We start from the raw sequence: 56,581 nt of genomic DNA, 5'->3' as shown, positions 1-56,581 counted from the left end.
GGCAGTAGAGCGACGAGATCTCGCCCACCCACTCCTCCGCGCGCTCGTGGAAAGCGACCGCCGCCTTCGCCTGCCAGTCGGTGAGCGCCGCGAATCCGCGCGCGTCGGCCGTCACCTCGAGGATCCGATCTCCGAGCGCCGCGAGCGCGCGCACGACGCCGTCGAGCTCGTCGATGAGCGCGAACTGCGCGGGCGAGGCGCCGCACGCGATGTCGAGTGGCATGGGTCCATCCTTCGGATGCGGACGGCCCCGGCAGCCCGTCCACGAGCGACCCGTGGAGCACCCGCCGCGCTCGCAGCCCTGGGGAGGAGCGGAGGCGGCGCATCCGGTTCTCGTACATCGGGCTCCGGCTCTCGCACATCGGGCCCCGGCCCCTTGACCAGGACTCGTGCCGCGCCATGATGGAACCCATGACCGCGAGCGTCATCGAGCCGTTCCGCGTCGTCTTCGTCTGCACCGGGAACATCTGCCGCTCCCCGATGGCCGACATCGTGTTCCGCAGGTTCGCGGATGCCGCGGGCCTCGGCCACCGGATCGCCTCGAGCAGCGCGGGCACCGGCGACTGGCACGTCGGAGAGCGCGCCGACCAGCGTACGCTCGACGCGCTCGCGCGGCGCGGCTACGACGGCACGCGGCACCGCGCGCGCCAGTTCACGCACGACGACTTCGTTCGCAACGACCTGATCGTGGCGCTCGACCGTTCGCACGAGCGGATCCTGCGGGGGTGGGCGCGCGGGCATTCCGACGCCGACAAGATCGCTCTGCTCATGTCCTTCGACAATGCCGCGCACACGCTGGATGTGCCCGACCCCTACTACGCGGGGCCCGCGATGTTCGACGAGGTGCTCGGTATGATCGAGAGTGCGAGCCGGGCGCTCTTCCGGCAGCTCGAACCCGCGATGCGCACCGCGATCTGAACAGGTCGGCGGCGATCGCCGAGCACGAACGTCCCGGCTCCGGCCCAGCCGATCAGCCGCGTCCGACGGGAGTCCCGTGACCGATTTCCCCGCCCAGCCCCTCAGCCCGCTCGACGGCCGCTACCGCTCCGCCGTCGCGCCGCTCACCGAGTACCTGTCCGAGGCGGGCCTCAACCGCGCCCGCGTCGAGGTCGAGGTCGAGTGGCTGATCACGCTGACGAACCACGCGCTGTTCGGCACGACCCCGCTCACCGAGGAGCAGAAGCTGCGCCTGCGCGCGCTCTACCTCGACTTCGGGCAGGACGAGATCGACTGGCTCGCCGAACGCGAGGCGGTCACGCGCCATGACGTGAAGGCGGTCGAGTACCTCGTGCGCGACAGGCTCTCGAAGCTCGGACTCGACTCGATCGCCGAGCTCACCCACTTCGCATGCACGAGCGAAGACATCAACTCGACGTCGTACGCGCTCATCGTGAAGCGCGCCGTCACCGAGGTCTGGCTGCCGAAGCTGCGCACGGTGATCGGATCGCTGCGCTCGCTCGCCGCGAAGCACCGCGAGGTGCCAATGTTGTCGCGCACGCACGGGCAGCCGGCGACACCGACGACGATGGGCAAGGAGCTCGCGGTGTTCGCGTGGCGCCTCGAGCGCGTCGCGGCGCAGATCGCGGCATCCGAGTATCTCGCCAAGTTCTCCGGCGCGACCGGCACGTGGTCGGCACACGTCGCGGCCGACCCGAAGGTCGACTGGCCGCTCATCACGCGCGAGTTCATCGAATCGCTCGGCCTCGGGTTCAACCCGCTCACGACGCAGATCGAGTCGCACGACTGGCAGGTCGAGCTGTACGACCGCGTGCGGCACGCGGGCGGCATCCTGCACAACCTCGCGACGGACATCTGGACGTACATCTCGCTCGGCTACTTCGCGCAGATCCCCGTGGCCGGCGCGACCGGGTCGTCCACGATGCCCCACAAGATCAACCCGATCCGCTTCGAGAACGCCGAGGCGAACCTCGAGATCTCGGGCGGGCTCTTCACGACCCTCGCATCGACGCTCGTGACGTCGCGCCTGCAACGCGACCTCACCGACTCGACCACACAGCGCAACATCGGCGTCGCGTTCGGCCACTCGCTGCTCGCACTCGACAACCTCGAGCGGGGTCTGCGCGAGATCTCGCTCGCCGAGGATGTGCTGCGCGCCGACCTCGATGCGAACTGGGAGGTGCTCGCCGAGGCGATCCAGACCGTCGTGCGTGCCGAGATCGCGGCCGGCCACTCGTCGATCACCGACCCTTACGCGCTGCTCAAAGACCTCACGCGCGGCCGCCGGGTCGGCGCGACCGAGCTGGCCGAGTTCGTGAACGGACTCGACATCACGGATGCCGCGAAGCAGCGTCTGCTCGCACTGACCCCCGCCACCTACACGGGTCTCGCGGCGTCGCTCGTCGACGAGACCTGACGCGTCGACGAGCGCGCGGCGGAATCAGGACGTGCGACGGTCGGCGGCCGGGGCATCCGGCCCGTCGCCCGACTGCCTGCCCGGCTTCTGCGCCGCTCGGCGCTCGTCCTTCTCGATGAGGACGGGGCGGTCGACCGTCTTCTGAACCTCGGCCGGGTCGACGGCGAGCAGCATGAGCGCGAGGCCCACGAGCGCCACGATGAACGTGATGCCGGCGACGACCGCAGCGAACACGAGAGCGCGGCTGGACTGATCGGGAGTACGGCTCTGGAAGAAGCCCATCGACACGAGGGTCACCACGCCGGCGAAGACAGCGGCCAGCAGGGCCAGGCCGAGAAACTGCAGCGGCTTCATGAGGGCGCGTCGGGTCGGCCGGTCGGTCATGCGGAACCTCCGTCGTGGGTGGCAGGCGTCTCGGCCGACGCCGGCAGCGGCTGCGGCTTGCGCGGCGAGAAGCCCGCGATCGCGAGGTAGACCGCGACGATCGCGGCGTAGCCCCCGAAGATGCCGACGGCCAGGATGATGCCCGTCAGCGTGTACGTCTGGCCGGCCTCGGCCACGGTGTAGTCGAGCGAGAACCCGACCGGCACGAGCAGGAGCGCGACGGCGAGCACGAGCGTGACGACGCCGACGACCACGGCGTCGCGGGCCTCGGACGCGCGGCCCAGCGCGAGCTCGCCGCGCTCGGCCGCACGCAGCGCGCGCCATCCCGAGATCGTCTCGATGAGCCCGGCGGCGAACGCCCACGCGATCACGAGCACGAAGAAGAGGATCGTCGAGCGCACGGGCGGCAGGCCTCCGGCCATGCCCGCGGCGACCGACGCGATCCCGAGGAGCACGGCCGGCCACTTGCGCCGCACGGGGTACACGAGACCCGCCGCGACGAGCATGACGATGCCGGTCGCGAGGGCGAACCCGCTGAACACCGCGAGACCGACCTCGGCCGAGTGATCCGGCGAGAAGGTGATCATGACCGCGGCGATGCCCGCGAAGATGGCGCGCGCGAGTTGGACGTGCCAGACCTCGAAGGCGCGGGTTTGCGGGGATGTGCTCACGGATGTTCCTCGACGTGAAGGGGACGCCTCCAGTCTAGGCCGCGGCGGGAACCAGCCCCTGACCGGGGCGGTTCGTGCCGGTCAGGGCGGACGCCGAGCGCACGGCCTCTCGTCGAGCGCACGGCCTCTCGTCGAGTGCACGGCTTTGCGACGTCGGCACGTCGTGCGCTCGGCGCGAAGTCGTGCACTCGGCGACCGAAGTCGTGCACTCGGCGACTGACGCGTGGGGGCGCGCGCCGTCAGCCGATTCCGCGGTGGTCCGCCCAACGCTCGGCGGCGCGGTTCGCGGCGGCCTCCACGAGCGCCACGAGCTCCGGACGATCCGGCATCCGGAAGGGGACATAGCCCGCACGCCCGCCCTCGAGCGGCTTGCCGTACGCCTTGACCGCCAACGTGCCGTCCGGCATCAGGCGCACGTTGAGGGTGTGCAGCTCGAACTTCTGCCCGCGGCGCGCATCCGCCCACCGCAGCTCTTCCGGGACCGCGACGTTGATCGCGAGGGCGCTCACCTCGACCTGGTGGGATTCAGCCATCCGACCATTCTCGCGCGGTGCGAGCTGTCGGGCGAGGGCTCGCCACCCTCGCCGCGCGCGGAATCAACCCGCGTGCGCGGCGGCGAGGTGGAGTGCGCCGATCACACCGGCCCGGTCGCCGAGGGCGGGCGGCACGAGGTAGGTGTCGAGCTGATTCGACGGATGCCCCACCCCCAGCGCCCCGCGGATCTCGCGCACCGACGCCTCGCGCACGGCGTCGAGCAGCCCCGGGATCTTCGTGGCGCCTCCGCCGATGACGATCCGCTGCGGTCGGTACGCGTAGGTGACGGTGGCGACGAGCTGGCCGAGGTACCACGCCTCGACGGCGACCGCGCGGTCGAGCACGTCGCCCAGCTCGCGCGTCGGTCTGCCCCAGCGCTCTGCGATCGCCGGCCCCGCGGCGAGCCCCTCGACGCAGTCTCCTCCGTGGAAGGGGCAGACTCCGTCGAAGTCGTCGTCGGGGTGGCGGCGCATCGCGATGTGGCCGAGCTCGGGGTGCGCGGTGTCCGAGAACGGGCGTCCGTCGACGAGCGCGCCGACTCCGACCCCGGTGCCGATCGTGATGTATGCCGAGTCGGGAATCCCGACGAGCGCGCCTCGAGCGTGCTCGCCGAGAGCCGCGCCCGTGACGTCCGACACGATCGTGTGCGGGCGCCCGTCCACCAGGTCGGCGAGCCGAGCGCCGGACCATCCGGGCTTCGGTGTCGAGGTGACCGAGCCGTACGCGGGTGAATCGGGGTCGAGGTCGACAGGGCCGAAGGCCGCGATCCCGACATGCTGGACGCCGGCATGCCGACCCAGGAATGCGCGTACGCGGGACCCCACCTCGTCGGGAGTCGTCGTCGGGATCTCGATCTCGTCGACGATCCGACCGGGTTCATCTGCGCGGGCCACGGCCGCCACGACCTTCGTTCCTCCGGTCTCGACGCCGGCGATGAGGTGGGTCATGATGACAACGCTAGGCCAACCGCGCTCAGCGCCCGGAAGGTTCCGAGCGCGCCGGTTGTTGCATCCGCCGTGATCTCCGAACCCCGCCGCGCGACCGTCGTCGTCATCGGCGCCGGACAGGCGGGGCTCTCGGCGGCGTACCACCTGCAGCGGCGGGGCTTCGCGAGCGCGCTCACTGAACCGGCGGCCGCCCGCACGTACGTCGTGCTCGACGCCGCGCCCGCTCCCGGCGGCGCGTGGCAGCACCGGTGGCCGTCGCTCACGATGGCCACCGTCAACGGGATCTTCGATCTTCCCGGCATCCGCCAGCCCCCGGTCGATGACCGCGAGCAGAGCCGCAAGGCCGTGCCCCGGTACTTCGCCGCGTACGAACGCGAGCTCGGGCTGCCGATCCTGCGGCCCGTTCACGTGACCGCGGTGCGCCGCGCAGACGACTCGCCGACCGGCGATCTCGTGATCGAGACCGACGGCGGCGTGTGGATCACGCGCTTCGTGGTCAACGCGACGGGCACGTGGGACAACCCGGTGCTTCCGGACCATCCCGGCAAGGACGGCTTCCTGGGCCGCCAGCTGCACACGCGCGACTACCGTTCGGCGGATGAGTTCGCCGGTCAGCGCGTCGCGATCGTGGGCGGCGGAATCTCGGCCATCCAGCAGCTCGAGGAGATCTCCCGCGGCGCGACGACCTTCTGGTACACCCGGCGCGAGCCGGTCTTCATCGAGGGCGAGTTCATGCCCGAGACGACCGGCCGCGAGACGATCGCGAAAGTGATCGCCGACGTCGAGGCCGGTCGGCCGACGGGCAGCGTCGTGGGCTACACGGGTCTGCCGTGGACGCCGTATGCCCGTGCGGCGAAGGCACGCGGGGCGCTCGAGCGGCGCCCGATGTTCACGGCGATCGAGCCGCACGGTGTGCGCGAGGCAGACGGCTCGTTCACTCCCGTCGACGCCATCCTGTGGGCGACGGGCTTCAAGGCCTCGCTCGTCCACCTCGATCCGCTCGGGCTGCGCAACGAACTCGGCGGCATCACGATGCGGGGCACCCAGCCGCTGCGCGAGCCGCGCGTGCACCTCATCGGCTTCGGTCCGTCGCAGTCGACGATCGGGGCGAACCGCGCGGGTCGCGAGGCGGTCGCCGCGATCGCACGTCGGCTCGCCGCCGAGGACGCAGGGGCGCCGATCACGGATGCCGCGGCATCCGTCTCGTTCGCTTGAAGCCGCCGCGCACCCACTGTCGCGGTGTCGGCGGGTGGGTCTACCGTGCCAAGAGCGTGTGATCCGCGCATCTCGGAGGTGCATCGCCATGTCTCTCGTCCGCGTCCAGAACTTCTCCATCTCGCTCGACGGCTTCGGCACGGGCGAACCCCAGAGCTTCGACGCGCCGTTCGGGCACGCCGGCGAACGCCTGCACGAATGGATGTTCGCAACGCGCTTCGGGCGCGCGATGCTCGGGGAGTCCGGCGGAAGCGACGGCCTCGACAACGCATTCGCCGAACGGCATGAGACGCTCGGCATCGGAGCCGAGATCATGGGTCGGCGCAAGTTCACGGCCGAGACAGGACCCTGGACGAAAGTCGGCGAAGACGACGAATGGCGTGGCTGGTGGGGTCCGAACCCGCCGTTTCACACCCCCGTGTTCGTGCTGACCCACTATCCCCGCCCGTCGATCGAGATGGAGGGCGGCACGGTGTTCCACTTCATCGACGCGACGCCAGAAGAGGCGGTCGCCACCGCGAAGGAGGCCGCCGGAGGCCGCGACGTCCGCCTGGGAGGCGGTGCGACGACGATCCGCGAGTTCATGGCCGCCGGGGTCGTCGACGTCGCGCACTTCGTCGTCGTGCCGATCGTGCTCGGCCGCGGCGAGCGCGTGTGGGACGGCCTCGAGGGACTCGAGGCGGACTACGACATCGAACAGGTGTCGTCGCCGAGCGGCGTCGTGCACATGACGCTGAGTCGCCGCGGGCTCTGAGCCCCCTGCCGGGCGCTAAACCAGCGCGCGCACGAGCAGTGCGACCCCGAATCCCGCGACGATCACGTAGCCGATGACGACCGTGATGTGCTGTACGCGCGGCGACGCGCGTCGCCCGAAGAGCGCGCCCGCGGCGACGAGCGCCGTCTGCCACACGAAAGACGCGACGCCCGCGCCGGTGACGAAGAGTACGGCCGCGAACGGATCGGCGCACAGGTCCGCCAGGCCCGTCGCGATCGCGAGGAAGTAGACGACCGTCGCCGGGTTGATGAGCGTGAGCCCGAAGAACAGGGGGAAGCCGCCGAGCGCCGACCTCTCAACCCCAGGGCTGGTGCCGGGAAGCCCTTGTCGCGCGAAGCCCCTGCGCAGCCCGAGCGCCGCGATCCCGACGAGGGCGATCCCGCCGACCACCGCGGGCCACGGCTCGATCTGCGTGATGAACGGTGCGACGGCGGCGCCCGCGACCACGGCGATGAGGCAGTAGAGCGCGTCGACGCTCGCGACCCCGGCCGCCGCGGAAAGGGCGAGACGGATGCCACGCCGCATCCCCTCCTGGATGAGCAGCACGCCGATCGCGCCGACGGGCACGGCGATGGCGAAGCCCGCGAGCGCTCCGCCGGTGAGGGCGGCGAGGGGGTTCATGCCCGGCAGTATCGGCCGCCGTCGGTGGCCGGACTGCAAGATCCTCGGCGACACGGGTAGATTCGCGGCATGGACGAGCTCGACGAGCGGATTCTCGCGATTCTCGTGGAGGACGGTCGCGCTTCTTTCAGCGCCATCGGACGCGAGGTCGGCCTCAGCACGAACGCCGTGGCGGCACGGGTCCGCCGTCTCGAGCGTGCCGAGGTGATCGTCGGCTACCGCGCGGTGCTCGGCGAAGAGGCCCCCGCGACGGCGAAGGGCGGCATCGAGGCCTTCATCGACGTGCGGCTGCGCGCCGACCGCGACTCGGATGAGTTCCTCGAATGGGCGCGTGCGCTTTCAGCGGTGACGGATGCCGCGCACGTCACCGGCCCGTACGACTACCACCTGCACATCCGTGTGCCCGATATGGCGGCTCTCGACGCGCTCCTCCGCTCGCTCAAGAAGGAGGGCGGCGCCGAGCAGACGCACACGCGCATCGCGCTGCGCTGAGCGCGCTCACGCGACCGCCTCGCCCGTCGGACCGTCGCCTGCGAGGCCCTCGTCGGGACTGGTCGCCGCCGTCGTGCGAGCGGTCGCGGCGAGTGCCGCACCGAGGAGCACCACGGCGACCGTCACCCAGATGAGCAAGCGATAGTCCGCGACGGCGAGAAGCCCTGCGCCCACGATCGACACCACCGTCTGCGGCAGGTTGAGCGACACGTTCGCGGCCGCCGCGGTGCGGCCCTGGAGCGCATCGGGTGTGAGCCGCTGGCGCATCGTCGAGAACCCCACGACGGTGATCGGGATGCCGAAGCCGGCGACCACCATGCCGCACGCGGCGATGGGGAGCGAGCCGAGCGGCAGGAGCATCGAACCGAGCGCGAGCATCACGAGGCCCAGCGCGGCGGCTCGGCCCTCACCGAGCTTCGTCACGAGCGTCGCCGACAGGATGCCGCCGACGAGCGCCCCGACGCCCTGCAGCGGCACGAGCCAGCCGATGGCCGCGGCATCCGCGTTCATCGCGTCGAGCGCCGGGAAGATGATGACGTTCAAGAGCCCTGTCGCACCGAAGGCCACCGCGATCGCGATCGTGAGACGCCGGAGCGGGACCACGCGCACGAGGTGCTCGAACCCGGCCACGAGCTCGCGGAGGTAGCCGCGGGATTCCGCGCGTTCGGGGGCCGCGTCGCGCACCGGCAGCCCGATCAGCACGACGGCGCACACTGCGAAGCACACCGCGGTGAGCAGCACGACCGCGTGCGCGCCGAACACCACATAGAGCGCCGTGCCGATGAGCGGGGAGACGAGGCGGAAGCCGTTGTCGATCGTCGAGAGCACGCCGTTGCCGCTCGCGAGCTGGTCGTCGCGCAGCATTCCGCGGATGATGCCGGACTGCGCCGCAGCGGTCGCATACCCGCCCGCACTGTAGAGGAAGATCGCGGTGTAGATGAGCCACAGCTGATCCGGGCCGCTCACGAGCAGGAGCGACAGCACGATGAGCGCCATCGCGACGTTGTTCGCGACGAGGAGGCGCTTGCGCGACATCCGGTCGGCGATCATGCCGATGAACGGCGCGAGAATCGCGGGCAGGCCGAGCGCGACGAAGACGAACGCCGCCGCGACGTCGGAGCCCGTGAACTGCTTCACCCACACCGCGACCATGAGGTAGAGCGCGCTGTCGCCCAGGTTCGTGAAGACCCAGGCGGTCGACAGGCGGCCGAAGCCCGGTGCCTCGAACGCGATCGGAAGGCGACGGCGGCGCGGTGCGGCGTCGGCGGTTTCGGATGCCTCGGTGCTCATCGGGTCTCCTCGGGGTCGGGGTTGACGACGGCGAGGAACCGCGCGTGACGCGCTCCCGGAGGCCGCTTGGACGGGTCGGCGCTGCGACCCGCGAATCTGTCGGTGAGGTTCTGCACCTCGCGGCTGAGTTCGGCGAGCTCCTCGGCCGTCGCCCAGAACGTGGAACGGGTGAACGTCGAGGCCTGCACCCAGTCGTCGTCCTCGTGCTCGACGCGCGAGAAGTAGTCGCGCACGCGCAGGAACTCCGACTCGAGTCCGAGCTCGGCGACCGCTTGGACGGCCAGCAGCGACCCCGGCACGTCGGGATCGGGGCGCAGGTCGAAGTCGTTCGCGCGCACGCGCCAGGGCTTCTCGCGGCCGCGGCGCGCGGCGCGCTCGATGTAGCCGTACTTCTCGAGGATCCGCAGGTGGAACGAGCAGCTCGCCGGCGACTCACCGATCGCCTCGGCGCATTCGGTCGCGGTCGCCGCGTCGACGTCGCCGAGGTGGTCGAGCAGCTTGAGACGCACGGGATGAGCGAGGGCCCGGATGCGCGCGGGGTCGGAGATGCGTTCGCGCGCGTCGCGGTCTGCGCCGGTCTCGCGCTGCGGGTTCTCGTCGGCGGTCATGGCACGACGATAGATCCTAAAGACTCCTTTCGCAAGGTTTCTTTAGAATAAGTCCATGCGGCCGGAGGCCGCTGAACCCGCTGTGAGGGGTCAGCGCACGCGGCGCCCGTGCGCGAGGTCGATGAGCCGCTCGAGCACATCTCCCGCGCGGAGGCCGTTGTGCTCGTGCTCACTCGTGATCCATGGGATGACCCCCGGGAGCAGGCGGGACGTCTCGAGCGCGAACTCGACCGGGACGAACGCGTCGTTGACGTAGATCGAGGTCGCTCCGCGCGCTCCGGATGCCGCGATCGCGTCGGCGTCGTAGAGCCGGGGCCACTCGACTTCCGCGAGCGCCAGGGTCACATCGCGCCAGGGGCGCAGGCCCGGCACCGTGTCGAGCCACTCGCGCCGCACATGCTCGCCGGTGAGGAGTGTCGGGTCATCGCGGAAGTCGTCGGGTTCGACGCGTTCGGCAGACCAGTTGGTCGCGAAGCCGTCGGCGTAGCTCGACTCGTGGAACACGTAGTACAGCGGGTTTCGCGCGCTGAACGGCAGGGCCGCTGCGAGGTCGTACCGGAACGCGTTGGTGCCCGGGTCGTGCTCGAGCAGCGACCACAGCGTCTGCCACCCGTCGTTCGTGCCGAGCAGCATCCCGACCGAGCGAAGACGTGACACCGAGACGACCTCGCCGGACGGGAGGCGGATGCCGCCGGCATCCGCGAGATCGGCCAGTCGACGCATCGCGTCGCGGTGCTGCGGGAAGCGCCGGTAGTACCGCTCGGATTCCGTGCGCATCTTGTCGTACGTGGCGGAGTAGATCTCGTCTGGGTGGCGCCCGAGCGCGCTGAGCCCTCCCGTGATGAAGACGTCCTCGAGCGATGCGGCATCCGTCGACAGGTAGGCGAGGGTCGTGAAGCCGCCGAACGACTGGCCGAGCACGCTCCACGTCGTCGCGCCGAGATGCTCGCGCATCGCCTCGCAGTCGCGCACGATCGCATCCGCGCGCAAGTGGGTGATGTGCTCGACGAGGTCGTCGGTGCCGCGCTCGAGGTCGGCGTCGCCGACCGGTGTCGAGCGGCCGGTGCCGCGCTGGTCGAGCAGCACCACGCGATAGTGCTCGAGGGCGGCGTCGAGCCAGTTCGGCGCGGACGGCGAGTGGAAGGCGCGCGGCGACTCGTTGCCCGGGCCGCCCTGCAGGAACACGAGGTACGGCAGGTTCTCGCCGCCGTCGCGCGCGACGACCGCGGCGTGGATCTCGATCGTGCGTCCGTCGTCGGGGTCATCCCATACGAGCGGAACGGTGATCGTGTGGTCCTCGATCGTCAGGTCCTGGAGGCGACGCGTCGTGACAGGCATACGCCGAGACTACGGATACGACGTCGTCACGTCTCGCCGAGGAACTCGATCGCCGCCTCACGGAAGGCCCGCGATCCGGGCGCATTGAAGTGGTGGCGTCCGGGGATCTCGACGAACCGTCCCTGCGGAGACGCCGCCGCGAGCGCGCGTGATCCTTCGATGATCGCGTCGAGCGACCCGGTCGCGAAGAGGATCGGCTGCTCCGGCGCGTGCGACGGGTCGGGGTCGACCGTGCCGGACATCCGCATGCCCTCGGCGATCGCGAGGAGAGCGCGCAGGTCGTTGCCCGCGACGCGCTCGGTCAGGCGGATGTAGTTCTGGGTCACGGCATCCGTCACCGGTGTTCCGTCCTCGACGTACGCCCGCGCCTGCTCGATGTCGAGCCGCGCCAGCGGGATGCCGTCCGGCACGCCTCCGAGCACGACACGCTCGATGCGACTCGAGAAGTCCTGCGCGACCTCCCAGCCGACGCGCGCCCCGAGCGAATAGCCCACATAGGCGGCGGTGTCGACGAGGTACGTGTCGAGCACCGCCTCGACGTCGCTCGCCAGCAGCCGCAGGTCGTACTGCCCGGGCTCGTGAGGCTTGTCGCTCGCGCCGTGTCCGCGTTGGTCGAGTGCGAGCACGCGGTATCCGGCACGCCGGAGATCGCGCACCCATCCGGTGTTGACCCAGTTGTCCCGGGTGTTCGACGCGAAACCGTGCACCGCGACGACGGTCGGCGCGCTGTCATCGCCCCACGAGTATGTCGCGATGCGATAGCCGTCGCCCACCATCACGTAGACCGGGTCCGGCGTCTCCGTCAATTCGCCGATCGGAGTGGTCATGCAAAAGACCCTAAGGCGCTATGAGCACCTTGAGGGCGGTGCGAGCATCCATCTCGGCGTATGCACGGGGAATCTCGTCGAGGCCGAGTGTGCGGTCGAAGACTCGGCCGGGTTCGATCGTGCCGTCGAGCACCTCGGGAAGCGCATCCTCGATGTACGCGCGCACGGGAGCGGGCCCGCCCGTGATCGTCGCATTCTTGGAGAACAGCGGCCGCCCGACGGGCGCGTCGTCGTATTGCGGCACCCCCACGCGGCTGATGACCCCGCCGGGCCGCACGATGCCGACCGACTGCTCGAGCGCGGGCAGGAGCCCGACCGCCTCGATGACGACGTGCGAACCCTCGCCGCCGGTGAGGTCCATCACGCGCGCGACGCCCTCGTCGCCGCGCTCGGCCACGACGTCGGTCGCCCCGAACTCCACTCCGAGATCGGTGCGGTCGCGGTGGCGGCCCATGAGGATCACGCGCTCCGCGCCGAGACGCTTCGACGCGAGCACGGCCGAGAGCCCCACGGCTCCGTCCCCGACGACGGTGACCGTCTTGCCCGGTCCGACGCCGCCCATGTGCGCCGCGTGGTACCCCGTGAGGTACACGTCGGAGAGCGTCAGCAGCGACGCGAGCATGCGCTCGTCGAGGGCGTCGGGGTCCGCATTCGGAACCTTCACGAGACTGCCGTCGGCCAGCGGCACGCGGCAGAGCTCCGCCTGCAATCCGCCGACGTCGGGCGACCCGTAGAAGCCGCCGTGCACGCACGAGGTGTGGAAGCCCTCGCGGCAGAACACGCACGTGTTGTCCTGGTACGCGAACGTCGCGATGACGAAGTCGCCCGGTGCGAGAGTGCGTACGTCGGCCCCCACCTCTTCGACCACCCCGATCATCTCGTGGCCCATCGGCCGCCCCTCGGTACGGGGCGGGAGCGAGTGATAAGGGTGCAGATCCGAACCGCACACGCACGCGCGCACCGTCCGAACGATCGCATCGGTCGGCTGTCGGATGACGGGGTCGGGAGCCGTCTCGACCCGCACATCGCGGGGGCCGTACATGAACGTCGCCTTCATGTGCGAGACCGTACCAGCGCTGGGCCAGGCTCGGCTCAGTGGTCGTCGAGGTCCCGGTCGACATGCGTGACGCCGGATGCCGCATCCGCCGTCGCCTCGCCGGTCGCGACCGTCTCGGGGATGTCGCCGGGTGTGAACCGGGGCAGCCGGCTCGCGGGCACGATCGCGATCGCGCTCACCCCCGCGAGGATGAGCAGCCCGACCTTGAGCGCTCCGAGGCGCGCGGACTCGTTCACCTCGACGGCCGCCGCGACCTGGCTCGGCGAGGCATCCGTCTCCTCCAGGATCTCGCGCAGCCGGTCGTTGCTCACGAAGTTCGTGCGGTCGAGGTCGACCTGCGACACGAGCTCATCCGGCAGCTCGGGGTGGGCGGCGACGGCGGTGCCCACCGCCGACGCGAGGTTCTGCGTCGTGCCGCGCACCGAGCCGACGTCGCCCGCGAGCTCCTTGGGCGATGCGGTGACGAGCACGTTGAACACGAGCGTCACGAGGGCGCCCTGGCCGACGCCGAACACGAAGAGGCCGAGGATCGTGGGCAGCGTCTCCCAGTTGTTCGTGACGACGAGCGCGAGCCACACGAGTGCGATCGTCGTGAGCCCGAACGAGAACATCCCGATCGCGCGCGGGGTGAAGCGCCGGTAGAAGCGCACCACGATGATCGCGGCGAAGAAGACGGTCAGGTTGAACGGCAGCATCGCGAGCGACGTGTCGAACGGCGTGCGCCCCTGAACGATCTGGATGTAGAGCGGGATCGAGAAGTTCAGCGCCGCCTCGAGCGCGACGACGATGAACATCGCGTAGATCGCGGCACGCTCCTGCGTCGAGCCGAAGATCGAGAGGCTCACCAGCTGCACGCGGCCCGACGCGGCGCGGCGGCGCGTCCACCAGAAGAACAGCTGGACGAGCACGATCCCCACCACGATCAGCACGGGCGCGGGCGACAGGCCGAGGAAGTCGAAGGGCGCGTCCGCGTGCGCGGCGAACAGGCCCCACGTGTTGAGGTTGTTCACGCCGAGCGTGAGCGCCACGATGCCGAGCCCGATGAGCAGTGCGCCGACGTAGTCGATCGTGACCTCGCGGTTGCCGGGCACCGGGCGCAGCGTGAAGCTCAGTGCGAACGCGGCGACCGCGAACACGAGCACGATGACGAAGACGGGCCGCCATCCGACGAGTGTCGCGAGCGTGCCGCCGAGCATGAACGCCGTGACACCGGCGAGCGCCCGCGCCGATCCGAGCGATCCGATCGCGGTCTCCTGCTGCCGCCCCCGGTAGTTCTCGGCGATGAGCGCGACGAGCGACGGCACGATGACGGCGGCGGATGCGCCCGCCAGTGCCTGCGCCACGATGATCCACACCGCGGACGGCGCGAGCATCATCATGACCGCGGATGCGCCGAACACGACGACCACGGTCCGGAACATGATCACCCAGCCGATGCGCTGGCCCGCCTTCGCGCCGACCATGACGAGCGCCGCCACGAGGATGCCGTACGTGACGATCGCGGTGCTGACGACGGTCGGCGGCACACCGAGCGTCTCGACGATGCCCCCGAGCGACACCGGCAGCGCGGCGACGTTGTACGACATGAGCATCTGAGCGAGGAAGAGCCCCGCCATCGGCAGCCACGAGCGGCGAGCGCTCTCGGTCGGCTCGCGCATGGCATCACGGTACTGCCCCGTCCCGCGGAACGGCAGGTGGGTCACGAGAAGCGCCCCCGCCCGGGAGGGCGGGGACGCTCGGAAAGTACGTCAGATCTACTTGAAGGCGTCCTTGACGTTCTCGCCGGCCTTCTTGAGGTTGGCCTTCGTCTGGTCGGCCTCGCCCTCGGCCTCGAGGCGCTCGTTGTCGGTGCCCTTGCCGACGGCTTCCTTCGCCTTGCCGGCCACGTCCTGGGCGGCGTTCTGAATCTTGTCGTCAAGACCCATGTCGGCTCCCTCCTGACAGATCCGGGCCGTTCCCGGAAGTAGGTCAACGATAAGAACCGGTGCGCATGTCGCGAGGGGGGTCGACGCAGGCCCCGAGATGCGCTACGCGCCGGTGGAGGCATCCGCGTCCCCCGCGTCAAGTGCCTCGCACTCACCGGCGCGCCCTGCGAGAATCCGGAGGCGTGGGCCTCTTCGCCGATGTCGTGAATGTGTTCGTCGATTCCCGCGGGCAGTACGGCAACCCGCTCGGGATCATCTGGTCATCCGATTCGACCCGCGGGCAGGAGCAGCAGATCGCGAGCGATCTGGGGTTCAGCGAGACGATCTTCATCGACGAGGTCGCGGACGGGCGGGCCCGCGCGCGCATCTTCACGCCGACGCGGGAGCTCGCCTTCGCGGGGCATCCGACCGTCGGACTCGCCGCCTGGCTGCGAGAGAGCGGCGACGACATCCGATCGATCGCGGTTCCCGCGGGCAACGTGCACGTCCGGGCGGAGCGGGATCTCGTGTTCGTCACCGCGGTGCCGGAATGGGGTCCCGAGTTCGAATTCCAGCAGCTCGAGGCACCGCGCGATGTGGAGGCCGTCGACCCCGCCGCCTACGGGGGCGGGATCTTCTACGTGTGGGCATGGATCGACGAGCGCGCAGGGCGCGTCCGCTCACGCATGTTCGGCCCCGCCATCGGCATACCCGAAGACCCGGCGACCGGCGCTGCGGCGATCCGTCTCGCCGGGATGCTCGGCCGCGACCTCGAGATCACGCAGGGCGAGGGCTCGCAGCTGTTCACGCGCGTCGTCGACGACGGACGGCTCGTCGAGGTCGGCGGACGCACGGCCGACGCCGGCAGCATCGAGGTCCGCTGACGTACCCCGCAGCCGCGGTCAGACGCCGGTGCCGGGCGGGCCCTCGAGCACGGTCGGCGCGTACTCCAGCAGTTGGAGGCCGCCCTCGAACGTCCGGCTGTTCACGAGGTCGAGGCGCACGTCGGGATACCCGTCGAAGATGCGGTCCTGGCCCGTCGCACCCGTGATGACGGGGAAGATCACCACGCGATAGATGTCGACGAGGCCCGCCTGCAGCAGCGTGCGGCACAGCGAGACGCTCCCGAGCGTACGGAGGTTGCGCTCGGAGTCCTGCTCGAGACGGCGCACCGCCTCGACGGGATCGCCGGTGACGAGAGTCGTGTTCGCCCATTCGAGCGGCTCGGTGAGCGTCGAAGAGAAGACGAACTTCGGCATGGCGGTGAGCGCCTCGGTGCCCGGTTCGCCCGATGTCGCGAACATCGACATGAGCCGGTACGTCTTGGCGCCCATCAGGATCGGATCACCCTTCTCGGGCGAGTCGTCGAGCCACTGGAGGTACTCGGGGCTCTCCATGCCCCACCACCCCGGCCAGCCCTCGGCGGCGCCGTATCCGTCAAGGGAGATGATGAAATCCACGGTCAGTCATCGCATCTGGGGAGCCTCCTCGTGCCCGTTCCTGTCCAGGCGGTCCACGCTAGGTCGATGCCGGATGCCGCGAAAGGGGGATGGCGGAGCATCTGCCCCGTCCGGCGTCAACGACGGACGCGATGGCGCAGGTAGACGACGCCGCTGCCGAACACGCGCGTCTCGAGCAGTTCGAGGTCGACCTTCTTCTCGTCGCGGGCGAAGAAGGGGATGCCGCCGCCCAGGAGCACGGGGTAGATGCGCACACGGTACTCGTCGATGAGGTCGGCGTCCGCGGCCGCCGCGGCGAGCGTGGCGCCGCCGATCGCGATCTCGCCGTCGCCCGGCTCGGCGCGGAGCCGCTGGATCTCTTCGGCCAGGCTCCCCGACGCCGGCCTGGCACTGCCCTGCACCTCGGCGAGCGTGTTCGAGAACACGACCTTCGGCAGTGGGTTCCACAGCGAGGCCCACTCACGTTCGTCTTCACTGAACGACGGGGCGACCTCGGGATCCTCCCAATAGAGCATCGTCTCGTAGAGCCTGCGTCCGAGGAGGTGCACGTCGATGCTCCGGATCTCCTCGATGTGGGAGCGGAAGATCTCGTCGTCGGGTGCCGACCAGTCGATGCTGCCTTCGGGGTCGACGATGAACCCGTCGAGAGACATCGTCATCGAGAACGTCACGGTGCGCATGGGGAGCCTCCTCGCTCGTACCGGCCGAGGCTACTCCCCGCGTCCGACGCGGTGCGATCGACCCGGAGTATGCAAGATTGCTGACGTGCCGCCCCGCCTGTCGCCGCAATCCCTGAGCGAAGAAGACCGCCGCCTCGTCGCCGCCTGGGCCGCGGACTGCGCCGAGCGCGTGCTGCCGCTGTTCGAGGCCGAGGCTCCCGACGACGACCGTGCCCGCGACGCGATCGCGCGAGCGCGCGCGTTCTCGCGCGCCGAGCTCACCGCGGCGGAGGAGATCCGGCGCAGGTTCGTCGCGGGTCGGGCGGCGCACTCCGCGACGTCGCCGGCCGGCGCCGCAGCCGCTCGCGCCGCCGCACAGGCGGCGGGCGTGGTGCACATGGGCGCGCATGCGCTGGGCGCGGCCGCGTACGCCGCGAAGGCCGTCGTCCTGGCGGCGGACGATGGAAGAGGTGCGGATGCGGCGGGCGCCGAGCTCGAATGGCAGCTCGAGCGCATGACGGAGGAAGTGGCATCCGCACTTCGCCGGTTGCCGCTCGTCGGTGAGGACTCGTCCGGGCCGCTCGGGTCGGGGCTCCTCGCATCCGGGGATCTGGGGCAGCACATCCGCCGGATCCAGTCGGCGCTCCGCGCGCCGGCCTAGTCCGCGCCCCATCATGGCCCGCCCTCACCCCCGTCGAGATCGCGCGAGTCACCGTCTCGGCGACGGCGACAGCGTGAATCGTGCAATCTCGGCGCCCGGAGCTCCGAACCGGCCTTCTCGCATCCGTGCGTCACAGCTCAACGGGTGCGGGTCCTGCGTCGATCAATGCGTGGAACGTCGGCAGCGTGACGACCCGCGCTTGGACGCCCACGCTCTGAGCGCGAGTGCCGACGCCCGATGGAGGGCGCGGATGCCGTATGCGGCATCCGACTTTTCGGTCCGATAACGACCGGTCGCACAATTCGGAGCGGTGTGACATGCTCTCACCAACCGCACATTGGATGCCGTCGTGAAACCGTCAGCAGAGGGTTCTCCGCAGGTGGGGCTGCCGCCCTACAGGCGCACGATCGCCGGGGTGCTCGGCGGTCTGGCCGGGCTTGCGGTCTTGAGCGTCATCGCGGGGCTGCTGGTCGTCGCCCCCCTCGCTCCCGCGATCGCCCTTGCGGGCCACGCGGCGAACTCGGCGGCGACGCTGTTCGAAGGCCTGCCCAGCTACCTCGAGATCGAGCGGCTGATGCTGCCGACGACGATCTACGCCCGGGACCCCGACACCGGCAAGGACGTCGAGCTGACCAAGTTCTACGACCAGAACCGCGTTCCGGTCGAGTTCAACCAGGTGGCCCCCGTCGTCTACGACGCGATCCTGGCGTCCGAAGACCCGCGCTTCTTCCAGCACGGCGGCGTCGACCTCATCGGAACGGCCCGCGCCTTCATCCGCAACGCGCAGGGAAGCCAGATCCAGGGCGGCTCCTCGATCAGTCAGCAGTACGTCAAGAACGTCCTCGTGCAACGCTGCGAGCGCGACGCGAAGCCCGAGCCGGTCCTGGATGAGAACGGCGACCCCGTCAAGAACGAGGACGGCACCGACAAGATCAAGACGCGCGAAGAGGTGCTGCTGGACTGCTGGCTCGACGCGACCCAGGCCAGCGGCATCGAGGGGTACCACCGCAAGCTGCAGGAGATCCGCTACGCGATCCAGGTCGAGCGCCAGTACTCCAAGAACACCATCCTGCTCGGATACCTCAACATCGCGAACTTCGGTGGCCGGACCTACGGCATCGAGGCTGCCGCGCGGTACTACTTCAACACGACCGCGTCGAAGCTGACGCTCGGGCAGGCCGCCACCCTCGCGGGCATCGTGCAGAACCCGAACACGTTCCGCATCGACCAACCCCAGGGCTCGATCGTCAGCGAGGACGGCACCACCCGCTACAACAAGGCGGCGGACGGATCGATCGAAGACGTGACCCGCGGCACGCTCGCGGGCCTCGACTCCCTCCTGGCGCGAGGTGTGATCACCGAGGAGCAGCACCTCGCCGCGGGTGACGCGTACAGCGCGACCAAGGGTCGGCAGCTGTATGTGCTGGACCGGATGCGGGAGGAAGGGCGCATCACCGACGAGCAGTACGTCGCCGCGGCGATCGAGCCGATCACCCCCGCCATCCAGCCTCCGCGCACGGGCTGCACATCCTCGTCGGCGCCGTTCTTCTGCCAGTACGTCGTCAACACGGTGCGCTACGACCCGGACTACGCCGCCGCCTTCGGCGAGACCGCCGAGGAGCGTCAGCGGTCGCTCACGCGCGACGGCCTGAGCATCTACACGACGATCGACCTGCGGCTGCAGCAGGCGTCGCAGGACGCGATGGCGCGATACGCGCCCGTGACGGTTCCGGGCATGAACTTCGGCGCGGCATCCGTCAGCATCGAGACGAACACCGGTCGGATCCTCGCGATCAGCCAGAACAACCGGTTCACGGAGGACCGGGACGTCGCCGCGTCGGATCCCGCGTACACCTCGCTCGTCTACGCCGGCGACTCTATCCACGGCCGCTCCGACGGGTTCCCGACCGGCTCGACCTTCAAGCTGTTCACGCTCGTGGACTGGCTCGAGAAGGGCAAGTCGCTCTTCCAGCCGGTGAACGGCAACGTGCGCCCGATCCGGCGCCTGAACGACCGCTGCGACGGCACGTGGGTCAACCTCGAGAACCACATCGTGCGGAACTTCGGCGGCGTTCGCGGGTACACCGGCACGCCCATGCAGTTCACGGCGCAGTCTCTCAACACCGGCTTCCTCGGCATGGCCGAGCAGCTCGATCTGTGCGACATCGAGGAGGTCGCGGCACGCATGGGGGTGGCCCGCGGGTCGGGCGATCCGATCGACATCAACGGCGCCGCGGCGATCATTGGCACCGAGAACATCGCACCGGTCAGTCTCGCGGCGGCGTACGCCACGGTCGCCAACAACGGCGTGTACTGCGTTCCGCGGGCGATCGACCGCGTGGTGGACGCGGACGGTCAGAACGTCCCCATTCCGGGCAACCGCTGCAAGCAGGCGATCAGCCCGGAGGTCGCCGCCGCGACCGCGTTCGCGCTCCAGGGCGTCATGAGGCCGGGCGGCACGGGATTCGGTGGGAACCCGAACGACGGCACGCCCCTGATCGGCAAGACCGGCACCCACGAGCAGATCCAGACGTGGCTCGTCGAATCGAGCGCACGCGTGACGACGGGCGTGTGGGCCGGCAACGCGATCGGTTTCGGCGACGTGTTCCGCGCGTGGCACGACGGCCGGCAGCTCTCGACCATCCGGCTCCCGCTCGCGCGCGACATCCAGGCGGTCGCGAACCAGCTCTACCCGGGCGGCGGCTTCCCGCAGCCGCCCGGTGAGTACCTCCGCCGTCCCGCGCCACCGCCGCCGGCCGACTCGGACGACGACGGCCCTCCGGGTGAGGACCGCCGGGGCCCGGGCCCCGGCGGACCCGGTCGTGGGCCCGGCGGGGGCGGCGACGACGATTGAGCGCGCTCGCGCGGCATCCGTGCGAGATCGCGCGAATCGTCGCGCCTGCGCCGACTCAGCCGTCGTTCGTGCAACCTCGGCAGGGCGCGCTCAATCGCTCCAGCGACGACGATACCGGCACCGGATGCCGCGCCGGCCGCGCGCCGCATCCGTCCAGATCGCGCGAATCACCGCCGCGCCGCAGCGCGACCCGTCATTCGCGCAATCTCGACCACCCGGGGTAGCCGGTCGCCCTCACGCACTCTCGCGCCATCGCGCGACGCTGTCGACCTGACCCTCGTGGATGAAGCTCACCCACTCCCACCCCGGTTCCGGCGACGCGATGCGCGAGTCGTCGATCTCGCGACCGTCCCGCAGCGCCTCGACATAGGCGCGGTCGCGTGCGATCCGTTCCCGCGCATCACCGCCGGCCGACCCGTGGCCCGGAACGACGACGGATGCGGCATCCGCCGCCTCCTCCAGCAGGAGCAGGCCCGTCAGGTAATCGGTAAGCGGATCACGCGGCCCCTCGAACCCGCCGAGCATCGGGACGAAGAGATCCGAGAGCATGTCGCCCGCGATGAGCACGCCGCGGTCCTCGACCAGCAGCGCGGCATGGCCGACGGCGTGCGCGGGGTGCTCGATGATCCGGATGCGCGGACCGCCCCACGGGAACACCGATGACCTGCCGGGAAGCGCCGCGACGAACCCGAATCCCTCGAGCGGCGTCTGTTCGATGATCTCGGGCGGCAGCGCCTCGCGGGCTCGAGCCTCCCACTCCGGCTCCGCCCGGAAATCGCGCATGAACTCGGCGCAGTCGGTGGTTCCATAGCGGGGCGCTCCGCCGAGCGCCGCGTGCCACAGCACGTGGTCCCAGTCCGGATGCGTCGAGAATCCGGCCCCCACGGTCTGCCCCCGCTCGCGGATGTCGCGGGCCAGGCACTCCAGCTCATCGCCGGTCACTCCCGCGTCGACCACGAGCACGCCCGCGTCGCCTTCCACGACCACGGTGTTGTTGCGGAGGAGCTCGCTCCGATGGACGAACACGCCTTCGGCGACCTGGGTCAACATGGGGTCGATCCTTTCAGCCGAGTGCGAGACACGCGACGGCGACGGTGCAGATTCCGATGCCCGCGAGCTGTGCCGCGCCCATCCGCTCGCGCAGCAGGCCTGCGGCCAGCAGGACGGTCACGGCGGGGTAGACGGATGCGAGCACCGCCGCGATCCCGAGGCTCGTAAAGCCCGTCGCGATCATGAACGCGAGGGTTCCGCACGCGCCGAGCGCGCCCGTCGCGCTCCCCCAGCCGAGCACCTCGCGCGTGGGACGCCAACGCTGCTTGAGAAGCGACGCGACGACGATCGTGAGCACGGCCCCGGAGAGCTGGTTCGCGGCGAGGGGCAGGAGGCCCGCCGCATCCGAGATCTGTGCCAGCGCGACGAAGAGGATTCCGAAACCCAGCCCCGCGAGAACGCCGTCGAGCACCGCACCTCGCACGTCACGCGGGCGATCGGAGGCCGCGGGGCGCGAGACCAGCCAGATGCCGGGCAGCGCAAGGGCCATGCCGACCCAGACGAGCCAGCTCGGGCGCTCGCCGAGTGCGACGCCCACGAGCACCGGCAGCACCGCGGCTCCGACGGCAGAGATCGGTGCGACCAATCCCATGCGACCGCGCGAGAGCCCGCGGAAGAGGAAGATGCTTCCGGTGGCCGAGCCCACGCCGGCCAGGAGCGCCCACGCGAAGTCGGCCGGTACGGGGATCCCGGGCAGAGCGAGGCCCGCGATGAACATGACGACCGCGCCGGTGGTCTGCCCCACGAGAACGATCTGCCATGACGAGAACCGGCGCGCGCCGACCCCGCCGACGAAGTCCGACGCGCCGTATGCGACGGCCGACGACAGCGCGAGGACGACTCCGAAACTCATGCATCCGAACCTAGGACCGGCGACGGTCCACCGTGAAGGGCCACATCTTGTACGGAAGAGTGGACCATTCGTAGCCTCGTCCTGTGACCGTGGACTGGCGGCGCGGAGGACCGGACCTCCCGCTCACGCTCGGTGCGGTCGGGCTTCGCCGCGGCTGAGGGCGCGGTCATCGTGTCGGGCTTCCGGCAGGGGCTGACCTTCGCCCTCGCGGCGATCTCGCGGAGCGGCATTCGTCGTATCGCTCTCGAAGACCCGGGGCCGCGAGAGCACGACGTCATCGCGCGCCGCGCCGGGCTCGATGCCGTCCCGGTGCGCGTCGACTCGGAGGGTGTCGACGTCGAACACCTGCGTTCGAGCGGAGCCCGCGCGGTGCTGGTGACGCCGGCGCACCAGTGCCCGACCGGTGTCGCACTCGCACCGGCTCGCCGCCGCGCCCTCCTCACATGGGCGAACGAGGTCGACGGTGTGATCCTCGAAGACGACTACGACGCCGAGTTCCGCTACGACCGCCAGCCGGTGGGCTCGCTGCAGGGCCTCGATCCCGATCGCGTGATCGCACTGGGGTCGGTGAGCAAGACGCTCGCACCGGCGATCCGGCTCGGCTGGGTGCTCGCACCTCGGAGATTCGTGCCGGGCATCGTCGAGGAGAAGCGGCTCAGCACGCGCGGCGCCCCCGCGCTCGATCAGGAGGCACTCGCGCTGCTCATGGAGACCGGCCGTTACGACCGTCACCTGCGCCGCATGCGCGACACCTACCGCGCGCGGCGCGACGTGCTGGCGGCGGAGGTCGAGTGCACGTTCGGCCCTGGCCGCCTCGAGGGGCTGGCGGCCGGATGCCACGCGCTGCTGCGGCTGCCGGACGACGCGTCCGAGGCGGCGGTTGCCGAGGCGGCCGCCGCGAGAGGAGTGCGCGTGAACCCGCTGGGCCGATACCGATTCGGTGAACCGGATGCCGCCGCCCACGTCGACCCGCTGCCGCCGGCACTCGTGATCGGGTTCGGCAACGTCGACGAGGAGCGGATTCGGCGAGGCATCCGGGTCATCGATCGAATCGTCCGCTCGCTCTCTCCCGGGACACGGCGGTGATCACGCGCCGCGCTGTGCGAACCCGTCGATCGCCTCGGCCGTCATGCCCATCTCGATCGGGCCGCCGTGGCCCTCCGTCTCGACGATGAGGTATCGGCTTCCCTGCCAGGCCTGGTGCAGACGCCACGGCGTGATCGCGGGACCGCTGACGTCGTAGCGCCCGTGGATGAGGACGCCCGGGATGCCGCTGAGCTCACCCGCGCGGTCGAGGACCACGCGATCGCCGGTGAGGAAGCAGTCGTTGGACCAGTAGTGGGTGACGAGGGTCGCCACGTTCTGCCGGACTCGCAGGTCTTCGTTCAGCGGGCCTGGCTCCCACGCGGGGTCCAGTGAGATGTGCGTCGACTCCCACGCGTCCCACCGGTCGGCGGCGGCTGTCCGCACCGCGGGATCCGGGTCGCGCATGAGCGCCGCGTAGTGGTCTACGACGCGCGTACCGCGGGGGACATCCGCGGCGAACTCGCTCCACGCCTCCGGGAACACCGCGCCGACCCCTTCGGTGATCCAGTCGATCTCCGGCCTGCTCCCGGTGGTCACCGCGGTGAGGACGATCTCGGTCACGCGGTCGGGATGATCGAGCGCGTATGCCAGGGCGAGTGCCGAGCCCCACGACACTCCGTGCACAAGCCAGCGCTCGATGCCGAAGTGGGCGCGGAGCGCTTCGATGTCGGCGAGCTGGGTCTGCGTGTTGTTCGCGTCAAGGTGCTCGAGGTCGTCCATCGCCCACGGGGTGCTCCGCCCGCAGCCGCGCTGGTCGAAGCCGACGATGAAGTACTTCTCCGGGTCGAAGCGACGGCGGTATCCGCCGGGCCCCAACCCCGACCCCGGGCCGCCGTGCAGGTAGAGCGCCGGTCGCCCTTGTGGGTTGCCGGACGTCTCCCAGTACAACTCCGCCCCGTCGGGGCGACGAAGGACACCGGACGCGAATGGCTCGATCGGAGGATGCAGCACCGTGGCAGATTACCCGGCCCGCGGTGCGGTTGCGGCGTCTCCTACGCGACCGGGGTCATCCCGCGTCGAGCACCTCGTGGAGCTTCGCGGCGAATGCCTCGGGTTGCCCGGCGTAGCCGAACTCCCCTCCCATGAACCCGCCGTGATGGCTGGGGAAGACGGTCGCCTGCTGACCCAGATGCTCGGCCAGCGCGATCGCGGTCCGACCGGTGTACACGTTCATCGACTCCTCCCCGACCGCGACCACGATCCGCGTCGGTCCGGCTTTCAGCGCCTCGAAGTCGGGTCGGTAGAGCGTCACCGCCCACGATCGGTCGGACAGCAGCGGATCGTCGCGCGTGCCGTCGTCGTCGGTCGGGAAGCCGAACGCGGCGGGGTCGGGCGCCGGCTGTGCGAGGTACTCGTCGGTGATCTCGCCTTCCCACGACGTCATCGCGATGAACGCCGCCATCCCCGCGCCCCACCCCTTCTCCTGGTACACGCGCGTGTAAGCCTCGCGTGCGCGCTGGACGGCCTCGGCATCCGGCAGAACGCAGTCGATCGGCGGCTCGTGGGCGACCAGCGTCGACACGTCGTGCGGGTGCGCGGTCACGAGCGCGAGCGCGGTAACCGCCCCACCGCTGCTGGCGAGCATGTCGACCGGACCGGCGCCGAGCGCTTCGATCAGCGCGTGGATGTCTTCGGCCTGGACCTGCGGTTCGTTGGTGACAACGCCGTCCTTGCGTTTGCTTCGACCGAGGCCCCGCGGGTCGTACGTCACGACTGTGCGGTCGCCGAACAGCTTCACCTGTGCGTCGAAGCCGCTCGCATCCATCGGCTGGCCGATCATGAGCAGCGGGGGCCGCCCATCGGCTGTCGGCAGCGGCCCGTGGACGTCGTAGACGAGATCGACCTCCGGCAGTTCGAGGGTGTACTGCGTCATCGACGACCTCCTCCTCCAGGGCCGGACCTCGGCGTCTCGGCCGTTCCGCGGCGCGGCTACCCGAAGTCTCCGACCGCCATGTCGGCGAACCGCGAGAAGTGACCCTGGAACGCGACGGTGACCGTGTCGGTCGGACCGTTGCGATGCTTCGCGACGATGAGGTCGGCTTCGCCCGCGCGCGGGTTCTCCTTCTCGTACGCCGCCTCGCGGTGCAGGAGGATCACCATGTCGGCGTCCTGCTCGATCGAGCCCGACTCACGCAGGTCGGAGAGGGCGGGCTTCTTGTCGGCGCGCTGCTCGGGACCACGGTTCAACTGCGAGAGCGCGACGACCGGCACGCCGAGCTCCTTGGCGAGCAGCTTGAGCGCACGCGAGAACTCCGAGACCTCCTGCTGGCGCGACTCGACGCGCTTGCCGGACGTCATCAGCTGCAGGTAGTCGATGACGACCATCTTCAGTCCGACGCGCTGCTTCAGCCGGCGGCACTTGGCGCGGATCTCGACGAGCGTCATGTTCGGTGAGTCGTCGATGTAGAGCGGCGCGTCGTTGATGCGACCGCGCGTCGCGGCGATCGTGGTCCAGTCGCGTGAGTCGAGCGTGCCTTTGCGCATGGCCTGCAGCGGCACCGCGCCTTCGGCGCTCATGAGGCGCATCGCGATCTCGCTGCGCCCCATCTCGAGCGAGAAGAAGATCGTCGGCATGTTGTGCTTGATCGCGGCCGCGCGCGCGAAGTCGAGGGCGAGCGTCGACTTACCGAGCGCCGGACGCGCCGCGATGATGACGAGCTGGCCGGGGTGCAGTCCGTTCGTGAGCTGGTCGAGTTGGGCGAATCCGGTCGGAATGCCCGTCATCTGCCCGTCGCGACCCCGTGCCGCCTCGATCTCGTCGACCGCCGCGTCGACCGCGACGGTCAGCGGGACGTAGTCTTCGGTCTCCTGCGCGGCGCCGACCGCGTAGATCTCCGCCTGCGCGTTGTTCACGAGGTCGAGCGGGTCGCCCTGCCCCGAGTAACCCATCTGCACGATGCGGGTGCCCGCTTCGACGAGACGGCGGAGCAGCGAGCGCTCGGCGACGATCGACGCGTAGTAGCCGGCGTTCGCCGCGGTCGGAACGATCGAGGTGAGCGAGTGCAGGTAATCCGGCCCGCCCGCGCGCTGCAGCTCCCCCGTCTTGATGAGCTCGTCGGTGACGGCGACGACGTCGGTCGGCTCGCCGTGCGAGTAGAGCGACAGGATCGCCTCGTAGATGAGCTCGTGCTTCGGGATGTAGAAGTCCGAGCCGCGGAGCATCTCGATGACCTCGGCGACCGCGTCGGGCGACAGGAGCATTCCGCCGAGGGTGCTCTGTTCCGCAAGGAGATCGTGGGGAGGGGTCCGTTCCGCTTCTCGCGGTCCGCCGAGGCGGTCTTCGGAGATGTCTGCGATCGACACGGGTCCCCATACCTCCCACAGCAACTCGAGAACGACACGCGGCCTACGGATGCGGGCGAGCGCCCTCGCATGGTCGTGGCTTGCGGACGGCATGCTGCCGCCTCCGTGTCGAGCACAACACGGACCACCGACATCAGTCGTCGTCGCAAGCCTCGAACCTGTCGCCTACGACAGTCGAGCGCACCCCCCGATCGGGCCGAAGCCCACGCTAAGGAGACCCCGGAAGGGATGCAACAGCGCCTGTGGATAACTCTGTGGAGAGTCTGCGAGAAACGCCGACAGACCTGTGCACAACCGCTGTGGATAACGTCGCGCTCTCAGCCGACGCACAACTTTTTTCAGCCCGCTGACCTGGTATTTTTCATCTCACATCCTGTGGAACGAGATGTGGTTGAAGTCGTGCTTGAAGGTTCGCGGCGCAACGGGCACCTGTGCACAAATCCGGCGATACCGCAAATCGACGCGGCCCGGAATCTCCCACATCCTCGGTTGCCCGGCCGAGGTGCTGGACATGGCGGAGATCACCGACTACGGTCGGAGATCCAGGCACCCTCAGACGCGTTTCGCACGAAACGCGAGACTCCGTCATGGGAGGTGAACGTGGAGGACGCACACTCGCTTTCGGGCTGGAGGATCGTGCGGCTGGGCCTCATCGGGGCCGCACTCGCGTTCGCCTGGCTCGTCCTCTCGGTCGTTCTCGGCTTCGCCTCCGGCGATGCGCGCGCGGACGACTCCGCGGACGACTCCCGCCGCGGAGGGCTCCTGAGCGGTGTCACGAAGGTCCTCGACCGGACGACTTCGGCGGTGACCTCCACCGTGTCGGCCGCTGTTCCGGCCGTGACGGATGCTGTGAAGAGCGTCCTCTCGCCCGCGCCGGCACCCGCACCGCAGCAGCCGGCACCCGCGCCGCAGCAACCCGCTCCCGCGCCGCCGCAGCCGGCACTCCAGCAGCCGTCGGCGCCCGCTGCCCCGCAGCCCGCGCCGGCGCCTCCCCAGTCGGCGCCGGGCGTCGTGTCCTCGGTCATGGGAGCCGTCGCCGCCCCTGTCGTCGACGTCGTCGACTCCGGCGTCGTCTCGCAGCTCACGGCCCCCGTCGTGGCCACGCTCGGGCGCGTTCCGATCGTCGCCGATGTCGCAGCCCGCCTCGGGATCGGTGATGCCGTGACGGACACCGCCGCGATCGTCGACCGCACCGCGAGCGACGCCCTCCACCTCGTGGTCCAGGTGGGGGCGGCTGTGGACGGCGTCCTCCCACAGATCCCCGGTGTCACGGCGCCCGAGCCTCCGGCTCCTGAACCGGCTCCGGGCACGCATGCAGCTGCACCGCCGGCCGACATCGCGGATGCCCCGGCATCCGCCTCCTCGTCGTCCGCGCTCGCGCGCACCGCGCACGGCCTCGCGTCCGATCGCCTCGGCGTGTCGAGTTCGCCGCCCGGATCCCTCGGCTCGACCACGCCATCCGACGGCGGATCGGCCCAACCGACCCCCGACGCGGTGCCGTCCTCGGCGCCGCTCACCTCCACTGCAGGACCCGGTGGCGCGGGTTCCGCCGCCTGGGCGCTCGTCGCCGCAGCTCCGTTCGTCGCACACCGTGCCTGGGTGCGTCGAGCAGGGCCCGCGGACGACGCCGCACCGGGCGCTCCTCATTTCGCCACCGACGTCTTCCCCGACTGATCGGATCGCGTCGCCTCCCTCCGGGGCGGCATCTGCTTCGGCGCGTCGTAGGCGCGCGCAGTTCAGTGATCCATCACAAAGGGGACATCATGCACGCTTTCATCAAGCGCGCCCTGTGGGGCACGCTTTTCGCCGGCGGCATCACGCTGCTCGGCGCGACGGCCGCGAACGCGGCCGAACCACCTCCCGAACCGGGACCCGTTTCGTCGCTCCTCGGCGACAACGGCCTGGTCGACTCCCTCGTCGGCGACACGGTCGTCGAACCGGTCCTCGGTGATGCGGGCGCGATCGCCCCTGTCACCAGCGCCGTGGCCGGCATCGTCGACGAGGTCACGAATTCCACGGCCGGAACCGAGCTCGTCGGAGCGCTCACCGGCGGAGGCTCCGCCCTGAACGACGTCGTCGGCGACGGCGCGCTCGTCGAGGGCGGCACCGTGGGCGACCTCGCCACGAACGTCGACGCGGTGCTCGACGATGTCGGCGCGGGTGATCTCGATGCCGCGCTCGACGATGTCGGAACGACCGTCGAAGACCTCGGCACGGCACTCGACGAGACGGTGACGGATGCCGCGACCAACGTCGACGACCAGATGATCGACGGCCTCGTGGCCGACGCGCTCACCGACCTCGGCGATGTGCTCGACGGCGGCGACACGCCCGCCGAGATCTACACCATGCTGCAGCGCCTCGGTGCGAACGTCGCCGACACGACGGACACGACCGGGCTGCTCGAGGACGCCCTCACGACGACGCTCGAGGAGGCGAACGCCCCCGATCACGGCGGGGCGACGGATGACGCGGACGGCCTGTTGACCGGCCTGACCGAGAACGACGGCCTGGTCGACGGGCTCGTCGGCGACAGCGTGCTCGACCCCATCCTCGGCAAGGACGGCGCGCTCGAGCCGGTGACCGATGCTGTGGCCGGCCTCATCGACGATGTGACCGGCACGACCGCCGGCACCACGATCGTCGACAGCCTGGTCGGCCCCGACTCGGGTCTCAACGACGTCGTCGGAGACGGGATCCTCGTTGAGGGCGGCCTGGTCGGCGACCTCGTCGACAACGGCGACGCGGTCCTCGACGAACTCGGGGAGGGCGATCTCTCGGGCGTCGTGGACGACCTCGGCACGACAGTGTCGGACCTCGGCGACGACCTGGGCCGGACGCTGTTCAACGCGACGGCGAACACGTCGAACCAGATCGTCGACGGCCTCGTGAACGACGCGCTCGCCGACGCGGGCGCCCTGGTCGACGCTCTCGCCACGGGCGGCGACGTTCCCACAGCGCTCGCCTCGACGGTGCAGAACGCGGGTGCCAACATCGGCGACGCGATCGACAGCACCGGCCTTCTCCAGCAGGCGCTCGTCGACGTGCTCGGCGACGCCGACCCGGGTGACGGCCCCGACACGCCCGGTGGACCCGGCACCCCGGGCGACCCGGGAGACCCGCCGGGCGGAACCACACCGGGCGACCCGGGTTCCGGCGGCACGCCGGCCGGGCTCGGCTCGGCCGCCGCGTTCGACGGCGTGACAGACCTCGCCGCGACAGGAGGGACGGGTGCGCTGGGCGCGCTGCTGATGGGGCTCCTGCTCCTGGCAGCCGGCGGCGTGCTCGTGTCGCGGCGACGCTCCGCGTGACCTGAGGCGGCCGTTCCCTCGGTCGCCCAGTTCACCGGAGCAAGGCGGGAGGGCCGTTGCCAGACGGTCCTCCCGTCCCCAGCACTCCTCCGGTCGCGGTCGGCGCCTTCGTGCCTGGAACCGGCCGGCCGCGATCGGAGGCCTGAACGGCGGATGCCGCGGCCCGAGCCCTCGGGGGAGGGCCGGGTCGCGGCATCCGTCTTGGTATGTGATGCGCCGCCTGCGGCGGCACTCGACCGGCGAAGTGTTACTTCGCGGCGACCACCTGAAGCGTGATCACGGCGGTGAGCTCGTCGCCGAGGCGAACGGTCGCCTCGTGCTCGCCCACCGACTTGATCGGCGAGGTGATCTGGATCTTGCGCTTGTCGAGCTCGCCGAGGCCGGCGGCCTTGACCGCGTCGGCGACGTCACCGGTCTTGACCGAGCCGAACAGGCGGCCCTCCGCGCCGGCCTTGACGGCCAGCTTGACCTTGTTGGACTCGAGGGTTTCCTTGAGGGCCACGGCCTCTTCGTGAGTCGCGATCGCGCGCGCCTCGCGGGCGGCGCGGATCGATGCGACCTGCTTCTCGCCGCCGCGCGTCCACGCGACCGCGAAGCCCTGCGGGATGAGGTAGTTACGGGCGTAGCCGTTCTTGACCTCGACCACATCACCGGCGCTGCCGAGCCCGGCGACCTCGTTCGTGAGAATGAGCTTTGCCATGTCGGTACTCCTTAGCGGCCAGCGCCGGCGTACGGCAGGAGCGCCATCTCACGCGCGTTCTTGATCGCCTTCGCGATCAGACGCTGCTCCTGCACCGAGACTCCGGTGATACGACGGGCGCGGATCTTGCCACGCTCCGAGATGAACTTGCGGAGGGTGGCGACGTCCTTGTAGTCGATGACGCCGACACGGATCGCCTTCGCGGGGGCGGCGTTCTTCGCGCCCTTCCGCGGCTTGCGGCGGTCGCCGCTCGCCTTTCCAGCCATGGTGATTCCTTTACTACTTCAATTCGTTTACTGAGATCAGAACGGGGTGTCGTCGCCGTAGGCGCCGGGGGCACTCCACGCGTCGGCGTTCGAGCCGGCCGCGTTCGACGAGCCCGGGGTCGCCCACGGCTCGTCGGCGACCTGCTGGCGCGCCTGTCCGCCACCGCCTGAGGTTCGCGTGACCTGGGCCGTCGCGTAGCGCAGCGACGGGCCGATCTCGTCGACCTCCAGCTCGATCGCGGTGCGGTTGTTGCCCTCGCGATCCTGGTAGCTGCGCTGCTTGAGGCGGCCGGTAGCGATGACCCGCATCCCCTTCGTCAGCGAGCCGGCCACGTGCTCGGCGAAGTCGCGCCACACACTCGCGCGGAGGAACAGCGCTTCGCCGTCCTTCCACTCGTTGGCCTGGCGGTCGAAGGTTCGAGGCGTCGACGCGATCGTGAAGTTGGCGACGGGGAGTCCGTTCTGCGTGTAGCGCAGCTCGGGGTCGGCAGTCAGGTTGCCGACGACGGTGATGATCGTCTCACCGGCCATGATGTCAAGCCTTCGCGGCCTTGCGGGCCGCCTTCTCTTCCGAGCGCTTCTGCTCGGCGGCGACCTGTGCCATGGCCTCTTCGGCGCGGAGCACCTTGGTGCGCATGACCCGCTCGTCCAGCTTCAACTGGCGGTCGAGCTCCTGCGCGGCAGCGCTCGTCGACGTGAAGTTGACGACGGCGTAGATGCCCTCGCTCTTCTTCTGGATCTCGTATGCGAGACGGCGGCGACCCCAGATGTCGACGTTGTCGATCGAGCCACCATCGTTCGTGATGACCTTCAGGAACTTGTCGAGGTTCGGGGCGACCTGGCGCTCGTCGATCTCAGGGTTCAGGATGACCATGAGCTCGTACTTGTGCGTCACTGACCCACCTCCTTCGGACTAGAACGGCTGTCGGGCACTTCCCGACAGCAGGAGGGTGTGTGCACGTGTCCGGCCGGAATCGGCATGGGCCGAGACCGGACAACCCACCTATCGTACCGGATGCCCGGTCAAGGCCCCAATCGGGCCGGATCCCGCCGGTCCGTCGCGTGCACGACTTCGCGTCGAGTGCACGCCCGAGCCGCGTGGGGAGGTCGTGCACTCGAAGGCAGGTCGTGCACTCGCGAGCCGTTGGATCAGCGGATGCGGCGGCTCACGCCGTCGGGAGGGCGACCACCCTCTCCAGCACGCCGTCGAGCGCGGCGAGCGCGTCGGTCGTGCGCATGTCGGCGCCGATGCGCTGTGCGGCGGCGCGGTACGACGGATCGCGCAGGACGGTGTCGACGGCCCGGGCGAGCTTCGCGGCATCCGCCTTGTTCGTCTTGAGGTTGATCCCGGCACCCGACCAGCCGACGCGGGCGGTGACCTCGATCTTGTCCTCCGTCTGCCCCGCGACGACGAGGGGGATGCCGTGGGCGAGCGCCTGCTGCACTCCGCCGTAGCCGCCGTTCGTCACGAGCACGTCGAGCTTCGGGAACAGCTCGCGGTACGGGAGATACGAGCCGACACGGACGTTCGCGGGGACCGGCCCGAGCGTGTCGACCGGGCGGCCGCCCGTTGTGACGACGATGAGGAGGTCGTCGCGCTCGGCGAGGCCGTCGATCGTCGGGCGCACGAGCGACGAGAAGTCGGCGTTCGCGACGGTGCCCTGCGTGACGTGCACGATCGGGCGGGAGCCGTCGAGCTCATCCCACCAGTCCGGCAGCGCGACGGCGGCGGGCGGCATCCACGGGAGAGGCCCCGCGAACGTGACGGTGGAGGGCAGATCCGACCGCGGGTACTCGAACGACGGCACCGTGAACTGCACGAGCGCGTCGGCACGGACGTTCCATGTCAGGAACGAACCCTCGAAGCTGCGCCCGACGATCTCGCGCGCGAGCGCATCCGCCTCCTCGAGCACCGGCCCGAAGATCACCTTGTCGGCGATCGTCGTCATCACGCGGTTGCGGAGGCGTCCGATCCATCCGCCCATCGGGATCATCCCGACGCCGAACGGGGCGGTGTCGCGGCTCGGAGCCCCGAGGGGGAAGATCCCGAGCGCGACGATCGGCGGGCGCTCGGAGCGCGGACGGAGAGCGAGGAGTGCGCCGCCGAGGTAGAGACCCTCGGTGAGGACGGCGTCCGTCGGTTCGGCCTCGATCGCGGCGACCAGGGCGTCGTACTGACCGCGCGCCGGCGTGAAGAAGATGTTGCGCAGGTCGAAGCGGATGGCGGCCGGCCCCGCGAGCCCCGCGCGCTCGGGGAACAGCTCCCCGACCCGATCGAGGTCGATGTCGGACTCGGGCGGGATCGGGAGGAACTCCGCGCCGGCCGCGGTCACGGCATCGGCGTACTTCGCTCCCGTGAGGAAGCGGACGCGGTGCCCTCGCGCGATGAGGTGCCGTGCGATCGTGAGCAGCGGCGCCACGTGCCCGTGAGCGGGCGTCGTGGTGATGAGGTACGAACCCATGGTTCCTCCGGATAGGATTGATTTGCTCTCCAGATGATTCACCACCCTCGGAGGAAAGTCAATATGTCGGATGCGAGCGCGAGCGCGACGGCGACCCGAACCTACCGATCCGAACTGCGCGCCGAGCAGGCGCAGCAGACCCGGCGGAGGATCCTCGAGGCCGCGGCCGCCCAGTTCTCGCAGAACGGCTACCAGGCGACGACCCTCGCGGCCATTGCCCGCGCAGCGCGCGTATCGACCGAGACGGTGAAGTCCGCGGGCACCAAGGCGGATCTCCTCATCCGCGCGTTCGAGATCACGTTCGCCGGGGTCGAGGGGCGCAGCACGCTCACCGACACCGAGCGCGTGCTCGACATGCTGGCCCTCCCCGACGACGACTTCATCGCGGCGACGGTCGAGTTCGTCGCAGCCTCGAACGCCGCGAGCAGCCGCCTGTGGACGGTGCTCCTCGCCGCGTCGTTCTCGGACGACGTCGTCGCCCAGGCCCTCGCCACGATGCTCGACAACCGGCACCGCGACTTCCTCGCCCTCGCCGAGGAGCTCCGCCGTCGCCCCTTCGGCGACCCGGACCTCGATGTCGAGCGCGCGGGCGCCGAGCTCTCCTTCCTCCTGTCACCTGAGGCCTACCAGCAGCTCGTCGCGCAGTCCGGGTGGTCGGACGAGCAGTACCGCGCGTGGCTGGCGGCGGCTCTGCGGCGAGTCGCTCGCGGCGACGGTGACGCGGGCTGAGGCATCCGCAATGTCCGCTGTAGCGTGAACCCGATGGAATGGGAACCGGATGCCTCGGCCGGCGCCTGGCTGCGCGAACGCATCGACGATCCATGGCGGGGAACGATGCATGACATCGTGCCGCGCGGGTTCGCCGCGTACGCCCGGGTGTTCCACCCGGCGATGCGCGAGCGTCCGGTCGGGCGCGAGTGGCCGCCCGAGCCCGCCGACCGCCACCGCGCCGAGTGGGAGGAGTTCGGCCGCGCCGGCGTCGAGGTCGACACGGAGCGGGTGACGTGGGGCGAGGCCGCTGACGCGTTCGGAACGACGATGCATGCGGGCGCGCAATGGCACCGGATCGTGCGCACCGAGCCTCGCTTCGAACGGTCGGGCGAATCGACGGATGCCGCGGGCTGGCGCTACTCGCCGCCAGAGGAGGGCCGACTCGATCCTCCCCTGCTCGCGTTGCTCGCCGGCGTGCTCTCCGCCCACACGTCGACCCCCGATGACGCGTACATCGCGGTCTGGGAGGGTTGGGGCGGACTGCTCGGGTTCTACGGTGAGACGCCCGCTCGAGCGGTTGTGACGCTCACGCGGGATGACGAGCCCGCGGACCTGCGCTACGTGTCGCTCGACGACGCGGAGCTGCTCGACCGCCATCGCGAGATGCTCGAGCGCAGCATCCACGACCGTTTCAACAACGTGTTCCGCAAGCGGACGTGGCAGCCCGGCGTGCTGTCGGACGAGGTCTCGAGGGGGCCGCGGCTGTCGCTCCCGCACCGCGATCACGTGCTGTTCCGCGGGTCGATCGCCGAGCTTGCCGACCCGGATTGGGTGGCCGCCGTGCCGTGGGCCGACGAGCCCGCCGCGTTGACGGCTTCGCCGAGCTGGATCTGGCCGGGTGATCGCGCCTTCGCCGTCGCCACCGAGGTCGACTGGGACTCGACCATCGTCGCCGGGCCGATGGAGCTCATCCAGGCGGTGTGCGCGCACCTCGAGCTCGAGGCCCTCCCTCTTCACGAGGGCGCCGCGCTCACATGGGACTCCGACGACGTGAACCGCTGACCCGCGGCTCCCGCCCCCGCCCCGGCGCCCCCGGCGCCCGCACCCAGGCGTCGAGATTGCGCGAATGACCGGCGGATGCGGCATCCGTCAGCAGTTCGCGCAATCTCGGCACCCCGTGGGCGCGCCGGGCGGCTCAACGGAACGCCGCGATGCCCGTGAGGTGCTGCCCCAGCACGAGGGTGTGCACCTCATCGGTGCCCTCGTACGTGCGCACCGACTCGAGGTTGGCCGCGTGCCGGATCGGCGAGTTCTCGAGCAGCACGCCGTCGCCGCCGAGGATCGTGCGCGCTTCGCGCGCCACAGCGATCGCCTGCCGCACGTTGTCGAGCTTTCCGAGCGAGATCTGCTCGGGGCGCAGCGTGCCCGCATCCTTGAGCCGCCCGAGGTGGAGTGCGAGCAGCGCACCCTTCTGCACCTCGACCGCCATGTCGACGAGCTTGCGCTGGGTCAGCTGGAAGCCGGCGATCGGGCGCCCGAACTGCTCGCGGCGCAGCGACCACCGCAGCGCGGCCTCGAACGAGTCGCGCGCGGCCCCGACGGCTCCCCACACGATGCCGTAGCGGGCGTCGCCGAGGGCTGCGAACGGAGCGCGCAGGCCTCGCGCGCCGGGAAGGCGTGCGGCATCCGGCACCCTGACTCCGTCGAACGAGAGCTCGCACTGGATGGACGCGCGCATCGAACCCTTGGGCTCGAGAACACGGATGCCGAGACCCGGCGCATCCGTCGGCACGAGGAATCCGCGCACCCCGTCCTCGGTCTGCGCCCAGACGACCGCGACCTGGGCGATCGACGCGAGCCCGATCCAGCGCTTCGCGCCGTCGATGACCCAGTCTCCGCCGTCGCGCCGCGCGAACGTCTTCATGCTCGAAGGATCCGATCCGGCACTCGGCTCGGTCAGCGCGAAGCACGCGATCGCCTCGCCGCGCGCGAGCCGCGGCAGCCACTCCGCCTTCTGCTCGTCCGACCCGCAGCGATCGATCGAGCCCATCGCGAGCGAGCCCTGCACCGACGCGAACGTGCGCAGGCCCGAGTCGCCGGCCTCGAGCTCGAGCGCTGCGAGCCCGTACTCCACGGCGCTGCGGCCGGGGCATCCGTGCCCTTCGATCGTCATTCCGAGCACGCCGAGTCGTCCGAGCTCGGGGACCAGCTCCGCGGGGAACTCCGCCCGGTCGAACCAGTCGGCGATGTGCGGGCGGATCTCCGCGTCGACGAACGCACGCACGCGGTCGCGCACCGCCCGCTCCTCCGGGGTGAGCAGGGCGTCGATTCCGAGGATGTCGGATGCCGCGCGCAGCGCGTCGAGGTCGTCGGGGTCTCTCGCGGAATCGTCAGCGGACATGGTGCGCCTCCTGGGCGTCATACGGGAGCGGGTGTGATCCGATCCTGCCGCACTCGACCGGGTACCGTGGCGGCATGAGCTCGCCGATCCCGTTCGACGCCCGACCCCTCACCGAGCCGGTCGATCGGGCGGCGGTCTCGCAGTTCGCGCGGAGTCTGCGCGAGTCGGGCCGCGTCCCCAGCGGCTTCTCCGGCGCGACGATCGTCGTCGTCGTGATCGCGTTCTTCTTCTTCGTGATGTTCGGCGGAGTCGTGGTCGGCGTCTTCACCGCCGTCTTCAGCGCCCTCGCCTCATCGGAGCCGGGCGGCATCGCCACGCTTCTGCCGATGGTGCTGCCGCTCGTGTTCATCGGGGTCGTCGCCGTCGCGATCGTCTTCACGTCCGTGCTCGGCCAGCGCAAACGCCGCGAGCGCTGGTATCGGCTCGACCGCTTCGCACGCGCGAACGGCATGACGTTCGAGCCGCAGCACGCGGCACCGCCCCTGCCGGGCATGATCTTCTCGATCGGCGACTCGCGTGTCGCGACGGACCTCGTGCGAGGCCATCGTCCGCGGTTCGTCGAGTTCGCGAACTACCGGTACGTCACCGGATCGGGCAAGAACCGCACGACGCACAACTGGGGGTACGTCGCCGTGAAGCTCGACGTTCCGCTGCCGCATATGGTGCTCGACGCGAAGGGCAACAACGCGGTGTTCGGATCGAACCTGCCCGCCGCCTTCAAGTCCAGCCAACGCCTCAGCCTCGAGGGCGACTTCGACCGGTACTTCTCGCTGTACTGCCCCGAGGGCTACGAGCGCGATGCCCTGTACCTGTTCACACCCGACATCATGGCACGGTTCATCGACAACGCAGCGGCGCTCGATGTCGAGATCGTCGACGACTGGCTCTTCCTCTATGCGAAACGCCCGCTGTCGACGCTCGATCCGGCGACGTGGGCGTGGCTCTTCTCGGCAGTGGGCGCGCTGCTCGACAAGTTCGCGCAGTGGGCGCGCTGGCGCGACGACAGACTGAGGGCGGATGCCGCAACCCGCGCCGCAGCGGCGAGCGGCTACGCGGCGACCGGCTCGGACTCAGGCGCGCACTCCCTCACGACCGCGGCCGACTCGGTGCCGTTCGCGGTTCCCCACCAGGTGCTCACGCCCCCTCCGCCCGGCGTCGCCCCGGAGGGGCGCCGGCTGCGACGTCGGACGTCGCTCGCGTGGGTGCTCATCGTCGGGGTGCTCGTGTTCTGGTTCGTGATGAACGTCCTCGGCGGGGGCCTGTCCAATGGGCTTTTCCGCTGAGACCCGCCACGCCCGGCCGCGCCGCCACCGACCGACGCCGCGCGCTGCGTCACCAACCCGCCCGGATCAGGACATGTGGCGCAGACAGGAAGATTCGCGTGGAACTCTCCTGACTGCGCCAGATGTCCTGATCTCGGCGGGGCGGCGGATGCCGCCGGTGGAGCGCGCTTCGTCGCGCTGCGCTCGCTCGGCGTCCGTTCGTCGCGCTGCGCTCGCTCGGCGTCCGTTCGTCTCGCTGCGCTCGCTCGGCGACCGGGAGCTCAGCGTCCGAATGCCTCCCGCCACTCCGCGCGACGCGCAGCCTGCTGGATCGGGTCGGGCACCGGAAGCGACGCGATCAGGCGACGCGTATAGGCATCGGCCGGGGCGCCCAGCACACGCGACGTCGGGCCCGCCTCGGCGATCCGCCCGTGGTGCAGCACCACGATGCTGTGCGCGAGGAGGTCGACGACCGCGAGGTCGTGCGTGATGAACAGCGTCGCGAACCCGAAGCGCTCCTGCAGGTCGCCGAAGAGGTCGAGAACGCGCGCCTGCACCGACACGTCGAGCGCGCTCGTCGGCTCGTCCGCGATAAGCAGCTTCGGGTCGAGCGCGAGCGCCCGCGCGAGCGAGGCGCGCTGTCTCTGACCGCCCGAGAGCTCGTGCGGGAAGCGGTCGCCGAAAGAGTCGCCGAGCTGCACCGCGTCGAGCAGCTCCGCGACGCGGGGGCGGGCGGATGCCGCATCCGTCGCCTTTCCGTGCACGATGAGCGGTTCGGCCACATTCTGCGCGATCGTGAGGAGCGGGTTGAAGCTCGTTGCGGGGTCCTGGAAGACGAAGCCGAGCTCACTGCGACGCTTGCGGAACTCGCGCTCCTTCACGCCGTTCATCTCGACACCGAGCACGCGCAGCGAGCCGCCGGCGACCGGAGTGAGACCCGCGATCGCGCGGCCGATCGTCGTCTTGCCCGAACCGGACTCGCCCACGAGGCCGAGCACCTCGCCGGGGCGGATCCGGAAGCTCACGCGGTCGACGGCGCGGAACGCGGAGCGGCCGAACCGGCCCGCGTACTCGATCACCAGGTCGGTCGCCTCCACGACCGGCTCGCCGGCTGCCTCCTCGGCCGAGAGCGTGCGGTCGGCGATCTCGAGACGCGGCACCGCCGCGAGAAGGCGCTTCGTGTACTCGTGCTGCGGCGCGGCGAAGATCTCGCCGACCGGAGCGGTCTCGACGACCTCGCCCTCGAGCATCACGGCGACGCGGTCGGCCAGGTCGGCGACGACGCCCATGTTGTGCGTGATGAGCACGATCGCGGTGCCGAACTGGTCGCGCAGGTCGCGCAGCAGGTCGAGGATCTCGGCCTGCACGGTCACGTCGAGCGCGGTCGTCGGCTCGTCGGCGATGATGACCGTCGGGTCGAGCGCGAGCGCCATCGCGATGACGATGCGCTGCTTCTGTCCGCCCGAGAACTGGTGCGGGTAGTCGTTGACGCGGCGCTCGGGGTCGGGGATGCCGACTCGGCCGAGCATCTCGATCGCCTTCGCCTTCGCCTCGGCCTTCGAGTACTTGCCGTGCGCGCGCAACCCCTCGGCGAGCTGCCATCCGACTGTGAAGACGGGGTTGAGGGCGGTCGACGGCTCCTGGAAGATCATCGCCGCCTTGGAGCCGCGGATCTCGCGCAGCTTCTTCTTGTCGATCTTCGCCACGTCGGTGCCGTCGAGGATGACCGCGCCGCCGATCGTGGCGGTCTCGGGCAGGAGGCCGAGGATCGTGCGCGACGTCACGGTCTTGCCGCTGCCGGACTCGCCGACGATCGCGAGCACCTCGCCGCGGCGCACGTCGAGCGAGACGCCGCGCACCGCCCGGACCTCGCCGGCGTCGGTTGCGAAGGTGACGTCGAGATCGCGGATCTCGACCGCGACGGAATCGGATGCCACGGTCATCACTCCACCTCTCCCATGATCTCGCGCGCGACGGGCTGGCTCGCGGCCACCGCGTCGGCGGGCGTCTGCTTCGCCGCGCGGCGGCGCGCGCGCAGGCGCGGGTCGGCGAGGTCGTTGAGGCTCTCGCCGATGAGGGTGATGCCGAGGATCGTCAGCACGATCGCGGTGCCCGGCGGGATCGCCGTCCACCAGATGCCGGCCGACACGTCGCCGATCGACTCCTTGAGGTCGTAGCCCCACTCCGCCGCGGCCGTCGGCTCGATGCCGAAGCCGAGGAAGCCCAGGGCGGCGAGCGTCGCGATGGCCTCGGACGCGTTGAGCGTCACGATGAGCGGGAGGGAGCGCGTCGAGTTGCGCAGCACGTGGCGGAACATGATGCGCCACGTGCTGGCGCCGATGACCTTGGCCGACTCGACGAACGCCTCGGACTTCACGCGCACGACTTCGGCGCGGACGACGCGCAGGTACTGCGGGATGAAGACGACCGTGATCGCGATCGCCGCCGACAGGACACCGGGGACGAGACCGGACTGACCGCCGCTGACCGCGATCGCTGCGACGATGGCGAGCAGCAGAGACGGGAACGAGTAGATCGCATCGGCGATCACGACGAGCACGCGGTCGAGCCACCCGCCGACGTATCCGGAGATGAGACCGAGCAGGATGCCGATGAACACCGACAGCAGGATCGCGACGACCACGACGAAAAGCGCGGTCTGGGCGCCCCAGATCGTGCGCGAGAGCACGTCGTACCCGCCGACCGTCGTGCCGAGCAGGTGCTCGGGACTCGGCGGCTGCTGCGACCCGAACAGACCGTCCGGCCCACGCAGCTGGTTGTAGCTGTATGGAGCGAGCCACGGTGCCAGCAGCGCGACGAGCAGGAACACGAGAGCGAGCACGAGGCCGGCGACGAGCATGCCCCGCTGGAGGCCGACGCTCTGACGCAGCTGGTGGACGACCGGCAGGCGGTCGAAGAATCCGCGCATTGCCATGTCAGTACCTCACCCTCGGGTCGAGGAACGCGGCTATGACGTCCACGATGAAGTTCGTCACGGCGACGATGATCGCGATCATCACGACGATCGCCTGCACCGCGACGAAGTCGCGCGCCGCGAGGTAGCGGGCGAGCTGGAACCCGATGCCCTGCCATTCGAACGTCGTCTCGGTGAGCACGGCGCCGGCGAGCAGGATCGCGATCTGCAGACCGATGACCGTCACGATCGGGATGAGCGCCGGCTTGTAGGCGTGCTTGCGCACGAGGCGGTACTCCGAGACGCCGCGCGAGCGGGCGGCGTCGATGTACGGCATGTTGAACGTGCCGATGACGTTGGTGCGCACGAGGCGCAGGAAGACGCCCGCGATCGCGAGACCCAGCGTCATGGCGGGCAGCACCGCGTGGGCGAGGACGTCCTGCACATAGGCGGGGTTGCCCGACGCGATCGCGTCGATGATGTAGAAGCCTGACCCGCCGCTGCGGTTGAGGGCGATCTCGGTCCGCACGTTTGCGCGGCCGCTGACGGGGAACCACCCGAGCCACACCGAGAAGATGAGCTTCGCCACGAGGCCGGAGAAGAACACCGGGGTGGCGTAGAAGAGGATCGCCCCGACGCGAAGCGCGGCATCCGGCGCCTTGTCGCGCTTGGCCGCGGCGACGAGGCCGAGCGGGATGCCGACGACGAAGGCGACGATGAGCGCGTAGAACGCGAGCTCGGCCGTCGCGGTGCCGTAACGGACGAGCACGTCGATGACGGGCTGACGGTCGGTGAGGGTCGTGCCGAAGTCGCCCGTGAAGATCTGACCGAGGTACTCGATGTACTGGACGATGATCGGCCGGTCGAAGCCCGCTTCGCGGATGCGCTCGGCTAGCTGGTCGGCGGGGAGTCGCCCGCCGAGCGCGGCGGTGATCGGGTCTCCGGTGAGGCGGATCATGAAGAACACGACCGTCACGAGGATCGCCACCGTCACGAAGATGAGGAGGAACCGCGTGAGGAGGTAGCGACCGAGCTTGCCTCCTCCCGACTTCGACCGCGATGCGGCAAGCAGGGGTGGCGGCTGATCGACGGGTGCGACCTCGCTCGTGGTCATGGGTGGAGCCTATCTATCGGAGAACACGGGGAAAGGGGGCGGATGCCTCGGCGTCGGACCCCCGGCCGCACGGCGATGGGGCGGCCCGGCGAGCGGACCGCCCCATCGACTGCACCGCAGCCTTACTTGGTGATCGGGGCGAAGCGGAGCTTGAACGACGCGTCGAGGATGACCCCGTCGACGTCGGTGCTCGCAACGGCCACCTGAGCACCCTGGAGGAGCGGCAGGGTCGAGAGCAGCTCGGCGACGCGCGACTGGATGTCTTCGATCATCTGCGTGCGCGTGTCGGGGTCGGTCTCGACGGCCTGCGCGAGGATGAGCTCCTCGGTCTGGGCGTCACTGAAGTGGTTGCCCAGGAAGTTCTCCGTGAGGAAGAACGGCGTCAGGTAGTTGTCGGCGTCGGAGTAGTCCGGGAACCAGCCGAGCTGGTACGCGGGGTACACGTCAGACGTGCGGTCCTCCGAGTACTGGACCCACTCGGTCGACTTGAGGTCGACGGTGAACAGGCCGCTCTCCTCGAGCTGCGACTTGACCATGGCGTACTCGTCACCCGACGAGGGGCCGTAGTGGTCGGGGCTGTACTGCAGGCTGAGGGCGACGGGCGTCTCGACGCCGGCCTCCTCGAGGCGAGCAGCCGCCTTCTCGACGTCGGGGCCGCCGTTGCCGTCGCCGTACAGCGGCTTGAGCGCCTCGATCGCACCCGCGAAGCCCTCGGGCACGTACGAGTACAGCGGCGTGTAGGTGCCCTTGTAGACCTGCTCCGAGATCTCGTCGCGGTCGATGAGGTCGGCGATCGCCTGACGCACCGCGAGCGCCTTGGCCGGGTCGGCCTCGGGCGTCGTCGCGCCGTACGGCTGCGTGTTGAAGTTGAACACGATGTAGCGGATCTCGCCGCCGGGGCCGTCGATGACCTGGACGTTGTCGTTGCCCGAGAGGTCGTCGACATCGGTCGCCGACAGGCTGCGGTACGCCACGTCGACGTCACCCTCCTGCACGGCGAGCTTCAGGTTCGACGACTCCGCGAAGTACTGCAGGATGACGCCCTCGTTGGCGGGGGCGTCGAGCAGACCCTGGTAGTTCTCGTTGGGCGTGAACTCGACGGTCTTGTTGAAGTCCCACGACGTGATCGAGTACGGGCCGCCGAAGGCGTTCGCGTCGACGATGTCCTGGTCGGGGGTGATCGAGTCGGCCGAGAAGACCTCCTCGTCGACGATCGCGCCGGGGAAGCTCGTCAGGATGAAGGGGAACACCTGGTCGTTGGGCGACTTCAGCTTGAAGACGACCGTCGTCTCGTCGGGCGTCTCGATGCTGTCGAGGTTGTACAGCAGGCTCGACGCGCCGTTCGGGTCGGCGATCGCGATGTTGCGCTCGAACGAGAACTTGACGTCCGACGACGTGAGGTCGTTCCCGTTGGCCCACTTGAGGCCCTCGGGCAGCGTCACGGTGTACTCGGTGTCGGACGTGAACTCCGCCGACTCGGCGAGGTCGGGCACGACCTCGGTGCTGTTGTAGTCGGTGTTGACGAGGTACGGGAAGACCTGGGTCTGGACCGCGAGCGAGCCGTTGTCGTACGAGCCGGCCGGGTCGAGCGTGGTGACCTTGTCGGTGGTGCCGACGATGATCGGCTCACCCGACGCGTCGCCGTCGCCGCCGTTGCCGCCGCCACCGCCGGCGCAGCCGGCGAGGAGGATGGCCGAGGCGCCGAGCGCCCCGATCGCGAGGCCGAGTCGGCCGCGCGCGCTGTGATGCAGTGACATTCTGTACACCTCTGCTGATTGGGGACGACCGTGCGGGGTAGGCGCGGTCCACCCGCAATCCTCTCTCCGACCAGGCGTATCCGGAAATCCGGTGAAGATTTCGTAACCAGACTGAAACCGATCAGTCGCGCGCGGCCCACCACGCGCGAAGGCGCCGCTCCGCCTCTTCTTCGCCGAGCAGTCCCTCATCCAGGCGCAGGTCGAGAAGGAAACGGTACGCCTCGCCCACCTCGCGCCCGGGCTTGATGCCGAGGATCTCCTGGATGCGGTTCCCGTCGAGCTCGGGGCGCATCGCGTTGAGCTCCTCCTGGGCCGCCAGCTCGGCGATGCGGCGCTCGATGTCGTCGTACGCGGAGGCGAGGCGCGCGGCCTTCCGGCGATTGCGCGTGGTCACGTCGGCGCGCGTCAGGATGTGCAGGCGCTCGAGCTCGGGACCGGCGTCGCGCACGTAGCGTCGCACCGCGGAGTCCGTCCACGCCCCCTCGGCATAGCCGAAGAACCGCAGGTGCAGCTCGATGAGCCGCGCCACGGAGTTGATCGTGTCTGTGTCGAACCGCAGTGCCTGCAGGCGCTTCCGCGCCATGCGCGCGCCCTTGAGGTCGTGGTGGTAGAACGTCACCCCGCCACCGGGCTCGAGCCGGCGGGTCGCGGGCTTGCCGATGTCGTGCAGCAGCGCAGCGAGGCGCAGTGGGACGTCGGGTGCCGCATCCGGGTTCCTCGCCTTCTCCAGTTCGATCGCCTGACGCAGCACCGTGAGCGTGTGCTCGTAGACGTCCTTGTGGTGGTGGTGCTCGTCGACCTCGAGGCGGAGCGCGGGGATCTCGGGAAGGAACTCGTCGATGAGGTGGGTCTCCACGAGAATGCGGATGCCGCGCACGGGGTCGTCCGTCTGCAGCAGCCTGACGAGCTCGCCCTGGATGCGCTCGGGGCTCACGATCGACAGCGTCTGACGCAGGTCGGCGATCGCCGCCTCGGTGTCGGGGTCGACCTGGAAGCCCAGCTGGGACGCGAAGCGGGCGGCGCGCAGCATCCGCAGCGGGTCGTCGCCGAAGCTCACCGCGGGGTCGACCGGCGTGCGCAGCCGCCCGGCGACGAGGTCTTCGACGCCGCCGGTCGGGTCGACGAGCGTGCGACCGGGAACGCGCAGCGCCATCGCGTTCACCGTGAAGTCGCGGCGCACGAGGTCGCTCTCGAGGGTGTCGCCGAACTCGACCGTGGGCTTGCGTGTGACGCCGTCGTAGCTGTCGGCGCGGAAGGTCGTGACCTCGACCTGCTCGCCCCGCACGCGCGCGCCGATCGTGCCGAAGTCGCGGCCGATGTCCCACTGCGCGGTGCTGATCGGCTTCACGACGCGGAGGATGTCGTCGGGCCGCGCGTCGGTCGTGAAGTCGAGGTCGTGCACGTCTCGGCCGAGGAGTGCGTCCCGGACGGGCCCGCCGACGATCGCCAGTTCGAACCCGGCATCGGCGAACGCACGGCCGAGCGTGGAGACGACGGGAGACTCGGCGAGCGCGCCGAGGCGCGCGATGCCCTCGGCCATGTTGAGCATGGATCGAGCCTACCGAGAGGTCCGCGTCGCCCCGGCGCTGCGAAGCCGCCGCCGCCGACGGGATGCCCGTCACCGTCGGGTCGGCTGCCGGCCCGTCGGCGGCGTGGTCTATGTTTCCCGCACCCCCGAGCCCTTCCCAGAGAGCGCCGCACCCACTCGAACTCCCCAGTACGAGATGCGACGCCTCGACGCACCTGATCGGCGCGCCTGAGCCGAGATATTGCCGTGCTCCGGCACCCCGCGTCAATGCTTCTTTTGTAAAGGTTTGGTATACATCGCCACGCCCCGTCGGACGGAGGGGCCGCTATCCACTCTGATCAGGCGAAAATCAGTAAGCCTGAGAACACGAGCTCACGCACGCGCGGAAGCAGCTCTTTACGAAGTGCAGAGGCATCCGCGTCGAGCAGCTCCGCGATCGCATCGATCAGCGCGCCGGCGGGAAGGTCGCCGTCGCACGCTCCGACGAGCGCCGCGAGTGCCGGATCGACCGAGAAGGTTCGGCCGAACCCACCTCCTTGACGCAGCTCGATGACGGTCGGATCGGCCTCTCCGGGACGATGGTGCCGCGCCTCTGTCACATCAGGGGCGACCGAGAAGACGGATGCCGCAACCCCCGTGTCATCGAGCCCCGAGAGCCGATCGTGGGCGGCGAGCGCCGCCGCGAGATGCTCGCCGAGCCCCGCCTGGTCGGGCACCGCCTGTGCGACGCTCTCGTACCGCGCGAGCGTCGGAACCCCCTCGACCGGACGCCGCAGCAGCACGTAACCGAACCCGATCTCGGTGACCCCGCGCGCCGCGAAGTCGTCGAGCCATGCGTCGATGAGTCGCGCGAACGCCGGCGTGCCCGGCACGGTTCCGCCGTCGCGGACCCACAGCTCGGCGTACGCGAGCGGGTCGAGCGACTCGCGTTCGACGACCCATGCGTCGAGGGGGACCGCGGATGCCTCGACCCACGCGCGCACGCGGTCGAGGCCCGGCGTGCCGTCGCGGCTCTCCCAGTTCGCGAGCAGCTGTGCGACGCCGCCCGGCGCGAGATGCTCGCCCGCCTGTCTGACGAAGGCGGCGACGAGATCGTCTCCGACCATGCCGCCGTCGCGGTACTCGTACTCCGGCACGTCGTCACGCCGGGGCGTGATGACGAAGGGCGGGTTCGACACGATGCGGTCGAACACCTCGCCGCGCACCGGTTCGAAGAGACTGCCGCTTCTCGTCTCGATCCCGTCGACGCCGTTGAGCAGGGCATTCATCCGGGTATAGGCGAGTGCGCGATCGGAGATGTCCGTCGCGACCGCGTGCGACGCGGCCCGGCGCGCGCGGAGTGATTGGATGCCGCATCCGGTGCCCACATCGAGCGCCCGCGCGACAGGCGTCGGCAGCTGTATCGCCGCGAGCGTGAGCGACGCGCCCCCGACACCGAGCACGTGGTCCTCCGGAAGCGGGCCGCCGAGCGCGGCCTCGTCGAGGTCGCTCGCGATCCACCACTCCCCGTCGCCGCGGGCGTCGGAGAACGACTGCGGTCGGATGAGCGCGAGGGGCCGGACATCGGGATCTGCGTCTCCCGCCCTCACGACCTCCGTGAGCCCGAGAGCCCCGAGCCCCTCGACCCCTGTGCGCGGGAGCGCCCGTTCTACGTGGTGGGCGGGTTGCGGCATTCCGAGCACGAACAGGCGCGACAGCACCGCCACCGCGTCGTCGCGACCCGCGAGGCCGCGCAGCGCCGGTCCGCGAAGTCCTCGCACGACGGCATCATCGGCCGCCGCACCCCAGCCGGACCGCACGGCCTCCGAGGTGTACCCCGCATCGCGCAGGTCTTCGGCGAGCGTGCGGCAGAGCTCTGGGTCGGGGTTCGGCGTCACGGCGTCCATTCAACCCGCATCCGCCCCGCCTCACCGGGTGCGCCCGACCCCGACCCGTAGAATCACACGAGATCGTGCGGTCGTGAATCGCACACGAGCGAAACCCCCCAGCATGACCGTGACCTCCCCTGCACCGGGATCACCCGGACGCCCGGCGCGCCGACGCTGCGCCGGCGCGCTCGCAGTGGTCGGCATGGTCTTCGCGCTCGTCATGGCGATCGTGCTCCCGGGCGCTGCGCCGACGGCGGCGGCGGATTCCTCGCCCACCCCCACTCCGACCCCGACCAGCACCGGCGAGACGGTGTTCACGCTCGCCCCCGTCGGCAACGGGATCGTGCGGCCGGGCGAGGCGCTCACCGTGTCGGTCTCCGTCCGGAATGAGACTCCGCTCTCCGTGTCGGCGAGCGCGGTCACCCTGTCGCTCGGCCGCAACGCCCTCCCCAGCCGCACCGCGCTGCGCGCGTGGCTCGCCGGCGACACCGACGGGGTCACGGTCGCGCCGGCCGCCGACATCGTCCTCGACGCGGTCGCACCCGGCGGCGAGCAGTCCGCCGCGATCGCCGTCCCCGCCGATCACGCGGCTCTCACGGGTCTGGCTCCCGGTGTGTACCCGCTCGTCGCGACGTACGAGCTCCCGTCGGGCCCTCTCGTCTCGACGAGCGCCATGATCGTCCCCGACGACGCGTCGCCCGCCGTCGGTGTGGGCGTGCTCGTTCCGATCACGGCGCCGCCGCTCGCCGAGGGGCTGCTCTCCGCCGACGAGCTCGAGGCGCTGACGGCGCCGGGCGGATCGCTCGCGAACCAGCTCGACGGGGTGACGGGCACGTCCGCGATCCTCGCGGTCGACCCGGCGATCCTCGCCGCGATCCGTGTGCTCGGCGCCGCCGCCCCGGAATCCGCCCTCGCCTGGCTGGAGCGCCTCGAGGCGCTCCCCAACGCGCGCTTCGCGCTGCAGTACGGCGATGCGGATGTCGCCGCCCAGGTCAACGCCGGCATCGAGCCGCTCGCGCCGACGTCGCTCACCGCGTACATGAACACGACGGACTTCCCGGCGCCCACACCGTCGCCCACCCCTGACGGGAGCCCGTCGCCGACGACGTCTCCCGAGGCGAGCCCCTCGCCCACGGCCGACCCGGATGCGCCCGTCCTCCCGACTCTCGACGAGCTGCTCGATGTCGGCGCTTCGCGTTCGAACGTGTACTGGCCGGCGACCGGCACCGCGAGCGCCGCGGTCGTGGACGCCCTCGCCGCGCTGGGCACCGAGGACGATCCCGCCCTCACGATCCTCTCGTCGACCGACACCGCCGCCGGGCGCGGTGGGGGAACGGTGACCGCTCACGCGGCATCCGGCGAAGCCGACCTGCTCGTGTACGACGCGGACGTGTCGGCTGCCCTCAATGCCGCTTCGTCGTTCGACGGCACGGCCGGTCGGGGCGCGCCGCTCACCGCAGCGACCGCGTACCTCGCGTTCGCGATGGCCGAGTCCGCGGGCGCGTCGATCCTCGTGACGCTCGACCGCGGTGCCGATCGCTCGCACACCTCGATGCGCGCCGCGATCAATGCGGCGGCGGATGCGCCGCGCGCGGCCGAGGCGTCGCTCCCCCTTCTCACCGCCGAGCCGCCTCGGGCCGCGCAGCTCACCGACGCAGAGCCCGATCAGGTCCGCACCGACGCGGTGTCGGCACTCACGGCCGACGAGAACGAGGTCGCGCGCTTCGCGACGATCCTCGACGATCCGTCGCTGCTCACCGGTCCGCAGCGAGCCGAGGTGCTGCAGCTGCTCGGCAACGGGTGGCTCCCCGACCCGACGTCGTGGCAGGTCGCGCTCGCCGAGAACCGCGAGCAGACGCGCACGCGGCTCGACTCGGTCGGAATCCTCCCGCCCAGCACGATCCAGCTCTTCACGTACGGCGCGGGCGTGCCGGTGTGGGTGCGCAACGAGCTCCCGTATCCCGTCAACGTCGTGCTCTACGCTTCGCCCGACGACCTGCGCCTCGACGTGCAGGAGGCGACCCAGGTCACGGCGGGCGCGGCGAGCAACACGCGCGTCGAGGTGCCTGTGCAAGCCCGCGTCGGGAGCGGAGAGGTGACCGTCGACCTCCAGCTGCGCAGCCGTACATTCGAGCAGATCGGCGATCCGCAGTCCGCGGACGTATGGGTGCGCGCCGAATGGGAAACCGTCGGCACCGTCGCCCTGGGCATCGTGGTCGCGGCCCTCCTCGGCCTCGGTGTCGTGCGCACGGTCCTGCGGGCGAGACAGCGGAAGGCGGATGCGGCGACCCGCGCCGCCGGCGGCGCATCCGCCCCGCGTGATGACGGCGAGGCGGAGTCGTGAGCGGAATCGGTCGCGCGAGCGCGCTCATCGGCGCCGGAACCGTCGTCTCACGATTGACGGGATTCCTCCGGGCGATCGTCCTGGTGTCTGCGATCGGCGCGACGTCGGGAGCCGGCAACGCCTTCGCGATCGCGAACCAGCTGCCGAACAACATCTACGCGATCGTGTCGACCGGTCTGCTGTCGGCGGTCGTGGTGCCGCAGATCGTGAAGGCGGCCGCGCACGACGACGGCGGCCGCGCGTTCATCTCGAAGCTCTTCACGCTCGGCACGGTCACACTCCTGGCGGTCACGGTCGTCGCAGTCGTCGCGGCACCGTGGCTCGTGCAGCTCTACGCCCCCGAGTTCCCGCCCGAGCAGCAGGCGCTCGCGACCGCGTTCGCGTATTGGTGTCTGCCTCAGGTCTTCTTCTACGGGCTGTACGCGCTGGTCGGCGAGTCCCTCAACGCACGACGGGTGTTCGGGCCGTTCACGTGGGCGCCGATCGTGAACAACGTCGTCTCGATCACAGGCTTCATCGTCTTCATCCTTCTTTTCGGGCAGACCCAAGCCGTCAGCGAATGGACGCCCGAGATGATCGCGCTCCTCGGCGGCACAGCCACAGCCGGCATCGTCGTGCAGGCCCTGATCCTGCTGCTGTTCTGGCGGCGTACGGGTCTGCACGTGCGGCCGGACTTCCGCTGGCGCGGTGTCGGCCTCAACCACATCGGGCGGCTCGCGGGGTGGACGTTCCTCATGGTCGTCGCCGGGCAGATCGCGGGCCTGATCCAGTCGCAGGTTCTGTCGGAGGCCGCCGAGCGCAATCCCGGCATCTTCGTGTCCCAGAACGCGTGGCTGCTGTTCATGCTCCCGTACTCGATCATCGTGCTCTCGATCGGAACGCCGTACTTCACGCAGCTGAGCGAGCACGCCGCCAAGGGACGCAGCGATGACGTTCGAGCCGACATCGGTCGCAGCATCCGCACCCTCGGGGTCTTCATCGTGATCGCGACCTTCGCTCTCGCCGCGGCGGCCGTGCCCGCGTCGCGCATCTTCACCGGCAGCCGCGACGAGGCGGTCGGTGCGGCGGTCGTGCTCGTGTGCTTCCTCGTGGGACTCATCCCCCTCGCGGTGCTGTTCGTGGTGCAGCGCACCTTCTACGCCTACAACGACACACGCACGCCGTTCTTCTTCACGATCGTGCAGTGCGCGCTCGTCATCACCACCGCGTGGCTCGCGCAGGCGCTTCTGCCCGTGGAGCACCTCGCGGCGGGCGTCGCGCTCGGCCAGTCGTTCGCCAGCATCGTGCAGGTCGTGATCGCGACGTGGCTGCTCGAGCGGAAGCTCGGGCGGATCGGCACGGCATCGTGGCTCTTCTCTCTCGGGCGGTTCACGCTGGCCGCGATTCCGGCGGCAGCCGTCGGATGGCTCGTCTTCGTGCTGTTCGGCGGTGTCGACGGATGGACGGCATCCGACAAGCTCCTCGGGGCGGTCGGCGCCGCGGTCATCGGGATCGTGTCCATCGCCGTGTACGTCGGCATGCTCGCCCTCCTGCGAGCCCCCGAGCTTGCAGTGGCGACGCAGGTCGTGCGGCGCGTCATCCGCCGCTGAGCGTGGTTTTCGTCCCGTGGAACGCCTTCAGGGACCCGGAATGCCGCGCGGCTACCATGTGTTGAACCATCCGGAACCATGAAAGGGGCGCTCGTGCGTCAGGTCATCATCATCGGATCGGGGCCGGCGGGTTACACCGCAGCCATCTATGCGGCTCGGGCGAACCTCAACCCGCTCGTCGTCGCCAGCTCGGTCGAGGCCGGCGGTGAGCTGATGAACACGACCGACGTCGAGAACTTCCCCGGCTTCCCCGAGGGCATCCAGGGCCCTGACCTCATGACGAAGATGCAGGAGCAGGCCGAGCGATTCGGCGCCGAGATCCTCTACGACGACGCGGTCGAGCTCGACATCGACGGACCGGTCAAGCGCGTCAAGCTCGGCTCGGGCAAGGTCGAGGAGGCCGACGCGCTCATCTTCGCGACGGGCTCCGCGCCCCGCAAGATCGGCATCGAGGGCGAGTCTCGTCTGTCCGGTCGCGGTGTGTCGTACTGCGCCACGTGCGACGGCTTCTTCTTCCGCGAGCGTGTCATCGCGGTCGTCGGCGGCGGCGACTCCGCGATGGAGGAGGCGACGTTCCTCACGAAGTTCGCGTCGAAGGTCTACGTCATCCACCGCCGCGACGAGCTGCGCGCGTCGAAGATCATGCAGGAGCGCGCGTTCAAGAACGAGAAGATCGAGTTCGTCTGGAACAGCGAGGTCGTCGACATCCTCGGCGACGATGCGGTGACCGGTGTCGTGCTGCGCAACACGGTCGACGGTTCCACGTCGGAGCTCGCGCTCGACGGCGTGTTCGTCGCGATCGGCAACGACCCTCGCGTCCACCTCGTGCACGGCAAGCTCGAGCTCACGCCCGAGGGCACGGTGTGGGTCGACGGCCGGTCGTCGCGCACGTCCGTTCCGGGTGTTTTCGCGGCGGGGGACGTCATCGACCCGACGTACCGTCAGGCGGTCACGGCCGCCGGAAGCGGCACAGTCGCGGCGCTCGACGTCGAGCACTACCTCGCCGCGCTCGGTGAGGCGGGAGCGCCCGATGTGCACGGCGACCAGATCGAGAACCTCGCAGGAGCCGACGCGACCGTCTGACAGCCCCCGCGTGCGGGCGGGCCGGCGCACCGGAACAATCCGGATGCCGAACGCGTTATCACAGAGACTGACTTCCGATCGAAGGAGAGAATATGACCGCCAAGGCGACGACGTCCGCGACGTGGGAGCAGGACGTGCTTCAGGCCGAGGGCCCCGTGCTCGTGGACTTCTGGGCCGAGTGGTGTGGCCCGTGTCGCATGGTGTCGCCCGTCCTGGACGAGATCCAGTCCGAGCACCCCGACAAGATCACTATCCTCAAGCTCAACGTCGACGAGAACCCCGACCTGGCGATGAAGTACCGGATCACCTCGATCCCCGCCATGAAGGTGTTCCAGGGCGGTGAGGTCAAGACGACGATCATCGGGGCCAAGCCCAAGTTCGCGCTCGAGCAGGACCTCGCCGAGTTCATCGGCTGAGATCTCCGGTCGCACAGACGGATTCGTCCCGGTCAGCGTTCGCTGGCCGGGGCTTTCGTATGCCGGATGCCGGCGCCCGAATCGCGGCTACGAGGCGTCGACCCGCACAACGGCGTCCCACCGGCGTGGGGCGCCCGTCTCCCCCAGCAAACGCCACACGGCCCGCGTGAGCGGTGGGTAGTCGAGCGCGATCTGTCGAAGCACTCGATAGTGCCGCGCGGCGTTGGGCATCGAGCCGCCGTTGGCGGCGATGTTCTCGGCCCGCAGCATCAGGACGACCAGCTCATCGACCGTGGGCAGATCCTCCATGAACTCCCACGGATCTTCACCGGCGCGGAGCCGCTCGTCGACGAGGACCGACAACTCGTCGGTCGCCTCCGCACGGAGCAGTTCGAGACTCGCCCGCTTGCGCGGCGTCTGCTCGTGCGTCGTCATTGGTCAAGCGTAAGCGCTCCCGGCGACGTTGCGGCCGACGCAGGCGGGCGAGCGGAGAAGTCGTCGCCTTCTCGTCCCCCGGCGTCGCGCCGAGTCGGCGGCGAGTGCCGCTAGAGCGCCCCGTACTCCGATTCGCCGATCTCGGCCAGGATCCGGTTCAGATCCTGGATGCTCGCGAAATCGATGCTGATCTGGCCTTTTCTTGCGCCGAGCGAGATCTTGACGCGCGTGTTGAGCCGGTCCCCGAGGCGCGCGGCGACCTCGTTCAGGTGCGCTTGGCGGCTTCCCGGCTGCGGCTTGGGGACGCGTCGGGTGCCCGCATTCGGACTCTTGGCGGCGAGCTCTGCCGCGCGCACCGACAGGTCTTCGTTCACGATCTTGTCGGCGAGGCGCTGCATCGCCTCGGGCGAGTCGAGGGACAGGATCGCGCGGGCGTGGCCGGCCGACAGCACGCCGGCGGCGACACGCTGCTGCACGGGCAGCGGCAGCTTGAGAAGGCGGATCGTGTTGCTGATCTGCGGACGCGAGCGGCCGATGCGGGCGGCGAGCTCCTCCTGCGTGATGCCGAAGTCCTCGAGGAGCTGCTGATACGCGGATGCTTCTTCGAGGGGGTTCAGTTCGGACCGGTGGAGGTTCTCGAGGAGCGCGTCGCGCAGGAGGTGCTCGTCGGCCGTGTCGCGGATGACCGCGGGGATCGACTCGAGGCCGGCCTCGCGGGCAGCTCGGGTGCGGCGCTCCCCCATGATGAGCTCGTACGTCCCGTCGCCCTTGTCGCGCACGACGACCGGTTGCAGCACACCGAACTCGCGCACACTGTGGACGAGTTCAGCGAGGTCGTCGGGGTCGAAGTTGGTGCGTGGCTGGCGGGGGTTCGGAACGATCGCGTTCGGGTCGATGTGCACCAGCCGGGCGCCCGGAACCTCGACCAGCTCCTCGAGCTCGGCCGACGACGGGACGTCGTCCTCGGCGACCGTCCGTGGGAAGAACACGTCGCTCGGACGCACCTCGGTCGGCTCGGCCGTCGGGATGAGGGCGCCGATCCCGCGACCCAGACCAGTGCGCTTCGCCATCAGGCGCCTCCTTCACTCAAGACGTGCTCATTCTCGGCGACGGCCGACTCGGCTTCGTCGATGCTCTCTTCGCCGACAGCCTCGCCGAGTGCGGCTTCGGCGTCGCTGCCGGCGAGCAGGCCGCTTTCACCTCGTGCGACGATCTCGACGGCCGCCTCGCGGTACGCGACCGCACCCGCGGACTGCCCGTCGTATGCGATGACGGTCTGGCCGAAGCTGGGAGCCTCCGAAACGCGCACGGAGCGCGGAATCACGCTGTTCAGCACCTCGTTGGGGAAGTGCGCCCGTACCTCTTCGGCAACCTGCTGGGAGAGACGGGTCCGCCCGTCGTACATCGTCAGCAGGATCGTCGAAAGTCGCAGCTCAGGGTTCAGGTGCTTCTGGATCATGCGGACCGTTGCGAGCAGTTGGCTGAGACCCTCGAGTGCGTAGTATTCGCACTGAATCGGGAGCAAGACCTCCTGGGCCGCGGTGAAAGCGTTGATCGTCAGCAGACCGAGCGACGGCGGGCAGTCGATCAGCACGAAATCGAGACGCTCTTCCGACGAAGCGAGGTAGTCGTCAAGGGCGGTGCGCAGACGGTGCTCACGGGCGACCTGCGACACCAGCTCGATTTCGGCGCCCGCGAGATGGATCGTGCTCGGGGCGCAGAGCAGATTCGGAGACTCAGGGCTCACCTGAATGATGTCGGCCAGGGGAAACTCGTCGATCAGCACGTCGTACACACTGGGGGTGTCGGCGTTGTGCGGCACATTGAGTGCGGTGGACGCGTTCCCCTGGGGGTCCAGGTCGATCACGAGCACGCGCGCGCCGAGGTCTGCAAGCGCTGCGGCGATGTTCACCGAGGTCGTCGTCTTGCCGACGCCGCCCTTCTGGTTCGAGATGGTGAGGACGCGCGTCCTGTGGCCGCTCAGGTCGAGCGAAACGTCGTCGAGAGCGCGGCGGCGGGCCGTCAGTGAGGCGAGTTCGCGAGCGAGCGGGGTGTCTTCGTCGTCGATCGAGAAGGATGCCGCGGCGTCGGCGTCCTCGGGTGGTTTCACGTGAAACACCTCTTCTTCGCGCTCGTCCATGGCCGCCTTCCACTCTAGCCGCCACTCATGAGCCGCCCACCCGGAAACCGCGACCTCGGCCCGATCTTCGCCACCGATGTCTTCGCCGAGCCCGTCTCCGCGGCCGATTTCGATCCCGAGTCGATCGTCAGGAACCGGCACGCCGTCTTGACCGTCATGCAGCGGCGACTCCTCGACTTCGAGGGCGCTGTTCGAATCGTCGCGCGAGACGTCCTCGTCAGTCCCGGTCAGCTCACCCGCCACCGATGGGGCTGCGGAATCTTCTTCGGCAGCGCCTGCGGGAGTCCCCGCGCTTGGCGCGTCGCCGCCCTCACCCATTGGTGCCGGCGATTGACGGTCGTCCTCTACCGCCGCTGACTCGTCGCGACCTGCCGGTTCAACCGCCCGTCCCGCCGGCGCCGAATCATCGTCGGTGACATCACCGTCGTTCGCGTCAGGGCTCGTGGCTTCGTCGGACTCCACGGCGGCCACGAGAGCCGCGGAGCCCACGGTCATCGGGACCGGGACGACTCCCCCTTCGTCGGCGGGTCGTTCTGACGAAGCGTGCTGCTCTCGGGCGGCATCCGCGTCATCGTCGGCGCCGGGGTTCACTGAGTCAGGCTGCTCCTCGCGGGGTTCCGCGTCTCCGCCCCCGGTGGGAACGTCTTCGGAGGACGATGCGTCGCCACCTGTTGCCGTGGCGTTGTCAGCGGCTGCGGAAGCTTTCGGGCGAAGCTGCTCGTCGTTCACGCCTGATGCGTCCGGTGTCGATGCTGCGCCCGCGCTTCTTTCCGCGAGCGGTTTCGCCTCATCGGCGACCGCGGATGGTTCTCCAGGGCGAGATTCCCTGTTCGGCTCCGCTCAATTCCGCGGCTGGTCCCTCGGACGACTGCCGGTGATCCGCTTGCGTCACCGGTCGATGCGTCGGCTGACTGTCCGCGGCCTTGTTCTTCGAACCAACGCCGAAGAGTCGCAGGATCGAGGCCCACAATCCTCGTTTCACGTGAAACATCACCTCTCGCGACTTGTGGATCTCGATGCGGGCGCGTCGTCGCGGCACCTCTCCTCACACTATCCAGGCAGGAGCTGCCCTCCCGTCGCATGACACTCTTCGCATGACACTCTTCTCATGGCAGTCCGGGTGAGAGGACGGCGCTGTAGCGAAGCCTGGCCGTGGTGGTCGCTGAGATGTCCCGTCGGTTGCGTCCAATAGCGTGGTGTACGGATCGGGTGACCGTGTCGCTGCGGACGTAGCGACGGTCACCGCGTGATCCTTCGAGAGAACTCTTCACATCCATCTCGAAAGGAACCACGACGATGACCGTCGCACCCCACGAT

At 70.0% G+C, this 56,581-nt stretch carries 53 protein-coding genes (1 of these 53 cut by a window edge); 18 read left to right on the top strand and 35 right to left on the bottom strand.

Annotated features, from left to right (window positions below):
* On the bottom strand, positions 1 to 223 hold the 5' portion of the coding sequence (locus VNR19_RS11650; RefSeq protein ID WP_325726917.1) for a hypothetical protein. It extends 74 nt beyond the left edge of the window; the window shows 223 of its 297 coding nt (coding positions 1-223); the start codon lies at positions 221 to 223; its stop codon lies off the left edge, out of view.
* Between the two features lie 188 nt (positions 224 to 411).
* On the opposite strand from VNR19_RS11650, the gene VNR19_RS11645 reads away from it, so the two are divergent.
* Both VNR19_RS11645 and purB read left to right on the top strand, forming a co-directional pair.
* The gene (locus tag VNR19_RS11645) at positions 412 to 918 is read left to right on the top strand and encodes a low molecular weight protein-tyrosine-phosphatase (protein ID WP_325726915.1); all 507 of its coding nucleotides are present in this window, start codon (positions 412 to 414) and stop codon (positions 916 to 918) included.
* Positions 919 to 994: 76 nt separating this feature from the next.
* Positions 995 to 2,374, top strand: coding sequence for an adenylosuccinate lyase (gene purB, locus VNR19_RS11640; protein ID WP_325726913.1), 1,380 nt, complete (start codon positions 995 to 997; stop codon positions 2,372 to 2,374).
* Between the two features lie 24 nt (positions 2,375 to 2,398).
* On the opposite strand, the gene VNR19_RS11635 is transcribed toward purB, so the two are convergent.
* The 4 genes from VNR19_RS11635 to VNR19_RS11620 form a co-directional block, all read right to left on the bottom strand.
* Positions 2,399 to 2,758 carry an amino acid transporter gene (locus VNR19_RS11635; RefSeq protein ID WP_325726911.1) on the bottom strand — a complete coding sequence of 120 codons (360 nt, stop codon included), beginning with the start codon at positions 2,756 to 2,758 and terminating at the stop codon, positions 2,399 to 2,401.
* Positions 2,755 to 3,429, bottom strand: a complete 675-nt coding sequence (locus VNR19_RS11630) for an acyl-CoA synthetase (protein WP_325726909.1) — start codon at positions 3,427 to 3,429, stop codon at positions 2,755 to 2,757. Before VNR19_RS11630 ends, VNR19_RS11635 begins: the two co-directional genes overlap by 4 nt.
* 239 nt (positions 3,430 to 3,668) lie before the next feature.
* Entirely contained in the window at positions 3,669 to 3,962 is a 294-nt protein-coding gene (locus tag VNR19_RS11625; RefSeq protein WP_325726907.1) for a hypothetical protein, read from the bottom strand.
* A 63-nt stretch (positions 3,963 to 4,025) separates the two neighbouring features.
* Positions 4,026 to 4,910 carry an ROK family protein gene (locus VNR19_RS11620; protein ID WP_325726905.1) on the bottom strand — a complete coding sequence of 295 codons (885 nt, stop codon included), beginning with the start codon at positions 4,908 to 4,910 and terminating at the stop codon, positions 4,026 to 4,028.
* Positions 4,911 to 4,982: 72 nt separating this feature from the next.
* On the opposite strand from VNR19_RS11620, the gene VNR19_RS11615 reads away from it, so the two are divergent.
* Both VNR19_RS11615 and VNR19_RS11610 read left to right on the top strand, forming a co-directional pair.
* Complete coding sequence (locus VNR19_RS11615; RefSeq protein ID WP_325726948.1) at positions 4,983 to 6,125, top strand: NAD(P)-binding domain-containing protein; 1,143 nt, start codon at positions 4,983 to 4,985, stop codon at positions 6,123 to 6,125.
* 88 nt (positions 6,126 to 6,213) lie between these two features.
* Entirely contained in the window at positions 6,214 to 6,879 is a 666-nt protein-coding gene (locus tag VNR19_RS11610) for a dihydrofolate reductase family protein (protein ID WP_325726903.1), read from the top strand.
* 15 nt (positions 6,880 to 6,894) lie between these two features.
* Here VNR19_RS11610 and VNR19_RS11605 read toward each other — a convergent pair whose 3' ends face one another.
* Positions 6,895 to 7,521, bottom strand: a complete 627-nt coding sequence (locus tag VNR19_RS11605) for a LysE family transporter (RefSeq protein ID WP_325726901.1) — start codon at positions 7,519 to 7,521, stop codon at positions 6,895 to 6,897.
* Between the two features lie 69 nt (positions 7,522 to 7,590).
* Between VNR19_RS11605 and VNR19_RS11600 the strand changes: the two genes are divergently transcribed.
* Complete coding sequence (locus VNR19_RS11600) at positions 7,591 to 8,013, top strand: Lrp/AsnC family transcriptional regulator (protein WP_325726899.1); 423 nt, start codon at positions 7,591 to 7,593, stop codon at positions 8,011 to 8,013.
* 6 nt (positions 8,014 to 8,019) lie between these two features.
* Here the strand turns inward: VNR19_RS11600 and VNR19_RS11595 are convergent, their stop codons facing one another.
* The 7 genes from VNR19_RS11595 to VNR19_RS11565 all read right to left on the bottom strand — a co-directional run bounded on the left by VNR19_RS11595 (position 8,020) and on the right by VNR19_RS11565 (position 15,058).
* Positions 8,020 to 9,303, bottom strand: a complete 1,284-nt coding sequence (locus VNR19_RS11595) for an MFS transporter (RefSeq protein ID WP_325726897.1) — start codon at positions 9,301 to 9,303, stop codon at positions 8,020 to 8,022.
* Complete coding sequence (locus tag VNR19_RS11590) at positions 9,300 to 9,911, bottom strand: ArsR/SmtB family transcription factor (protein ID WP_325726895.1); 612 nt, start codon at positions 9,909 to 9,911, stop codon at positions 9,300 to 9,302. The genes VNR19_RS11595 and VNR19_RS11590 overlap by 4 nt, the downstream gene beginning before the upstream one ends.
* Before the next feature lie 90 nt (positions 9,912 to 10,001).
* Positions 10,002 to 11,249: an alpha/beta fold hydrolase gene (locus VNR19_RS11585; RefSeq protein ID WP_325726893.1), complete on the bottom strand. Its 1,248-nt coding sequence runs from the start codon at positions 11,247 to 11,249 to the stop codon at positions 10,002 to 10,004.
* Positions 11,250 to 11,275: 26 nt separating this feature from the next.
* Positions 11,276 to 12,076, bottom strand: coding sequence for an alpha/beta fold hydrolase (locus VNR19_RS11580; protein ID WP_325726891.1), 801 nt, complete (start codon positions 12,074 to 12,076; stop codon positions 11,276 to 11,278).
* 10 nt (positions 12,077 to 12,086) lie between these two features.
* Positions 12,087 to 13,133, bottom strand: a complete 1,047-nt coding sequence (locus VNR19_RS11575) for a zinc-binding dehydrogenase (RefSeq protein WP_325726889.1) — start codon at positions 13,131 to 13,133, stop codon at positions 12,087 to 12,089.
* Positions 13,134 to 13,168: 35 nt separating this feature from the next.
* Positions 13,169 to 14,791, bottom strand: coding sequence for an MFS transporter (locus VNR19_RS11570; RefSeq protein WP_325726887.1), 1,623 nt, complete (start codon positions 14,789 to 14,791; stop codon positions 13,169 to 13,171).
* Between the two features lie 96 nt (positions 14,792 to 14,887).
* Positions 14,888 to 15,058 (bottom strand): CsbD family protein, encoded by a 171-nt coding sequence (locus tag VNR19_RS11565; RefSeq protein ID WP_325726885.1) that lies wholly within the window; start codon positions 15,056 to 15,058, stop codon positions 14,888 to 14,890.
* Positions 15,059 to 15,240: 182 nt separating this feature from the next.
* Here VNR19_RS11565 and VNR19_RS11560 point away from each other — a divergent pair, with 182 nt between their 5' ends.
* Entirely contained in the window at positions 15,241 to 15,921 is a 681-nt protein-coding gene (locus VNR19_RS11560) for a PhzF family phenazine biosynthesis protein (RefSeq protein ID WP_325726883.1), read from the top strand.
* A gap of 18 nt (positions 15,922 to 15,939) precedes the next feature.
* Here the strand turns inward: VNR19_RS11560 and VNR19_RS11555 are convergent, their stop codons facing one another.
* A complete protein-coding gene (locus VNR19_RS11555; RefSeq protein WP_325726946.1) occupies positions 15,940 to 16,503 on the bottom strand; it encodes a dihydrofolate reductase family protein in 564 nt (187 codons plus the stop codon).
* A 110-nt stretch (positions 16,504 to 16,613) separates the two neighbouring features.
* Entirely contained in the window at positions 16,614 to 17,177 is a 564-nt protein-coding gene (locus VNR19_RS11550; protein ID WP_325726881.1) for a dihydrofolate reductase family protein, read from the bottom strand.
* An 85-nt stretch (positions 17,178 to 17,262) separates the two neighbouring features.
* On the opposite strand from VNR19_RS11550, the gene VNR19_RS11545 reads away from it, so the two are divergent.
* Positions 17,263 to 17,817, top strand: coding sequence for a putative immunity protein (locus VNR19_RS11545; RefSeq protein ID WP_325726879.1), 555 nt, complete (start codon positions 17,263 to 17,265; stop codon positions 17,815 to 17,817).
* 349 nt (positions 17,818 to 18,166) lie between these two features.
* On the top strand, positions 18,167 to 20,671 hold the full coding sequence (locus VNR19_RS11540; protein WP_325726877.1) for a transglycosylase domain-containing protein: 2,505 nt from the start codon (positions 18,167 to 18,169) through the stop codon (positions 20,669 to 20,671).
* A 234-nt stretch (positions 20,672 to 20,905) separates the two neighbouring features.
* On the opposite strand, the gene VNR19_RS11535 is transcribed toward VNR19_RS11540, so the two are convergent.
* Positions 20,906 to 21,721, bottom strand: coding sequence for an MBL fold metallo-hydrolase (locus VNR19_RS11535; RefSeq protein WP_325726875.1), 816 nt, complete (start codon positions 21,719 to 21,721; stop codon positions 20,906 to 20,908).
* Positions 21,722 to 21,734: 13 nt separating this feature from the next.
* Positions 21,735 to 22,574, bottom strand: a complete 840-nt coding sequence (locus VNR19_RS11530; protein ID WP_325726873.1) for a DMT family transporter — start codon at positions 22,572 to 22,574, stop codon at positions 21,735 to 21,737.
* A 132-nt stretch (positions 22,575 to 22,706) separates the two neighbouring features.
* Here VNR19_RS11530 and VNR19_RS11525 point away from each other — a divergent pair, with 132 nt between their 5' ends.
* The gene (locus tag VNR19_RS11525; protein WP_325726871.1) at positions 22,707 to 23,660 is read left to right on the top strand and encodes an aminotransferase-like domain-containing protein; all 954 of its coding nucleotides are present in this window, start codon (positions 22,707 to 22,709) and stop codon (positions 23,658 to 23,660) included.
* On the opposite strand, the gene pip is transcribed toward VNR19_RS11525, so the two are convergent.
* The 3 genes from pip to dnaB are packed head-to-tail and all read right to left on the bottom strand — an operon-like array spanning position 23,661 to position 26,963.
* Positions 23,661 to 24,611, bottom strand: coding sequence for a prolyl aminopeptidase (gene pip, locus VNR19_RS11520; protein ID WP_325726867.1), 951 nt, complete (start codon positions 24,609 to 24,611; stop codon positions 23,661 to 23,663).
* Positions 24,612 to 24,666: 55 nt separating this feature from the next.
* The gene (locus tag VNR19_RS11515) at positions 24,667 to 25,533 is read right to left on the bottom strand and encodes an alpha/beta fold hydrolase (protein ID WP_325726865.1); all 867 of its coding nucleotides are present in this window, start codon (positions 25,531 to 25,533) and stop codon (positions 24,667 to 24,669) included.
* A 56-nt stretch (positions 25,534 to 25,589) separates the two neighbouring features.
* Positions 25,590 to 26,963, bottom strand: a complete 1,374-nt coding sequence (gene dnaB / locus VNR19_RS11510; protein WP_325726863.1) for a replicative DNA helicase — start codon at positions 26,961 to 26,963, stop codon at positions 25,590 to 25,592.
* 600 nt (positions 26,964 to 27,563) lie between these two features.
* Here dnaB and VNR19_RS11505 point away from each other — a divergent pair.
* The gene (locus VNR19_RS11505; protein ID WP_325726861.1) at positions 27,564 to 28,637 is read left to right on the top strand and encodes a hypothetical protein; all 1,074 of its coding nucleotides are present in this window, start codon (positions 27,564 to 27,566) and stop codon (positions 28,635 to 28,637) included.
* 89 nt (positions 28,638 to 28,726) lie between these two features.
* Entirely contained in the window at positions 28,727 to 30,274 is a 1,548-nt protein-coding gene (locus tag VNR19_RS11500; RefSeq protein ID WP_325726859.1) for an LAVTG motif-containing sortase-dependent surface protein, read from the top strand.
* Positions 30,275 to 30,521: 247 nt separating this feature from the next.
* On the opposite strand, the gene rplI is transcribed toward VNR19_RS11500, so the two are convergent.
* From rplI to VNR19_RS11475, 5 genes are all read right to left on the bottom strand, one after another.
* Positions 30,522 to 30,974, bottom strand: a complete 453-nt coding sequence (rplI, locus tag VNR19_RS11495) for a 50S ribosomal protein L9 (protein WP_325726857.1) — start codon at positions 30,972 to 30,974, stop codon at positions 30,522 to 30,524.
* A gap of 11 nt (positions 30,975 to 30,985) precedes the next feature.
* Positions 30,986 to 31,240 (bottom strand): 30S ribosomal protein S18, encoded by a 255-nt coding sequence (rpsR, locus tag VNR19_RS11490; RefSeq protein WP_137845745.1) that lies wholly within the window; start codon positions 31,238 to 31,240, stop codon positions 30,986 to 30,988.
* A 36-nt stretch (positions 31,241 to 31,276) separates the two neighbouring features.
* Positions 31,277 to 31,771 (bottom strand): single-stranded DNA-binding protein, encoded by a 495-nt coding sequence (locus tag VNR19_RS11485; RefSeq protein WP_325726855.1) that lies wholly within the window; start codon positions 31,769 to 31,771, stop codon positions 31,277 to 31,279.
* Positions 31,772 to 31,775: 4 nt separating this feature from the next.
* On the bottom strand, positions 31,776 to 32,135 hold the full coding sequence (gene rpsF / locus VNR19_RS11480; protein ID WP_325033019.1) for a 30S ribosomal protein S6: 360 nt from the start codon (positions 32,133 to 32,135) through the stop codon (positions 31,776 to 31,778).
* Positions 32,136 to 32,406: 271 nt separating this feature from the next.
* The gene (locus tag VNR19_RS11475) at positions 32,407 to 33,702 is read right to left on the bottom strand and encodes a glycosyltransferase (RefSeq protein WP_325726853.1); all 1,296 of its coding nucleotides are present in this window, start codon (positions 33,700 to 33,702) and stop codon (positions 32,407 to 32,409) included.
* A gap of 63 nt (positions 33,703 to 33,765) precedes the next feature.
* On the opposite strand from VNR19_RS11475, the gene VNR19_RS11470 reads away from it, so the two are divergent.
* Both VNR19_RS11470 and VNR19_RS11465 read left to right on the top strand, forming a co-directional pair.
* Positions 33,766 to 34,431, top strand: a complete 666-nt coding sequence (locus VNR19_RS11470; protein WP_325033017.1) for a TetR/AcrR family transcriptional regulator — start codon at positions 33,766 to 33,768, stop codon at positions 34,429 to 34,431.
* A gap of 33 nt (positions 34,432 to 34,464) precedes the next feature.
* On the top strand, positions 34,465 to 35,475 hold the full coding sequence (locus VNR19_RS11465) for a hypothetical protein (RefSeq protein ID WP_325726849.1): 1,011 nt from the start codon (positions 34,465 to 34,467) through the stop codon (positions 35,473 to 35,475).
* Between the two features lie 133 nt (positions 35,476 to 35,608).
* Here VNR19_RS11465 and VNR19_RS11460 read toward each other — a convergent pair whose 3' ends face one another.
* Complete coding sequence (locus tag VNR19_RS11460; RefSeq protein WP_325726847.1) at positions 35,609 to 36,814, bottom strand: acyl-CoA dehydrogenase family protein; 1,206 nt, start codon at positions 36,812 to 36,814, stop codon at positions 35,609 to 35,611.
* 74 nt (positions 36,815 to 36,888) lie between these two features.
* On the opposite strand from VNR19_RS11460, the gene VNR19_RS11455 reads away from it, so the two are divergent.
* Entirely contained in the window at positions 36,889 to 38,097 is a 1,209-nt protein-coding gene (locus VNR19_RS11455) for a hypothetical protein (RefSeq protein WP_325726845.1), read from the top strand.
* Between the two features lie 260 nt (positions 38,098 to 38,357).
* On the opposite strand, the gene VNR19_RS11450 is transcribed toward VNR19_RS11455, so the two are convergent.
* The 6 genes from VNR19_RS11450 to VNR19_RS11425 form a co-directional block, all read right to left on the bottom strand.
* A complete protein-coding gene (locus tag VNR19_RS11450; protein ID WP_325726844.1) occupies positions 38,358 to 40,019 on the bottom strand; it encodes an ABC transporter ATP-binding protein in 1,662 nt (553 codons plus the stop codon).
* Complete coding sequence (locus VNR19_RS11445) at positions 40,019 to 41,011, bottom strand: ABC transporter permease (protein ID WP_325726843.1); 993 nt, start codon at positions 41,009 to 41,011, stop codon at positions 40,019 to 40,021. The genes VNR19_RS11450 and VNR19_RS11445 overlap by 1 nt, the downstream gene beginning before the upstream one ends.
* 1 nt (position 41,012) lies before the next feature.
* A complete protein-coding gene (locus tag VNR19_RS11440) occupies positions 41,013 to 42,104 on the bottom strand; it encodes an ABC transporter permease (RefSeq protein ID WP_325726841.1) in 1,092 nt (363 codons plus the stop codon).
* A 122-nt stretch (positions 42,105 to 42,226) separates the two neighbouring features.
* A complete protein-coding gene (locus tag VNR19_RS11435; protein ID WP_325726840.1) occupies positions 42,227 to 43,861 on the bottom strand; it encodes an ABC transporter substrate-binding protein in 1,635 nt (544 codons plus the stop codon).
* 121 nt (positions 43,862 to 43,982) lie between these two features.
* Positions 43,983 to 45,410, bottom strand: coding sequence for a CCA tRNA nucleotidyltransferase (locus VNR19_RS11430; protein WP_325726838.1), 1,428 nt, complete (start codon positions 45,408 to 45,410; stop codon positions 43,983 to 43,985).
* A 317-nt stretch (positions 45,411 to 45,727) separates the two neighbouring features.
* Positions 45,728 to 47,275, bottom strand: coding sequence for a DUF7059 domain-containing protein (locus VNR19_RS11425; protein ID WP_325726836.1), 1,548 nt, complete (start codon positions 47,273 to 47,275; stop codon positions 45,728 to 45,730).
* Between the two features lie 103 nt (positions 47,276 to 47,378).
* Between VNR19_RS11425 and VNR19_RS11420 the strand changes: the two genes are divergently transcribed.
* The 4 genes from VNR19_RS11420 to trxA all read left to right on the top strand — a co-directional run bounded on the left by VNR19_RS11420 (position 47,379) and on the right by trxA (position 52,689).
* Positions 47,379 to 49,601, top strand: a complete 2,223-nt coding sequence (locus VNR19_RS11420; protein ID WP_325726834.1) for a DUF6049 family protein — start codon at positions 47,379 to 47,381, stop codon at positions 49,599 to 49,601.
* Entirely contained in the window at positions 49,598 to 51,190 is a 1,593-nt protein-coding gene (gene murJ / locus VNR19_RS11415; protein WP_325726832.1) for a murein biosynthesis integral membrane protein MurJ, read from the top strand. The genes VNR19_RS11420 and murJ overlap by 4 nt, the downstream gene beginning before the upstream one ends.
* A gap of 93 nt (positions 51,191 to 51,283) precedes the next feature.
* Positions 51,284 to 52,273, top strand: coding sequence for a thioredoxin-disulfide reductase (gene trxB / locus VNR19_RS11410; protein ID WP_325726944.1), 990 nt, complete (start codon positions 51,284 to 51,286; stop codon positions 52,271 to 52,273).
* Between the two features lie 92 nt (positions 52,274 to 52,365).
* Entirely contained in the window at positions 52,366 to 52,689 is a 324-nt protein-coding gene (gene trxA, locus VNR19_RS11405; protein ID WP_325033005.1) for a thioredoxin, read from the top strand.
* A gap of 87 nt (positions 52,690 to 52,776) precedes the next feature.
* On the opposite strand, the gene VNR19_RS11400 is transcribed toward trxA, so the two are convergent.
* From VNR19_RS11400 to VNR19_RS11390, 3 genes are all read right to left on the bottom strand, one after another.
* Entirely contained in the window at positions 52,777 to 53,124 is a 348-nt protein-coding gene (locus VNR19_RS11400) for a tryptophan synthase subunit alpha (protein WP_325726830.1), read from the bottom strand.
* 110 nt (positions 53,125 to 53,234) lie between these two features.
* The gene (locus VNR19_RS11395; RefSeq protein WP_325726828.1) at positions 53,235 to 54,194 is read right to left on the bottom strand and encodes a ParB/RepB/Spo0J family partition protein; all 960 of its coding nucleotides are present in this window, start codon (positions 54,192 to 54,194) and stop codon (positions 53,235 to 53,237) included.
* Entirely contained in the window at positions 54,194 to 55,264 is a 1,071-nt protein-coding gene (locus VNR19_RS11390; protein ID WP_414684155.1) for a ParA family protein, read from the bottom strand. The genes VNR19_RS11395 and VNR19_RS11390 overlap by 1 nt, the downstream gene beginning before the upstream one ends.
* Between the last annotated feature and the right edge of the window lie 1,317 nt (positions 55,265 to 56,581).

The organism is Microbacterium sp. (assembly GCF_035556355.1).
Taxonomy (GTDB): domain Bacteria; phylum Actinomycetota; class Actinomycetes; order Actinomycetales; family Microbacteriaceae; genus Microbacterium.
Note: the sequence above shows the minus strand (reverse complement) of the source record. Positions and strands in the feature narration are given on the sequence as shown.

What these genes read in the sequence shown, in the direction of transcription:
- VNR19_RS11645 (WP_325726915.1), top strand. Translation starts at nt 412, where the DNA reads ATGACCGCGAGCGTCATCGAGCCGTTCCGCGTCGTCTTCGTCTGCACC.
- VNR19_RS11635 (WP_325726911.1), bottom strand. Translation starts at nt 2,758, where the DNA reads ATGACCGACCGGCCGACCCGACGCGCCCTCATGAAGCCGCTGCAGTTT.
- VNR19_RS11625 (WP_325726907.1), bottom strand. Translation starts at nt 3,962, where the DNA reads ATGGCTGAATCCCACCAGGTCGAGGTGAGCGCCCTCGCGATCAACGTC.
- VNR19_RS11620 (WP_325726905.1), bottom strand. Translation starts at nt 4,910, where the DNA reads ATGACCCACCTCATCGCCGGCGTCGAGACCGGAGGAACGAAGGTCGTG.
- VNR19_RS11610 (WP_325726903.1), top strand. Translation starts at nt 6,214, where the DNA reads ATGTCTCTCGTCCGCGTCCAGAACTTCTCCATCTCGCTCGACGGCTTC.
- VNR19_RS11605 (WP_325726901.1), bottom strand. Translation starts at nt 7,521, where the DNA reads ATGAACCCCCTCGCCGCCCTCACCGGCGGAGCGCTCGCGGGCTTCGCC.
- VNR19_RS11600 (WP_325726899.1), top strand. Translation starts at nt 7,591, where the DNA reads ATGGACGAGCTCGACGAGCGGATTCTCGCGATTCTCGTGGAGGACGGT.
- VNR19_RS11595 (WP_325726897.1), bottom strand. Translation starts at nt 9,303, where the DNA reads ATGAGCACCGAGGCATCCGAAACCGCCGACGCCGCACCGCGCCGCCGT.
- VNR19_RS11590 (WP_325726895.1), bottom strand. Translation starts at nt 9,911, where the DNA reads ATGACCGCCGACGAGAACCCGCAGCGCGAGACCGGCGCAGACCGCGAC.
- VNR19_RS11585 (WP_325726893.1), bottom strand. Translation starts at nt 11,249, where the DNA reads ATGCCTGTCACGACGCGTCGCCTCCAGGACCTGACGATCGAGGACCAC.
- VNR19_RS11580 (WP_325726891.1), bottom strand. Translation starts at nt 12,076, where the DNA reads ATGACCACTCCGATCGGCGAATTGACGGAGACGCCGGACCCGGTCTAC.
- VNR19_RS11575 (WP_325726889.1), bottom strand. Translation starts at nt 13,133, where the DNA reads ATGAAGGCGACGTTCATGTACGGCCCCCGCGATGTGCGGGTCGAGACG.
- VNR19_RS11570 (WP_325726887.1), bottom strand. Translation starts at nt 14,791, where the DNA reads ATGCGCGAGCCGACCGAGAGCGCTCGCCGCTCGTGGCTGCCGATGGCG.
- VNR19_RS11565 (WP_325726885.1), bottom strand. Translation starts at nt 15,058, where the DNA reads ATGGGTCTTGACGACAAGATTCAGAACGCCGCCCAGGACGTGGCCGGC.
- VNR19_RS11550 (WP_325726881.1), bottom strand. Translation starts at nt 17,177, where the DNA reads ATGCGCACCGTGACGTTCTCGATGACGATGTCTCTCGACGGGTTCATC.
- VNR19_RS11535 (WP_325726875.1), bottom strand. Translation starts at nt 21,721, where the DNA reads ATGTTGACCCAGGTCGCCGAAGGCGTGTTCGTCCATCGGAGCGAGCTC.
- VNR19_RS11530 (WP_325726873.1), bottom strand. Translation starts at nt 22,574, where the DNA reads ATGAGTTTCGGAGTCGTCCTCGCGCTGTCGTCGGCCGTCGCATACGGC.
- VNR19_RS11515 (WP_325726865.1), bottom strand. Translation starts at nt 25,533, where the DNA reads ATGACGCAGTACACCCTCGAACTGCCGGAGGTCGATCTCGTCTACGAC.
- VNR19_RS11500 (WP_325726859.1), top strand. Translation starts at nt 28,727, where the DNA reads ATGCACGCTTTCATCAAGCGCGCCCTGTGGGGCACGCTTTTCGCCGGC.
- rplI (WP_325726857.1), bottom strand. Translation starts at nt 30,974, where the DNA reads ATGGCAAAGCTCATTCTCACGAACGAGGTCGCCGGGCTCGGCAGCGCC.
- rpsR (WP_137845745.1), bottom strand. Translation starts at nt 31,240, where the DNA reads ATGGCTGGAAAGGCGAGCGGCGACCGCCGCAAGCCGCGGAAGGGCGCG.
- VNR19_RS11485 (WP_325726855.1), bottom strand. Translation starts at nt 31,771, where the DNA reads ATGGCCGGTGAGACGATCATCACCGTCGTCGGCAACCTGACTGCCGAC.
- VNR19_RS11475 (WP_325726853.1), bottom strand. Translation starts at nt 33,702, where the DNA reads ATGGGTTCGTACCTCATCACCACGACGCCCGCTCACGGGCACGTGGCG.
- VNR19_RS11470 (WP_325033017.1), top strand. Translation starts at nt 33,766, where the DNA reads ATGTCGGATGCGAGCGCGAGCGCGACGGCGACCCGAACCTACCGATCC.
- VNR19_RS11465 (WP_325726849.1), top strand. Translation starts at nt 34,465, where the DNA reads ATGGAATGGGAACCGGATGCCTCGGCCGGCGCCTGGCTGCGCGAACGC.
- VNR19_RS11460 (WP_325726847.1), bottom strand. Translation starts at nt 36,814, where the DNA reads ATGTCCGCTGACGATTCCGCGAGAGACCCCGACGACCTCGACGCGCTG.
- VNR19_RS11455 (WP_325726845.1), top strand. Translation starts at nt 36,889, where the DNA reads ATGAGCTCGCCGATCCCGTTCGACGCCCGACCCCTCACCGAGCCGGTC.
- VNR19_RS11450 (WP_325726844.1), bottom strand. Translation starts at nt 40,019, where the DNA reads ATGACCGTGGCATCCGATTCCGTCGCGGTCGAGATCCGCGATCTCGAC.
- VNR19_RS11445 (WP_325726843.1), bottom strand. Translation starts at nt 41,011, where the DNA reads ATGGCAATGCGCGGATTCTTCGACCGCCTGCCGGTCGTCCACCAGCTG.
- VNR19_RS11440 (WP_325726841.1), bottom strand. Translation starts at nt 42,104, where the DNA reads ATGACCACGAGCGAGGTCGCACCCGTCGATCAGCCGCCACCCCTGCTT.
- VNR19_RS11435 (WP_325726840.1), bottom strand. Translation starts at nt 43,861, where the DNA reads ATGTCACTGCATCACAGCGCGCGCGGCCGACTCGGCCTCGCGATCGGG.
- VNR19_RS11430 (WP_325726838.1), bottom strand. Translation starts at nt 45,410, where the DNA reads ATGCTCAACATGGCCGAGGGCATCGCGCGCCTCGGCGCGCTCGCCGAG.
- VNR19_RS11425 (WP_325726836.1), bottom strand. Translation starts at nt 47,275, where the DNA reads ATGGACGCCGTGACGCCGAACCCCGACCCAGAGCTCTGCCGCACGCTC.
- VNR19_RS11420 (WP_325726834.1), top strand. Translation starts at nt 47,379, where the DNA reads ATGACCGTGACCTCCCCTGCACCGGGATCACCCGGACGCCCGGCGCGC.
- trxA (WP_325033005.1), top strand. Translation starts at nt 52,366, where the DNA reads ATGACCGCCAAGGCGACGACGTCCGCGACGTGGGAGCAGGACGTGCTT.
- VNR19_RS11400 (WP_325726830.1), bottom strand. Translation starts at nt 53,124, where the DNA reads ATGACGACGCACGAGCAGACGCCGCGCAAGCGGGCGAGTCTCGAACTG.
- VNR19_RS11395 (WP_325726828.1), bottom strand. Translation starts at nt 54,194, where the DNA reads ATGGCGAAGCGCACTGGTCTGGGTCGCGGGATCGGCGCCCTCATCCCG.
- VNR19_RS11390 (WP_414684155.1), bottom strand. Translation starts at nt 55,264, where the DNA reads ATGGACGAGCGCGAAGAAGAGGTGTTTCACGTGAAACCACCCGAGGAC.